Here is a 57,671-nt window from a genome sequence, read left to right as displayed (position 1 = left end):
ATAATTTAAAAATATCGTGATCCGCGTAACTCTTCTGTTGTAAAATTCATGAAATAAGTATCATTTATATTTGAGGCAGACACAGATGCAACGACTCTCCCTACTCAGTCTGAATATTTTCCTGCTTATGCAGTGTGCTGTGTCTGTATATGCTGTTGAGCAGACCACCGACGGCACAGATAATACGACGGTCAATGTTTTACCAACCATTGAAGTCAAGGCCACAGACGATACCCAAGCCTATGCTGCTACGACTGCATCCGCAGTACTGCGTTCGGATACACCACTTTTTGAAACAGCACAATCCATTAGTGTGATTAGTGAAAAGCAACTCGAACAAAAACAAGCCAAGACCCTTGCAGAAGCATTACAAGGCGTAGCGGGTGTATCTTCGGGGCAGTATGGTCGTCGTGGGTGGGATGACTTTATCATTCGTGGGCAAGTGTCGAGTGCGCAGACCTATGTGGATGGATTGCGTATTCAATCTTCCGACAATGCCTTGCGCTCTGAAGATATTACAGGTTTGCAATCCATTGAAGTGGTGAAAGGACCAACCTCGACAGGTTTTGGTTTTGCACTACCAGGTGGCTTGGTGAATTTAAGCACCAAGCGCCCAGAGGCGGAAACAGCCTATCGAGGTAACGTAAGCTACGGCAGTAATGCTTTGATAGATGGGACTTTTGATCTTAACTATGCGCCGAACAATACTGAAAAAGGTGCTGTGCGTGTGGTTGGTCATGTATCTGATCAAGATGATCCGACAGATTATATCTACTATAAAAACTATTATTTCTCACCATCATACAACTTCGATCTTGGGGATAAAGACGAGCTTTCTGTGATTGCGAGCTATCAGTATCGAGATTTTATCCGTCAGCAAGGCATTCCATATAGCGATGGTGACTATAAGAATTATTCAGAACGTCTGTACTTTGGTGTGCCAAACTTAAGTAATACCGTCGAAGTGCTTCGTTTGGGTTCAAACTATACGCATTACTTTGATCATGGTTGGACGTTTAAGCAGAATTTTGCAGTGACTCAAACCGATGCGGATAACAATCCAGTCCTTGCAGGGGGTGAAAGTCCACTGCCTACGATTAATCGTAGACTTGAACGACAACTCAAAGATGATGTGAATTTTGCACTAGATCAAAATGTGTCACGTCAATTTGATTGGGGAAAAACACAGTACGATTTAATGGTCGGTTTAGATGCGATGCACGAGCGTAGTGACTATGAGCGTCGTCGCAAGAATCTCACCGCATTTGATGCAGATAACCCTGTATATACCGCTGTCACACCTGCTACAGCAACGATCGCGCATCAGATTACCGATACGCAGTATATGGGTGTCTATCTACGCAATCATTTTAAAATTGATGAGCATTGGATTTTAGGTTTATCAGGTCGTCATGATTGGACACAGGTCGAAGTAGAAGACATTTACAATGATAGCCTCACCAAGAATTCGGACAATGCCTTTACAGGGAATGCCTCATTGATGTATCAAATCAATGATCAGTTTGCGCCGTATGTGAGCTATGCAACATCCTTTTTCCCAGTCAGTGATATGGGCGAAGATGGCGACTTGTTAGATCCTGAAGAGGGCGAACAATTTGAGGTCGGTGTCAAGTTTCAAGGCTTAGATCAGAAGTTGCAAGGTTATGTGGCATATTATGATTTAACTCGTAAAAACGTCACTGAATCTGATACATCAGGAGATTATTCAGTTCAAATTGGTGAGCAACAAACCAAAGGTTTTGAAACAGAACTGTCTGCGGCGTTAACTGATCAGTGGAATGTTACAGCGACCTATAGTTATATCCCAACAGCAAAGATCACAGAAAGCGAAACGACCAGTGATATTGGTAATCGCATTAACCACGTGCCGAAAAATGCAGGCTCTTTATCGACACAGTACTATTTTGGTGCGGATCAGTTGGGTTGGAATATCGGTGCAGGTGTGAGCTATCAAGGTGAGCGCTCTGCGCAACGTGGTAGTAGCTATGTGCCCTTATCGAGCTATACTTTATATGATGTCAATGCAGGCTATGAAGCCAAACATTGGGGCGCAAAGTTCAGTATCAAAAACTTATTTGATAAAGAATATTTGGTTGGGACAACACCAAATGCACAATTGGTTAATTGGGGTGATCCACGTGCTTTCCGCTTAAGCTTAAACTTTAAGTACTAAGCAACCTTACTTCGACATAAGATGAGTAAAAATTATCTGATTCGTGGGAGCGTCAGTCGCATTGTTCGAGGGCAGAATAGCTTTAGCAAAATGACGTTTTTCAAGGTATCGGATACATTTTAGTGTATGACCGAGTTTGCGGCTGACAAATGGTTTTGCTTACTTTTCCCGAAAGAAAAGTGAGTCGAACCGAAGGTTAATCCCGAAATATGACTATACACTGCAAGACCTTGTCTAAAAATACTTTTCTTTTTCAAAGAAGTACAACAAAAACTTCATCGAGCCGAGGTTAAATTATTAAGAAACCGATTACTAAATTCAATCCATAAAAAACCGAGCGATTTGCTCGGTTTTTTACATATTTGTTTTGCTGATCGGTATCGAATTAGATATCCGCTAAATCAATCCCAATACGAGTTGCAACTTCTTCATAAGCTTCAACTACACCGCCTAAACCTTGACGGAAACGGTCTTTGTCGAGCTTCTTCTTGGTGTCTTTGTCCCATAGACGGCAACCATCTGGAGAGAATTCATCACCAAGCACGATGCGATCGTGGAATACACCAAATTCAAGTTTGAAATCCACCAAGATCATGTTGCCTTGATCAAAGATTTTGCTCAAAACATCATTGACTTGATAGGTCAGCTCTTTCATTTTTGCCAATTGATCTTCATTTGCCCAACCAAGCGCAATTGCTTGTGACTCATTGACCATTGGATCGCCCAACGCATCATCTTTAAAGAACAACTCAAAAGTTGGCGGGGTCAATTGTTTGCCTTCTTCTACACCAAGACGACGACACAATGAACCGGCTGCATAGTTGCGAATTACGCACTCTACAGGAATCATGTCGAGTTTTTTCACCAAAACTTCGTTCGGGCTGAGCAATTCTTCAAAGTGTGTTTCGATGCCAGCATCTGCTAACTTTTTCATAATAAATGCGTTGAAAAGGTTATTCACTTTACCCTTACGGTCAAGCTGTTCGATCTTTTCACCATTAAATGCAGATGCATCATCACGGAACACCAAAATCAGGTGATCAGGATTGTCGGTTTCGTAGACTGATTTTGCTTTTCCAGTGTAGAGCAAGGCTTGTTTAGACATGGGTGAACCTTAAATATGTGAGGCGTTCGTAGTGCGCAGATTAAGCAGGCCAGTTTTGAAAAATCAGTGCGAGAATTTCACTGGCAACATCGCGATCTGCAAAATTATTGTCGGTATTATATACGCCTAGGGTGTTACTTGCACCTGATGGCGTCAAACGAAGTTGATAATTTTGATCTTGATAACGAATTTGCGTGACATTAGGCGTTTCACCTGCTTCAGTCTCAAAGTTGGAAGCACTCACCGCAGCAGTGACATATTCCCAAACTTGATTGGCGCCACCATCGACTTTGAGTAATGGAATGCCATTACCATCTTGTACCAGTTGTGGACGTGATGGTGCTGTGCCCGTGCTTGTTGCAGTCGCCTCTGCGACTGGCTCAGGACGAGGCAGGTCAAAGCGATTACCTTTTTTATTGCTAAAGTTTGGTGCTTGCTCAAGTGCACGCGGATCAACTTCAGGTGCTGGATACAGCGCATGTTGTGGACGCATTTGTAGGCTTTCAGGGACTTTTAACGGCGGTACAGTTTTCGCCGACTTATAGTCCAGTGAACTGTTGTCCATCGCCAAACGAGAACAACCCAACAAACTCATAGATACCAGTCCAAGTACGACTACAACACGTAACTGCATAATTTTTCGCTCTATTTATTTCGATTTACGGCAATTCAATTGCCATCAACTCAATGGTCATCATCAGCTTAGCATGCCATGAATCATGCAGACTCAATGATGTGCGTTGCCTGTAATGCTTCACGAATTGGCGTGCGATATTGCTCTGCCAAAGGCGTTAATGGAAGGCGAATACCTGTACCCATTTTGCCCATTTCATGTAGCGCCCATTTTACAGGGATTGGGTTGGATTCACAGAATAAAATGTCATGCAATTGTGCGACTTGTGTATTGAGGCGATGTGCTTCAGCTTTGTTATCACTGAGTGCAGCTTCACACATTTGGCTCATGGCATGAGGTGCAACATTGGCAGTCACAGAGATGTTGCCTTTTGCACCTGCAAGGATCAATTCCCATGCTGTTGCATCGTCGCCTGAATAGACCACCATGTCAGCGACATCTAAGTGGTGCATCAATTGAATGCCACGAGGGATATCACCTGTAGCATCTTTGACACCAATGATATTAGGGATTTTTGACAAACGCACCACGGTATCATTGTCCATATCTACCCCAGTACGACCTGGGACATTATAAAGAATCTGTGGAATATCAACCGCTTCAGCGATGGCTTTATAATGCTGATATAAGCCTTCTTGAGTTGGTTTATTATAATACGGCGTGACCAAAAGTGCCGCATCTGCGCCAACTTCTTTGGCAGCCTGTGTCAGTTCGATCGCTTCACTGGTCGAATTTGCACCTGTGCCTGCGATAATAGGAATGCGTTTGTCTGCAACACGAACGATCTCAGCGATGACTTTGATGTGTTCATCCATACTTAAAGTCGATGCTTCACCAGTGGTACCAACAGCAACGATGCTGTGCGTACCTTGTTCGATATGCCATTCTACAAGCTGCTTTAGCCCAGCCCAATCCACGTTGCCATCTTCTAACATTGGGGTGACAATTGCGACGATTGAACCATGAATGGTTGTTGCTAGCTGAGTCATTTTAAAACACGATCCTATAATGACATCCGAAACGAAGCTATTTAATCACAGCCGAAGTGTGCTGACGACGAGCCCAAAGTAATAACCAGTAATAGAGTGCTCGTGCGCTAAGAAGCGGATGCTTTTCATTTAAAAATTTTTATGTAGATCAATACGCAGTGATGAAGTTTGAATAAATCAAAGCGAGTGTTGATTGATCACAATGACCTTGAATTATGAACTATGCCGAGTTGAAGAACAATAGTGTTTTTGCATGTGCAGTGTTATCAAATATAGTGATCAACAGGATGATAAAGCTAAAATCTAATAGATAAAACCGTATTCAAAATTGACAAAGGGCTTTTCGATAAAAGCCCTTTGTATGTCATGAACAGATCAGTTTAAAGCATAAACAGAATTTGCATTTCACCGACTAAGAAGCCAAGCACAGCACCGACGATGATCAGTGACCATTCGTCTTCTTTGAATGCAGGACGTAGCATGCCCTCAAACTCTTCTGGTGTCAGGCGTTGCATACGTGTGATCAATGTATTACGGATATCCATCGCATCTTCTGCATAAGATTCCATCGACTTCATCGTTTCAGGCAGACGCTCCATGATTCGCTCAGCAACTTTGGTTTTGAGCACTTGGTATTTTGCACCGCCAATGGCATATACCACGAGCGGACGAATAATCCCTGCTTCAATGTCGATCTCTTGACGAACATGACGATTAACAAGGTTGATCACGCTGTCAGAGCGAGGTCCTGTAAACAGCTCTTCGATCAAATGACGAGAAGTTAATAATTGTTTAGAAATCAATGCAGCATAGTCTGCGGCAACTTCATTTTGACGCTTTAAGAATAAACCTTGCCATGTATAGCCTAAGACTTTCTTAGGTTTCAATGGGCGAAACATCATCTGCAAAGCAAGCCAATCACTAAAGAAACCAACAAAGCCACCAAACATTGGGAGCATCCACGGATATTTACCCTGTGTCACAATCCAGCAGGTCATCTGAACCAAACCGATGGCAAAGCCAAAAACAAAACCGACGTTCATAAAAAATTTAAATTCTTCTTTACCTACTTTTTTGAAAATTTCATTTAACAGGCGTTTGTCTTTGAGTAAGTTGCTGACCACCATATGTTTGATGTCGAAATATTGCACAACATCTTTTTGAATCTCTGCCATCACTTGTTGCACGATATCAGGCGCTCGTGATTTTACACGGTTAATCAGCTTTGCACGTGCGAACTCTGGCATACCTTCCCAGAGTCCCGGATGTTGCTCCTGCGCAACCTCTCGGGTGATATCTTCAGCGGCCGCCATAAGAGGTGCTTCGATTTCTTTTGCGATGCGTTTTGGATCAAGTCGAGCAAAAATTTCCTCAGGTTTGATCAACTTTGAGGTCATGAGATCGACAGCAACGGTTGCCATTTTTTCGGCTTTGCGTGGCACGATACCTTGCCAACCAAAAATCGGTTTGATGCCTTTAAACTCCAGTGGAGAAAACATCATATGAATCGCCACCACTTTCGTGACATAGCCAATGATGCCACTGATAAATGGGATGGAGATGTACAGCCAAAAATGTTGCTGAAAGTCAGCCCACATGGATTCCAACATTTTATTTTCCTTAATACACTGGGCGTAGATGCAACATATGCACAAGTGATAGAGCCAATGTCCACAATCAAATAATCGAGCCAAGCGATGTGAACTAAATATCTTGCATGATCAAATTGGTGATTTTAACAGCAAATTTATCTAAAGAAACTAACGTAATTAAATATAGTTCCACGATTTTTGGTCAATACATTGCAACAGCACGAGCAGGATTGATCATTGTGCAGCTCTATACGATAGTGCTTCACTAATGTGCATGGTGCTAATTTGCTCAGACTGTGCAAGATCGGCAATGGTACGTGCAACACGTAATATACGATGATAGCCACGTGCGGAAAGCTGTAAGCGTTGCTGTGCCATCGCAAGAATATTCTGACTTTGCGCATCGAGCTGTACGTGTTGGTCGATTTGTTGCGGTGTGAGTCCTGCGTTCAGATAGCCTTGACGTTGGAGCTGTTGTTGATTGGCTGATAAAACACGTTCACGTACAGACGCAGAGTTTTCACCTGCTTGTTGCTGTTGAAGCTCTTGCGCAGATAGCGGTGGCACTTCGATATGCAAATCAATCCGATCAAGTAAAGGTCCTGAAATACGATTTTTGTAGCGTTTGATTGCTTCGCTTGAACATTGGCAACGACTATCTTGATGGAAGGCGTAGCCACATGGGCATGGATTCATCGCTGCAATGAGTTGAAAATTGGCAGGATAGCAAATCTGTCTTGAAGCTCTCGAAATTACGACTTCTTTTGATTCCAAAGGTTGGCGCAAAACTTCTAATACTTTGCGATCAAATTCAGGCAACTCATCCAAAAACAATACACCTAAGTGCGATAAGGTGATTTCCCCAGGTTTGGGATTGGAGCCTCCACCAACTAGTGCTACCGCCGAAGCGGTATGATGTGGTGCTCGAAATGGGCGCACACCAAAAGCATGATTTTGGTTTGAAATCGAATAAATGCTTGCAACTTCTAAACTTTCACTATCGGTGAGTGGTGGCAAAATACTTGGCAGACGTGAAGCGAGCAGAGTTTTCCCAGTCCCTGGTGGTCCTGTAAAGAGTAACGAGTGTCCGCCTGCAGCGGCAATTTCTAAAGCTCGGCGAGCTTTCAGTTGTCCTTTGACATCTGCAAGGTCAGGCAAATTATCAAGCAAAGTGTGATTCGGCTGATAATGGTGCGCAGGCTGTTGTACTGTTCCCGTCAAAATATCGCAAACGGTTTTTAAGTTACTGGTCGCATAGACCGTTAAATCTTGGATACAGCAGGCATCATCGGCATTTTGTTCAGGGAGTAATAGTTGTCGTCCTGAGCTTTTACAGGCGTGGGCAATACTCAGAATCCCTGAGATTGGACGAAGTTGTCCATCTAGGGCAAGCTCACCAAGTAACTCAAACTGACTTATACGATCATCAGCGATTTGTCCTGATGCAATCAAAATCCCAACCGCAATCGCCAAATCTAAACGTGAGCCATCTTTGGGTAAATCGGCAGGTGCAAGGTTGATGGTCAGACGTTTATTGGGAAATTGAAAACCACTATTAATAATTGCAGATCGGACACGATCTTTACTTTCACGAACGGCAGCTTCTGGTAAACCAACAATGGTTAAAGCAGGTAAGCCTTGACTGGCATGGACTTCGACTTCGATTAACGGTGCACTTAATCCGAGTACACTGCGGGAATAGACTTTGGCAAAACTCATTTATTGTTCCATTATTGTGCGTTTTTATAAAAAATGCTGTGTTTTTGATCAATGTTGGCGCAATTGTTATTTTTTGATTTGATTTTGCAACGACTCAATTTGCTGTTGTAGTGCATTCATACGTTGGTTGGCTTGTTCTAGTGCAATTTTTTGGCGTTCAAGCTCTTGTTTCGATACCAAGTCCATTTTTTCCACCATTTCTGCCAAAACTGCACGAATATTGTGCTCAAGGTCTGCCTTTGGTGCAGCAAGTTGTTCTTTTAAAGCCTGAACGAAGGTATCTAATGTAGGAGTCATGGTTTTTCATCAAGGATTTATCAATTCAAAATCAAGATACAATAAATGTAACTGAGATGATAGTTGTAAGATGGATAATTCAAAGAATACTGGTAAACTGTAGGGATAACATAGCTTTAAATTGTGCGAACTTTGGAATTTCCCCAACCTTTCTTAAGTTTGGCACGAAAATTGATATGTAAAAACCACTATTGGTATGAGTAAACCCAAAGGAAGATAACATGAAGCTCGTAACAGCAATCGTTAAACCGTTTAAGCTTGATGATGTCCGTGAATCACTTTCAGAAATCGGTGTACAAGGTATCACTGTGACTGAAGTCAAAGGTTTCGGTCGTCAAAAAGGTCATACAGAACTTTATCGTGGTGCAGAGTATGTGGTTGATTTTTTGCCTAAGGTAAAAATCGAAATCGCAATCAAAGACGATATGGTTGATGGCGTCATTGAAGCAATCACTCGTGTGGCAAGCACTGGCAAAATCGGCGATGGTAAAATCTTTGTTTCTAACTTAGAGCAAGTGATTCGTATCCGTACTGGTGAAACTGGTCCAGACGCAGTCTAAATCAAAATGGCATGACATTTGCTAATTTGTATTTATGAATTTTTAGCTTAGCAAGTCAGCACAACTTAAATTGAAGGTTGGGGGATCTAATGAATAAATTGCTACTGGCGTTTGGTCTATCGACTGCGCTACTCGGTACATCTCCAGTATGGGCCGAATCCGAATCTACAACTGCGCCAACTGAAGAAACAGTTTTGGCAGTTGAAACAACAGAAGCTCCAGAAATGGCAGCTGTTGAAGCGACTCCAGTGGAAGCGGCTGTTGTTGAAGAAGTTGCACCAGCGGAAGAAGAGCCAACACTTGATACAGGTGATACAGCGTGGATTTTGACATCTACAGCACTTGTACTTTTGATGACTATTCCAGGTTTGGCATTGTTCTACGCAGGTATGGTGCGTAAGAAAAACGCTTTGGGCACAATGGCACATAGCTTGACGGCTGCTGCTGTGGTGAGTATTGCATGGGTTGTGATCGGCTACAGCTTGGCATTCACCGAAGGCAACAGCTTTATCGGTGGCTTTGAGAAGATGATGCTCTCTGGAATCACGACAGATGCACTCAGTGGCACGATTCCTGAAATCCTATTCGTCATCTTCCAAATGACCTTTGCGATCATCACTGTGGCGATCATCAGTGGTTCAATTGCGGATCGTATGAAGTTTAGCGCATGGCTTGCTTTCATCACCATTTGGGTCATCGTTGTATATGCACCGATCACACACTGGGTATGGGGTGGCGGTTGGTTAGCGAATGACGGCGCACTCGACTTTGCTGGTGGTACTGTTGTACACATCAACTCAGGTGTAGCGGGTCTAGTTGCGGCATATATGCTTGGTAAGCGTATGGGCTACGGCAAAGAAGCAATGGCACCACACAACTTGACTTTAACTGTAGTCGGCGCAAGCTTACTTTGGGTGGGTTGGTTCGGTTTCAACGGTGGTTCTGCTTTGGGCGCAAATGGTTCTGCAAGCTATGCGATCATCGTAACGCAAGTTGCAGCGGCAGCGGCAGCACTATCATGGTTGCTTGTTGAACGAATGGTACGTGGTAAAGGTTCTGTACTTGGTGCAGCATCTGGTGCGGTGGCTGGTCTTGTGGTGATTACACCTGCGGCTGGTTTCGTAACAGTTGGTGGTGCATTAATCATGGGCTTGATCGGCGGTGTAGTGTGCTTCTGGGGTATCAGTGGTCTAAAACGCTTGTTGAAAGCAGACGACTCGCTTGACGCATTTGGTTTACACGGTGTGGGTGGTATCGTTGGTGCGATCTTAACCGCAGTATTTGCAAGTGAATTCATCATGGGTGAGAACGCACCTACTGATATGATGCATCAATTGTGGGTACAAACTGAGGGTGTATTGGCAACGATTGCATACAGCGCAGTATTGACCTTCATCATCTTGAAAGTAATCGACTTGATCATCGGTATCCGTGTGGAATCTGACGATGAGCGTATGGGTCTTGATCTTAGCCAACATGGCGAACGTGTGGAGTAATTCTCACCACGTGCAAGATTCGACAGTAAGAAAACTCCGCTTCGGCGGAGTTTTTTATGTCGGAGTTTTGATTGTTTTTAGTCTGACGTCTTGAATGTTGCACCGCAACACAGCATATAATGATTGATAAAATTAGTTATGATTCAAGACTTGTGAATTCAAACGCCAAAGCCCATATTGAGAATCTACTCAGCAACATGACCACATTACCGGGTATTTATAAAATGCTCGATAAAGACGGTGTGCTATTGTATGTGGGCAAAGCCAAAAATCTTAAAAATCGCATTTCCAGTTATTTCGTTAAAACCATTGAACATCCTAAGACACAGGCGTTGGTATCACGGATTTATGATATTGAAACTTTGGTGGTGCGCTCTGAAACCGAAGCCTTATTACTCGAACAAAATCTGATTAAACAACATCGTCCGCCGTATAACATCATGCTTCGTGACGATAAATCCTATATCTATATCTTTGTATCGACCGATAAACCCTATCCACGCATTGCCAGTGGTCGAGGCAAAGGACGACATCAAGTCGGTAAATTTTTTGGACCATATCCGAGCGCATATAACGCACGAGATATGCTACTCAGCTTGCAGAAATTATTTAATGTACGACAATGCGAAAATTCTTATTTTTCACAGCGCAAACGTCCATGCCTGCAATATCAAATCAAGCGCTGTTCGGCCCCTTGCGTTGATCTGATATCACCTGAAGACTATGCGCAAGATGTGCAAAACTCGATTCGCTTTCTCAAGGGTGATACCAAAGAGCTGAATACCGAACTGATCGAAAACATGGAGCAAGCAGCTGAAAAGCTCGAATTTGAAAAAGCCGTGTTTTACCGAGATCGTTTGGGATTATTGCGTGAAGTGCAGTCACAGCAAGCGATCTATAAGCTTAAAGGCGAAGCAGATATTTTAGCGATTGCCTATCAGGCAGGTGTGGTTTGTGTGCAGGTTATGCATGTGCGTAATGGGCGGATGCTCGGCGGAAAAAGTTATTTCCCTGATATTCAAGGTGAAGATCAGGCGGAAATCCTCAGCGAATTTATTGCTAATTTCTATTTTCAGGTGGCGGATGAAATTCCTAGCGAGTTGATCGTCAATGTGGCGTTACCCGATCAAAAACTATTAGAAGATGCGCTCAAACAGCATTTTGATAAAAAAATTCAGATTAAACATCAAGTCCGAGAAATTCGGGCGGAATGGCAACAGCTCGCCGAGATGAATGTGCAACATGCCATCAAAGGTAAACTTGCTAATCATTTGGAACTCAATGAGCGCTTCCATCAACTAGAGCAAGTGCTTGATCGACCGATCGACCGCATTGAATGCTTTGATATTAGTCATACTATGGGCGAGTCGCCGATAGCGTCGTGTGTGGTGTTTGATCAAGGTGGGGCACGTAAGCGAGATTATCGCCAGTTTGCCATTCAAGACATTACAGGCGGTGATGACTATGCGGCGATGCGTCAGGCGTTGACTCGTCGCTATAAGAAAAATATGTTGCCTGATTTATTGTTGATTGATGGCGGTAAAGGGCAATTGCATATGGCTATGGAAGTCATGCAAGATCTAGGCTTAGATGCCTTTATGGTCGGTGTGTCCAAAGGTGAAGGGCGTAAACCGGGTTTGGAAACTTTACACTTCACCGATGGTACAAAAATCCAATTGGCAGAAGATCATAAAGCCTTGCATTTAATTCAACAGGTACGTGATGAAGCGCACCGTTTTGCCATTACTAAGCATCGTGCCAAACGAGATAAAAAACGTGCAGGTTCAGTGCTTGAAGTCATCCCTGGTTTGGGGGAAAAGCGTCGTCGTGATCTGCTCACGCATTTTGGGGGGATACAAGGCGTACTTCGTGCCACTGAAAAAGAGCTGATGGCGGTCAATGGCATTGGTCGTGCGATGGCTCGGACGATTTATAAAGTGTTGCATGAATGATGCGTTAATTTAACGCTGTGTATTGACCAAAATGTTCAATAGATCTAGACAAAATGATCATTCACAAATGGCAAGGTAATTGTCACTATCTATGCACTTTGTTGTACTTATTTTTAGCATCTTATGAATTTTGATCAAGCTTTAGCATACATTTCCCAAAATGAAGAATTTGACATGCCGACAGGCTGGGGACAGGGGCGCACTGTATTTGGCGGTTTTGTTGCGGCGCTATTGATGGCGAGAGCACAAAGCGTATTAGGCGATGCAGAGCGCAAACCACTCAGTGCCAGTTTTACCTTTGTTGGACCAGTACAGCATCAGATTTCAAAAATCACGGTAGAAACCTTACGAGTTGGCGGTTCAGTCACTACGCTAGAAGCTCGACTATGGCAGAACGATCAAGTGCAGACCATCATGGTCGCAAGCTTTGGCAAAGCACGGCAATCTGCGGTAAGTATTGATGCGTTACCTTCTATCCCGAACTTTGCGGAGCTCAGTACACTACAGAAAATGCCTTATATCCAAGGCATGATTCCAGAGTGTTTTCAACATTATGATCTGTATTGGGCAGAAGGCGGTATGCCTTTTCAAGCAGATGAGTCGGCAGATTTCGGAGGGTGGTTTCGTTTTAAACCTGAAGTGAGTCAGATGGCAATGCAAGCACCACATTTGATCGCTTTGGCAGATATTTGGCCACCCGGTGTCACAGCGGTGTGTCGTACACCATCACCTGCGAATTCATTGACTTGGCATTTGACATTTGTCAGTGATTACAGCCTAGAGAGCACTGCTTGGCTACAATATCGTGAGCATACCGAATATGCCTCAGGTGGCTATGCCACAGAGCAGGCGCAGATTTGGGATGAGGCGGGGAATGTGATTGCACTGAGTCGTCAAACCGTCACGGTATTTGCCTAATCTAAACGTGATCTATGGATTAGACGTCTTAAAAACGGATCATTTGCAAAGCGTGCACAGCTCGACAGTTTTATCAATATGGTATAGAGTGCGTACAGCATGATAGAAAATGCATGCATCATTTTTTCTTGGGGAAGGCGTCGCAGGCGGTGTATATGACAGGTCGTATCCTGAATATTCCAAATATCTTAACTATTGCTCGAATTGTCCTTATTCCTGTTTTTCTTTTAATCGCCTATTGGCCACCCGCACTCGAGATCAATGGTCACGAGGGAACAATGTTCCGTCATGGTTTATTGACAGGGATTTTTGTGCTTGCTGCGATTACCGACTGGTTCGATGGCTATCTTGCTCGTGCTTTAAATCAAAGCTCGGCTTTTGGACGTTTTCTCGATCCTGTGGCAGATAAGCTGATGGTGGCTGCGGCATTGATCGTCCTTGTACAGTGGCAACCAACCATTATCATGGCATTTGCGGCGATTGTGATTATTTCTCGTGAAATCACTGTATCGGCACTGCGAGAGTGGATGGCAGAGCTTGGTGCACGGACTAATGTTGCTGTATCTACAGTGGGTAAATATAAAACCGCCTTTCAGATGATTGCGATTACGGCATTTTTGCTCAATTGGCAACCGATAGAATGGATTGCTTATACCTTGCTCTACACCGCAGTGATTTTGACTTTGTGGTCGATGTTTATCTATCTTAAAGCGGCTTGGCCGTATTTAAAACAACCTTGATTTACAGCAAAGCTCTACAGTAATGATCTACAGCAATTTATGTGGCGTTGAACCATACTTCGCCACAGTCATACCACAGTACGCTATACAGAATTCGCTAAAATTATTTTAGAAAAAATAACTTAAATCATTGAGAGGTTTTAATGTTTCCGATTTTTTATCTCAGTAAAAAAGCATTGAACTATCATTATGATCAAAAAGACATCGTGATTCCGTGTCAGGCGATCGACAAATATAAAAAGAATCTGCAAGAAATCAAACAACGTAAAGCGTGGAAAAATAGCGGAGCAGGCGCACAGTTTATGGGTGCATTTCCACAGCAAGAAGATAATGAGGCGATGATTTTTGCCACAGATGTGCTCATCGCTTCATCGGAACGGATTATTTATAGTGCATGTTTGCAAGACGGCACAGCGATTTACTCCAAGTCATTAACCGATTTTAATGAGCCTGAATCACTGGTTTTGCGTAAGAATGACTACATCACCTTTGATATGGATATTGATCGTGCCAATCAACGGCTTGTGCTATCAGGTGGGGAGCTTGGTAGTTATGTGCAACACCTGAGCATCTTGGCGATTGATGATAATCGGATTCAGTATATTACCGAAGGCGAGTGCGTGGATGCGCATCCGTGCTTTGATCCGCAAAATTCGGATCTGATTTATTATGATTCGTGTGGTTTTGGTGCGGATGATCGAGGTTCGATGCGTCTAGGACCGAAAGAGATTTGTCGTCTAAACCTAAAAACAGGCGATCTCGAAAGCATTCTTGCCTCGCCTGAGTTTGATTATTTTAAACCGCAGATTGATGCACAGGGCAATCTGTACGTGCTTCGCCGACCGTATCAATATCGCAAAGCCAGTACGTGGACGTTAAAAGATATTGCCTTGATTCCTGTGAAGATTTTTAAAGCGATTTTCAGTTGGTTGGACTTTTTTACCCAGCGTTATACAGGAGAATCGTTAAAAACGTCATCAGGTGCAAACCCTGCTAAGGCACAGCAAAAATCTGAAGAAGATATTTTTATCGAAGGTAATTTGATCAAAGCACAGCAGACCACTGCACAAAATGCCAAGTCAGGTGAAAAATTCCCTGGATTGATTCCAAACAATTGGCAACTGTTAAAAATTTCCGCTGATGGAACACAAACGGTTTTGAAAAAAAGCGTGATGAGTTATGTCATTAAAGATGATCATCTGATCTATTCCAATGGTCGTTTTGTGGTGCAGATGAACCCTGATCAAAGTGAAGTCAAGTTGGTTGAAGGGCATTTGATTGATAAGATCGTGTGTTAATGATTTGAGCTTTCGTGCCTTGAATTGGCATGAAGTTTTATCATTTATGGCGTAATACCATGTGGCTCACGATACCAACTTTCTAATAATAATCCAGCCGCCAAACTATCCGCCTGTATGCGTTTGGCTTGACCTTGCGCTTGTAGATTCATCAAATCTTGGCGTGCATCTCGTGTCGTGAGGCGTTCATCGACCATCCATGTGTCGATATTGGTTTGATGGCGTAGACGACGAGCAAATTTCCGTGCTCGACGAGATAAATCAGATTCAGAATCATCCATATTAAGTGGTAAGCCGACTAAGAATACATCGGGTTGCCATTGCTTGACGATTTTTAATAGTTCATCCCAGTTTGGGATACCGTCTTTCATCGGGAAAAGTGCCAGTGGATTGCTGTTTTGAATCAAGCTTTGACCGACGGCGATGCCCATTTTCTGCGTGCCAAAGTCAAATGCCATAATGGTTTGTGTAGTTGCATTCATATCTGAATCAGGCATGACCAATCTCATCGGCAAGCCAACTTGGATTGACGCCAATTTTCTCATAAGCCGCATTCCAGCGCAGGTCATATGGCAGATTAAAAATCAAATCCATATCCGCAGGGCAGACCAACCAATCACCACGAGCGATTTCCGCTTCAAGCTGTTGTTTTCCCCAACTGGCGTAGCCAAGTGCGACTTGATATTGATCCACACCTTCATTATGAGCGATGGCATCGAGAATATCTTTACTGGTGGTGATGCAGACATTTTCGCCAACAGCAATGGAAGAATGCCACGTCGGCTGACCCGTATGGAGCACAAAGCCTGCCTCTGGGCGGATAGGACCACCGTGCAGTACAGCATGTGGATTGACATGATCAGCGTCAATATCAAGATCGTTGAGGAGTTCACGAATAGGAACTGAAGATGGGCGATTGAGCATAATCCCCTGTGCACCATCGGCATCATGACGTGCCAAATAAATCACACTGTGTGCAAAAAAATCATCTGCCAAATGTGGCGGTGCGATTAAACAGCGGTGTCTGAGGTATTGTTTAGGAAACTGTTTGGAATGTTGTTTTGCCACTCATCGAATCTCCTGAAAAAATAGGAAAGTATATTCAAAGGAAAATGAACTATTAAAAATTTTGAATAGGAATTAAAAAAACTGTGCTTTCAACATACTTGACTCAGCACAGAAAGCCAATATTTTTATGCAATAAAATCGCAAACTTGCTGAAAAAAGCAGGATGTCTGAAAAAATCCGTCAACATCCTGTCAAATCAAGACGAAAATTTCAACTCACGCAGTTGTTTCGCATGTTGCAGTGTGGTCTTGTTGATCTCTACACCACCTGACATACGCGCCAACTCATGAATTCGCTCGGGCTCACCCAAAGCGACAATGGTACTGCTGGCAGGATCGGTTTGTTGTTTTTTTACCAATAAATGTTGATCAGATTGCGCTGCAACCTGTGCTTGGTGGGTGATGCAAAGGATTTGCACGTGATCAGCGAGATTTGCCAGAAGGCGACCGACGATCTCCGCTGTCCCACCACTAATCCCGACATCAATCTCATCAAATACCAACACTTCGGCATCCGCTTTGCTGGCGTTCATGACTTGCATCACTAGCGCAATACGAGAGAGTTCACCACCCGATGCAACACGTGCCAAAGGTTGCGGTGGAATGCCTTTATTGGCAGTAAAGAGCAGTTGAATTGCGCTCAGACCTTCTGCATTTGGTGTATCAAAAGGTTGAAAATCAAATTTGAACAATGCTTCAGGCAATGCCAAAGGTTTGACTTGTTCACTTAATTTCTGCGCAACATCATCTGCAACCGCTAAGCGTGCGTCATTGAGTTGTTCAGCATCATTTAAGAAACTTTGCTCAAGCTCGGCGACATGTTCAGCCAATTTCTCAGGATTATCCAAAAAATTCAGTTGTTCGAGTTCAGCTTGCCAAATCGCTTGTTGTGCGATGAGTTCATCAGGTTGAATACGATATTTACGTGCAAGGCGATGGAACTGTTCAAGCTGTTGATTCAGGGTTTCCATGCGTTCAGGATCGAAACTCTGCCGATCAACAAATTGACGCAGTGTTGCACTAGCATCTTCCAGTTCACTTTGTGCATTGACGATGCTGTTGTAGACCTGTTCAAGCTGTGGACTGCGAGATTGTTGCGCTTCGGCACGGCGTAAAACATTGCCAAGTTCTTGGAGTAAATTTTGCTCTGACTCATCCAGTGCATACATGATCGAGGCACAGTCTTGCATCATGGTTTCATGATGGCTCAAGCGGTCGTATTCTTGCTCGATGACTTGATAATTAATCTCTAATAACGGTTCAACATCTTCAAGCTGTTGTTCAAGTTGAGCGATCTGCGTGGCACGAGTATGCTGTGCATCAAGTGCAGATTGATATTGTTTTGCAGCCTTTTGCCAAGCGTGGTAGGCGCTTTTCACTTGTGTTGCCTGTGCTTGCAATCCGCTATAACGATCAAGCCAACGCTTCGGATAAGGTGGGTCGAGCAGTTGTTGCTGACTATGTTGGCTATATAGAAGTACCAATAGGCGACCTAAAGTTTTTAACTCTGTTAGGCTAGTTGGGCGACCATTAATCCATGCTTTGCTACGACCTGTAGAGAAGATCACTCGACGAATCACGATCTCATTTGACTCATCTTCTTCGAGCTCATGCTCTTTGAGCCAAGCCTGTTCAGGACTGTTTGCTTGATAGCCAAATGTTGCAATGACTTCAGCTTTTTCTTTGCCATAACGTACTTGAGTGGCATCACTACGCTCACCTAAACATGCCGAAAGTGCATCGAGTAATAAAGATTTCCCTGCACCAGTTTCACCCGTTAGGACGTTGAAACCTTGATGAATTTCAAGTTCGAGATGGTCGGCAAGGGCAAAATCAATAAGTGTGATGTGGCTAAGCATAGGCGAGTAATTTTCTAAATACGGATTGTGATTGTGTGAGTCTTTGGATTAGCTCTTTGGATGAGCAATCGTTCAGACTGCCTAAACCAACCACTTTATACTACTGTATTTTGTTGAAAAAATGATATGTCTAGCTGTGAAGATTTGAAAAATTCTCAGTAATGTTTACATTCGTTACTTTTATTTAATCATTCAAATGAAAAACTGCCCAGGTATCATTTTGATTATCCCAATAGAATAACTCTGCGGTGATTAAGTCTTGATGCGTGATCCACTGATCTTTACCCACTTTATCCGAATAGCCTGAGCTGATGAGTAGGGCTTCGTCGGTGATCTCCATCACCCAACCTTGAATGATCAAGCCACTTTCCAGTTGGATTTTTTGTTGGTTGCCTGCTTCGGCAAATGTAATCAGGCGCTCAACGAGCTGTTCAGTATTCATATCGTTTGATTTTTAAAAATTGGAAATTCTTTAAAGGGAGTTTTGTAAAACTGAGTGAGTAGAGCAAATCTCAAGGCGCACCTCGCACAGCAACCGCAGTGTACAATATCGTACATGAGGATTGCGAGCAAGGAGCAACATAGAGATTTGCCTACGCAGGTGGTTTTCCGAAGCTCACTAACGCAAATAAGGATATGGATTCACAGCATTACGCCCTTTGCCACCCAAATAAATCCCATAATGTAAATGTGGTGCAGTACGACTTGCATTGCCTGTACTCCCGACATAGCCGATCAAATCACCTTTGCTCACGCTATCGCCGACTTCCAAGCCACGTTTGTGTTTTTCTAGGTGTGCATAATAGTGCCACGAGCCCGCAGGTCCTCGAATCCAAATCACTTTGCCACCCAAGCGATTGTCTTTCATATCCGCGATGATGCCCGATGTGGTGCTGTACACTTTGGTGCCATGTTCTGCCATGATGTCGATGCCTTCATGGGTTCGACCGCTACTGCGAGATGCGCCCCATGTGTCACGCAATGCTTTGCGAGATACACCATTTACAGGGACTGGAAGACGAGTTGCCAAGTTTTGACGTTGCAGTTGTTGTACTTTGGATGGATCAAGTGGCGTGCGTTTCACTGGTTTTGAGGCACAACCAACGACCAATATGGCAAATGTAAAAACTGTAAAAAAATGAATCAATCGCTTTAGAATGTTGAAATCATTGCATTGACGAGTTTGAGGCATTGTTTGAAATATCCTTTTCTTTTACTGCATTAATCCATATAAACCATTTTAAAATGATTAACGACTTTTTGCATCGCAGTAGGAATCGCTACACTTTCTAAGTCTTGTATAGCATAAAATTGCGCTGAAAACTGTTGTTGTAATTGTTTCACTTGATCCGCTTTAACCATAAAACGATGACAATTCAAAAGCCAAGTAAAATGGGTAAATTGATGCTTAATCTGTACAGTATCCGATGCTTGCAAATTATATTTTCCGATCAGAATTTTAAATTCATCTTTTTGATCATTGGTTTTCTCACTGCTTTGCTCAATGATAGGTAAACAATGCAGCCCACCCCAAATGCCTTGCTCAGGACGTTTGTACCATAGCCATTGTTGCTCAAACTCGATGATCAGTACATCAGCATGTTTAATTGAAACCGCTTTTTTAACTTTTTTTTGTGGAAAATCAAGCACTCGATCTTGTGCGAAAGCTTGGCAATCTGTCTGCATCGGACAGTACATACACAGCGGTTTTTTTGGTGTGCATAATGTTGCACCAAGATCCATGATTGCTTGGGTATATACTGCATGATCGGTTTTAGGGACGAGTGCAGTGGCAAGTTGCCAAAGCAATTTATCATTTTTTGAGCTACTCAAATCACCTGAAATGGCAAAGAAACGAGATAGCACACGTTTGACATTGCCATCTAAAATCACCCCAAACTGTCCTAAACCGAGTGACATCAGTGCGCCTGCAGTTGATCGACCTACACCTGAAAGCGCCATCCAACCGTCTAGATCACGTGGCAAACTCCCTTGCGAAATCAATTGTCGAGCGGCTTTATGTAGATTGCGAGCACGTGCGTAATAGCCCAAACCTGCCCAATAAGGTGCAACTTCGTCCCATTCTGCTTTTGCCAAATCTTGCACCGTCGGAAAACGCACAATAAAACGATCAAAATAACGCAACACGGTTTTCACTTGAGTTTGCTGAAGCATGATCTCCGATACCCACACTTTGTAGGGATCATCTTTGACCTGCCACGGTAGATCGTGGCGACCATGCTGTGCAAACCATGTCAGTAATTTTTGGCTAAAAATCTGCTGATAATTCGCACTGTTTGTAGTCACGTTGGCAACAAGCTGTGCGAATTTATCATTTGGATTGTTGGGCTGATTCAGAGGATTTGACATTAAAATGGAAATTGCATTGATCGAATGAAATATTGGTAAAATTTTATCATGCTTTAAATAGAGAAATTGAAATCATAAAAAATGAGCATAAAAGACCGCACACACAAATACGGGCGCAAAAAAACCGAGCATAGTGCTCGGCTTAGATTATTTGTGATTTATGAGTTTACAGCACGAAATCACGTACAACTTATTTTAAATCATCATCGCCATCAATCACGAAGCTAACGATCATCATCACATTGTAGCTTGTGATGGTGCCATCTTTGATACGGACTTTTTGCTCTTTGATCCACGCACCTTCTACATTTTTCACCGTCTTATTGACACGTGCAATACCTTGCTGAATAGCATCTTCAAAACTCTTGCTTGAGCTACTACTAATCTCAACATTCTTAGCAACAGACATGATACAACTCCTTGTTTTATGATCAAAAAATAAAATCATTATCTAAAATAAAAATCAGAGAATGAGTTAAAAATTGACTGTTTAGAAATGTGTTGAAGTAATGCCAAGACATTTCATCTTGGGACAAAACAACTGGTACAAAAATTAAACTAACAGGAATCGTAAAGTTTTAAAAAATATAAAATGTAAACGGCGTAACAAAGCACAACAGTTGTGCTGTGCTTTGGTAATCTTTTAGGGTCTGTTGACATTTCAACCATGCATTGCGTTATAGGCTAAAATCACATAAACGAGGCATGAAACGCAGAGAATGGTCACTCCCTTGTCAAGTTTCATAACGAAGTTTATGGCAATTTTAGCCATAACCCTTCGGGACAAGGATGTTTTTTGACGCTACGTTGTTATGAATGAATCATTTAGAATGACTAAATTTCTTCATTCATTCCTAGTATCGCCTAAAAAACATCCGTTGTTGCAAGCATCTGTGAAATGTCAACAGACCCTAATCAATGATTGTTCGAAAAGAACAGTTTAAAAGGAATAATCTAAAAAAGCGCAGTATAGAAAAATCAGGCGAAATGTCTGATTTGATTGACTGAATTAGGTTTCGACGATTCCTGCCATCTCATACATTTCTTTGCTTTGCACATGTTCGTGATCAGCTTGTGTGAGATTTTCGATGCGTTTTGTCGGTTCAGACAAATTCTCAGGATAAAACCAGCGTGTGATCTGTTCAGCGACCTGTGAGTGATACTGAATTTCCATATGGTTTAAACCATAGAAAACCGCTTTGTGTGGCTCAGGCACATTGAGCTGATATTTCGGATTTGGATGTTCGCCGAGCGCACTACTGACACTCACCAAATAGTCGCCAACCACTTCCAAAGCTTTGGATTGTTTTGGCTTGGTTTCAATGGTTCCTGCGACCAAGAAGCTATTAATACGGCTTGGTAAAGGGGCCGTTTTACGCACATCAGTCAGCGTACCTGTACGGACCTCAAGGTGCTCCCAATCGTCATCACGGACACTGCCATAGCGAAGATCGAGAATACCATCGCTTCGAATCTGTGTAAGGCGACCAATACGATTGAGAATTGGAAAACGACCCAAACGATCTTGAAGCATGAAGCCAAGACGCTCAAGCACTGCACCGTGATGCGGTGAGCCGATACAGACGAGATTGCCAACTTTGTTGATCCAATGGTGTACGTTTTGTTTACCATAGAACAGCGCACTGCGTGATACTAGACCGCCCATGCTATGACCAATCAGGTCGATACTGGTAATCTCAGGATTGCGTTGCAATAAGTCTTCGATCTGACGTGCAAAGGTTTTGCCATTGGCAGAGATACGGCGTCCAGTGTTGTAGTTCAGATAAATGATGGTGTTGTTATCACGCTGAGCAAGTAGGTGCTCACCAATGCCTGCGTGGCTACCTTTCGCCCAAGTCAGGTGATTCATACATAGACCATGTACCAAAATGACCACACGACCTTTCAAATCACCTTTTTGCAATTGCCCATAGTGATCATAAAACACCATCGGTAGGGCAATCGGGTTGTGATGACTACGCAGATAGTTGCCCATCACACCATTGATAGCACCGACCAGATAGTGCATCGCAGGCGACATGGTTTTTTCTTGGAGTTTTGGAAAACGGAAATTAATCTGACGTAAAGCAGGCGCAAGGATGTGCGTACCGTAATTTTGTGCAAAGCCATAACCATGACGAAACATCTGTTGTACTAATGGTTTTTCTAAAATTCGGTTGGATTGTTCTTGGGTAAAGCCCAAAGTCTTGAGAAACACTTCACGATGGATCATCTGCATAGTATCGTGAATGCCAAGTAAGTTCACCGTTACCAACTGTGCCAAACCTTCAAGTACATCGGCTTGATGTGGTGGTGTAGAATCCCAACGGCAGTAGGTTTCTTGTAACGGTGTTAAGCTTGCCATAGTGTATCCTCGGCGGTTTGTGAGGCTTTTGCACGTCCGTTATGCAAAGTCACAAATCTTATTTTCGATCTGTCCAATTTCTTTTATATCGCATTCACTCCGATCATAAAGTGATTCTTGTTAGACAATATCTCTTGTCAAAATGACAAATTACATTGATCAACATCTATGCGATATGTTGCATATGCTTGAATATAACACGTTCTCGGCTTTCGGCAAGTTCGACTAAAGTGTTTATGTAAAAAGAGAAACTTGCCTGAACAATAATGAAAAATAACCGACAAAAAGCGCAATAAACAGTCAAGATTTGTCGTGCTAAAACTAGCAAATCGTACAAACACTTTTAAAAGCTTAAAAATTACTGTAAAAATACGCACAGTATTGAAAAAACAGTTTCCGCCTTTCAAAGGAATAAGCATAACGTGTCATATACCGCCCAATCGCTCGAAGTCTTATCTGGTCTTGATCCTGTACGTCGTCGTCCAGGCATGTACACCGATACCACTCGTCCAAACCATTTGGCGCAGGAAGTGATTGATAATGCGGTTGATGAGGCACTTGCAGGACACGCTAATAAAATCAAAGTCGTGGTACATGCAGATGGTTCATTGTCCGTTGAAGATAATGGACGTGGTATGCCTGTCGATATTCACCCTGAATATGGGCAAAGTGGCATTGAAATTATCCTGACCAAACTGCACGCAGGTGGTAAGTTTAGCGATAAAAACTACGAATTCTCAGGTGGTTTGCACGGTGTTGGTATTTCAGTCGTCAATGCGCTCTCTACCCAAGTCCATGTCACGGTTCAGCGTGATGGCAATCTCTATAAAATGGATTTTGCTGATGGTGAGCCGACTCAGCCCTTACAAGTGTTTGAAGGCAAAGCACCAAAACGTGCCACTGGTACAACGGTTCATTTCTTACCGAATCCAAAATATTTTGACAGTCCAAAATTCGCCTTAAAAGCACTCAAACATAATCTCAAAGCCAAAGCTGTTCTCGCCGCAGGCTTACACATTGAATATTTCGATGAAATTAATAATGAAAAAATCGAATGGCAATTTGAAAATGGCTTGCTCGACTATCTTCGAGATGAGGTGCAAGACCGAGATATTCTTCCTGAAATTCCCTATGTATCGAGTGGGAAAGTTGATAAATCCAGTTGTGAGTTTGCTATATGTTGGAATGTTGAAGGTGGTGAAGCCGTTCAAGAAAGCTATGTTAATTTGATTCCAACTGCGCAAGGCGGCACACACGTCAACGGCTTGCGTTCGGGCATTACCGATGCACTGCGTGAGTTTTGTGAATTGCGCAGTTTGCTCCCAAGAAATTTAAAAATTTCCCCTGAAGATGTTTGGGATGGCGTGAACTTTATCCTGTCGTTAAAATTCCAAGAGCCACAATTCTCTGGTCAAACCAAAGAACGTCTATCGAGCCGTGAAGCTGCAGGGATTGTACTGAACATTGCCAAAGATGCTTTTGCACTGTGGCTGAATCAATATCCTGACATCGCCACACAACTTGCCGAGCTTGCCATTGCCAAAGCAGGACGACGACTCAAAGCCGCAAAAAAAGTTGAACGTAAAAAAATCACTTCAGGACCTGCATTACCAGGGAAATTGGCAGATTGTGCAGGCTTAACTCGTGAAGATTCAGAGCTGTTCATCGTCGAGGGTGATTCTGCGGGCGGAAGTGCCAAGCAAGCTCGTGATAAGAATTTCCAAGCGATCATGCCGATTCGAGGTAAGATTTTGAATACTTGGGAAGTCGCTTCGGATGAGGTACTCGCTTCACAAGAGGTGCATGATATTGCGATTGCGATTGGTGTCGATCCGGGTAGTGATGATTTGTCCGAGCTACGCTATGGTAAAGTCTGTATTCTCGCTGATGCGGACTCGGATGGATTGCATATTGCAACTTTGCTCTGTGCGTTATTTGTGCGTCATTTCCCAAGTTTAGTGGAAGAAGGGCATCTGTATGTTGCCATGCCGCCGCTATATCGGATTGATATTGGTAAAGATGTGCATTATGCGCTAGATGATGATGAGCTGGATGACATCTTAAAAAATGTTAAAGGCAATAAAAATCCGCAAATTACTCGATTCAAAGGATTGGGTGAGATGAATGCGATTCAATTGCGTGAAACCACGATGGATCCTGATACACGTCGCTTAGTGCAACTGGATTTGGATGATATTCACTTTACAGCAAGTTTACTGGATAAGCTACTTGCCAAAAAGCGTGCACCAGATCGTAAGCAGTGGCTTGAGCAAAAAGGCAATTTGGCGGATATAGGGATTTGAGTTACAACTGGAGTCTCTGTGTTTTAACGCATTATCACCAATAACACTGCAACAAGGAAAACCACCACAGCGATCATCATCCATTTCTTGCTCGATGATTTGGTCAGATCCTCTACACCTGCTTGCTGTTGCACAAGCTATGAGTTCCCATGTTGTGCGGATTGAAAGCTAAAACTGCTACTTTGATGATGTGATGTAATCGTCTGACCTTCTTCGTGGTTTTTAACATCATTAATTGCTTTTTTTAACCAATGATCTTGCTTGGCTTTATCTTGAAAAACTGCTTCAATATTTGCAAAACTTTTATGATAAAAATGCGCCATGATTTCATCCCATCTAGGATGTGTTTCATCAATCTGTTCTTTGCCACCATTTTCAAAAAGCACATAAAGCTGACGTGTGCTGTGTTCAATACGCAAAGTTTTGAATTCACATGGCGCATGGGTTTCATACAGCTCCAGGGGTGAATTATCAGAGCGAGCAAGTTTTTTCTAGATATAGTGCAATCTCAGCAACTCAGCCTGCATTTGCTTTAGTGAACTTGATGGCGAGCTACCCGATCAATGAAAAATTGACCGTTTCTGCAAATGCTTATAATGTTTTAGATGAAAAATATTATTCGTATGTGACCGCAACATCGAATCGTTATGGTGAACCACGTAATTATGCGTTGACGCTACGTTATAAGTTCTAACATAGATTTGATTTAAGCTGAACATGCAAAATACCCAAACCACCGTGTTTGGGTATTTTGTTTCACTGTGATGAAGAAATGAAAGGACTTTTAAGTAAATCAGACTAAGCAGTTCTGTATAATTACTAGACATTTTTTCACAGTGATCTATCATTAAAGCATTGCTAACTCTTGTCAGGTGAATTGCCATGAAACTCCAACAAAACACGCTTCTCTCTCTCGCTTTATCTTTTATTGTAACTTTTGCGACAAACCAAGCATTCGCAGGTGCTGCAGACGGTTATTGGGCTTTTGATAAAGTTGAAGATGGCATTGCCAATGTGACTGAGCTTCGTAATGGTAAAATCACCATGTATGCGTTCGACTGCGAAGATGACTCAAACGAAGCCATTGACCAAGAAGAATATGACTACACCGTAAACGGCAAAAATGTCGAAATCCGTGAAGATGGTGAAGTGACGCAAACTTTGACTATTAATACCTTGAGTGCGACAGATTTGATCCTTGAGCAAAGTCTTCCAGAAGGTAAATCTGCACAGCTTAAATATAAGCGTGTTGAAAAGTTGGCACCTGTTTGCTCATAAGTTTTCAAAATTAATGCTCAATATCCTGTTGAGCGCATAAAAAAAACCACAGCCGATTCATCGTACTGTGGTTTTTTTGATTATTGATTCTTAGAAATAAAAACTCTTAAATTCCATACTGGCTGCGATACGCCTGCATATTTTCCAAAGATGCTGTTTCGCCTTTTTGATCCAAATAATCCATTAAATCCTTCATGGTAATCAAAGCATGAACTGGAATGTTCAGCTCTTTTTGTACTTCTTGAATCGCAGACAATTCGCCTTGACCACGTTCTTGACGGTCTAACGCCACCAATACGCCTGCGATTTCAGCACCTGCATTTTTCAAAATTGTTACTACTTCACGAATCGCTGTGCCTGCGGTGATCACATCATCAATGATCCACACTTTTTTTCCCGCAACGCTAGCACCAACCAAGACACCACCTTCGCCATGATCTTTGGCTTCTTTGCGGTTAAATCCCCACGGCACACTTTTTTGATGGTTCTGTGCCAATGCCACAGCGGTCGCAGCCACAAACGGAATGCCTTTATAGGCAGGTCCAAAAATCACTTCGACGCCTTCAGATTGCATGAGTTGATCAGCATAACCACTGGCTAGCAGTGCCAAAGCCTCGCCATCATTGAGCAAGCCCGCATTGAAGAAATATGGACTAACACGACCTGACTTTAAGGTAAATTCGCCAAACTTGAGCACACCACGAGATAATGCCAAGTCGATAAATGCTTGGGCTTGAAAAGTATTGGTCGTTGTCATGTGCTATGCTCCAGTTTTTAACCATGTTAATTTGAAATAAGGATACTGCTCGGCATGATACCAAAGGATAGCTATCCAAGTGAGACAAAAATTTTACGTGTCGTTTCAATCAACGTGAATGGACTACGTTCTGCGCATAAAAAAGGCTTTTTTGAATGGCTCGAACAGTCCGAAGCCGATGTGGTCTGTATGCAAGAAACACGCATTAGCGAACATCAATGGACAGATGCCTTTAAACCTGAGGGTTGGCATGTGCACATGTTTGAAGCGCAAAAAGCAGGCTATGCAGGCACGGCGGTGTATAGTCGTCTGCCTTTTGTCAGCGTCACTAATGGTTTAGGTTTTGAGCTTGCCGATACACAAGGACGTTTTGTCAGTGCCGAGTTTGATTTAGGTCTACCTGAAAATGTTTTTATCTGCTCATTGTACTTGCCATCTGGCTCATCGGGTGATGAGGCGCAAGCTCGCAAAGATCATTTCCTTGAGCAATATCAACAAATATTAAGTGATTGGCGCAAACAAAATAAATCCATCATCGTCTGTGGTGATTACAACATCGTGCATAAGCGCATCGACATTAAAAACTGGTCAGGCAATCAAAAATCGTCAGGCTGTCTGCCACATGAGCGTGCGTGGCTTGATCATATTTATGATGATTTAGGTTATGTCGATACCTTTCGAGTGGTACGTGATGAAGCGGAGCTGTATTCATGGTGGTCGAATCGAGGTCAAGCCCGTGCCAACAACGTCGGTTGGCGGATTGATTATCATGCTTGCTCGCCAGATTGGAAAGATCGGACAGTCAATGCTTGGGTGTATAAAGAACAATGGTTTAGCGACCACGCACCTGTGATTATTGATTATAAGATTGCTTAACGCAGATTAGTTTTATCAAAACCGATGGTTGAAATGTCAACAGATGCGAAACCATCGGTTTAATTTTACATTTTGGCATAGATTTTTTTGTAAAAATGCTTACACTAAGTCCATTCATATTTTATCCGAATATGAGTGATTGAGACTGATCCATCGCCTCGATCAATGCGTCCTGTATTGTTGTGTTGTATCCCGTCATGATTTTACAGGGCACGGTTATCTCAAAAGCCGTATTGATTCTAAAAAATAATTTCTAAAAGAAAGATCACTTGTGAAAACCTGCTGTTTTACTTAATCTTAAAATCATTATTCCTCAAACAAATCTCTTATGACCACTGCCAAACAGATACTCTATGTCGAAGATGATGCTGCCATCGTCTTGCCGTTAAAATATGCGCTTGAGCGTGAGGGATGGCAAGTGACTTGGGTCAGTCAAGGGCGGTTGGCATTGACTGAAACACAATTTCGCACTTTTGATTTTATTATTCTCGATGTGGGCTTGCCTGATATAGATGGCTTCGAAGTCTGTAAACAACTGCGTCAATATTGCCATACACCGCTATTATTTTTGACTGCTCGTGATGATGAGATTGATCGGATCGTTGGGCTAGAGATTGGTGCGGATGATTATTGTCATAAGCCATTTAGCGCAAGGGAAATTATTTCTCGGATTAAGTCCGTTTGGCGACGCATGCAACTGTCGCAAAATTCTGTATCAGCAAATTCGCTCGCAAATACTGCCGATGATATTGTACAAGCTTCGCAACAATCCGTTTGGCAATGTCTGCCTGAGCGTTTGCAGATTCTTTATTTTGGCGAAGCCTTACAACTGACTCGCTATGAATATGGTTTGTTGAAATTTTTGATCGATCATCCTACGCAAGTGTTTAGTCGTCAGCAATTGATGGATCAAGTGTGGGAGCATCCCGATCATAGTCTTGATCGGACGGTGGATACGCATATCAAAAGTCTACGTGCCAAGCTGAAAAAAGTCCGTAGGGAACTAGAGCCGATTCAAACCCATCGGGGTTTTGGCTATAGTTTAGAACTGAATTAATCTACCTTTGATATGGTCGAAAATAGATATGATCGAAAGTATTACGCTGAAGTCGAATAGCGGTTTAGATCGCATTCACGCATAATATCGGCTTCCTGCTGAGTATTTCATTTTTTAATTATGTCTTTTCTTTCCGCACATGCGATCTCTTTGTTGCTCCTTGTTTTTATTGCTTTGGGTGTGATTAGCCATAACTCCTCGATCACCATTGCTTCGGCAGTTTTACTGATCGTATTACATACGCCATTGGTGCAGTATGCACCGATGATGGAAAAGTATGGTTTGCATCTTGGTATTATTATTCTCACTATTGCGGTGTTGTCGCCTTTGGTCAGTGGCAAAATCCAAGCCGAAGATATGATGCAAGTCTTTAGCCATTGGAAAACCATGGTTGTGGTGATCGTTGGTGTATTGGTCGCTTGGCTTGGTGGGCGAGGTGTGACCTTGATGGTTGATCAACCGACGGTGGTGACAGGGTTGTTGGTCGGGACGATTATTGGCGTGACTTTCTTTCGTGGCGTGCCTGTTGGACCATTGATTGCGGCGGGAATTGTTTCAGTGCTATTGTGGACGAAATAATAATTCAGCGTTACCTGTGATTTGACAATGCGATGGAGTAAAACATGAAAACCATCGGACTGATTGGCGGAATGAGTTGGGAATCGACACAGCTCTATTATCAATTTATCAACCGCAAAGTGAAGCAACAGCTTGGTGGTTTAAACTCTGACAAAGTGATGATCAATAGTGTTAATTTCGCCGAAGTCGCTGAATACCAACAACAAAACCGTTGGCAGGATGCAGGCGAAGTATTGGCTGAATCTGCAAAAAAATTTCAAAGCATGATTGACGATTTAACTGCTCCAGGTGCGCAGGGAATCATTTTGGGTTGTACTGAGTTGGTCTTATTGACTGAGCAATTGGATTTAAATACAGCGATTTTTGATTCAGCGCAGATTCATGCCGAAGTAGCGGTGAATTTGGCGTTGGGTCATGCAAATTTCAGTGATTTTTCGGCTCCCAAAACGCCGACCACTATGACTTAGTACGAGAAAAATAGCATGTCGATCTTTGTGCGCATTTGGTTTTTCTTTAGTCTGATTTTGGTCGTAGTGCTGTGGTTTATGCTCTACACCATCAATCAGCAGATTAAACCCAATGTGCGCCAAGTGGTCGAAGACACGCTTGCGGAAAATGCCAATATCGTGGCGCAACTGGTCGCCGAAGATGTGCATTCGGGCTATGTTAAAACGCCGGAGTTTGATGTAAAAATTCAACATGCCTTATCTCGTGATCTACATGCGCAAATTTGGCAACACAGCAAAAATCAAATTCATCAGCAGATTTATATTACCGATGCGAAGGGTATTGTACTGTACGACTCGACAGGTGTGGGTACGGGACAGGATTATTCGCAGTGGAATGATGTCTATCTGACCCTGCGAGGGCGTTACGGCGCACGTTCGACTCGTACCAATGTCGATGATGAGCAAAGTAGCACCATGTATATTGCGGCACCGATTATTTATGATAGTCAGCTGATCGGTGTGGTCAGTCTAGGCAAGCCCAATTTTTCCGTACAGCCTTATATCAGTCGTGCGCAAAAGCATTTCTTAGAAAAAGCCATTTGGGTGGCGATCATCAGTCTGCTGTTTGCTAGTATTGTGGCATGGTGGTTGAGACGTAGTATTGATCGGGTGCGCCGTTATGCGCAGGCACTTGCACCTGTCAATGAAGCACCGCATTTTTATTCCGCCAAAGAGCTCAATCAAGTCACCCAAGCTGTGACTGAAATGCGTGAGAAACTCGAAGATCGTGCCTATGTTGAGCATTATGTCAATACGCTGACTCATGAGCTGAAAAGTCCACTGACGGCAATCCAAGCCAGTGCCGAAATTTTACAGGATCCATTACCACTCGATGATCAGCAACATTTCGCCAAAAATATCGAAGAGCAAAGCAAACGCCTACGTGATCTGATTGATCGCATGTTACTCCTCACTCGTTTGGAAAAATCAGCGAAGAAATTTGAACGAGAACGGTTGAATCTTTCTGTGCTCATCGAAAGTTTAATCGAAGCACAGCGTAGTCGGATCCAACAAAAAAATATCCAGTTGATACAACATATTCAGCCGAATTGTGAACTTCACAGCGATGCGTTTTGGTTAAAACAAGCCATCAATAATGTTTTGGATAATGCCTTAGATTTCACACCAAATGAAGGCGTAGTGATCGTGCAACTCACTGAACAAGAAAATCATTTTCAGATTGATCTATTTAATCAAGGCGCATTAATTCCTGACTTTGCCATAACGCATATTTTTGAGCATTACTATTCTTTGCCTCGTCCCGATACTCATCAACGCAGTTCTGGTATTGGCTTGACCATTGTTCAGCAAGTGTTAGATGGTTTAGGTGGAATGATTCAGATTGAAAATGTTGCATCCTTGCAACAGCATACCGATTTGCCTTTTGATCATCATATGTTTTCAGCCATTCAGGTTAAAAATTTGCAAGGCGTTTTGGTGAAGATTCAACTGAAAAAAATCTAAACCCAAAATGACTAAAACTAAAATTACTAAACCCAAATGACTTAAATCAGAAACTTCACCAAAATTTCACTTATTCCACATCAAGCGCTCCCAGAAAACACATTTCACATCAAGACAATAAATAAGTCGAATAAATACAGTGGGATGTGTCATGAAACAACGTCAACTCTTTTTAAAGCTCTTAATTTTAGGTGCTTTGCTCGGTGTATTTGCGCTAGGGCTGAGCTTTGTCAATTATATTGTCTATGAACGGGAGGGCTATCAAAATCAAGTGGTGCGGGAGATCGAGCGGAATCAAATCGACTCACAGCGCTTGGTCAGTCCATTTATTACCGTACCGTATACGCAGATGGTGGCATGTGATTATCGAGAGAATCCAGCGCTGAGAGATAAGCTCTGTCGTGAGTCAGGCGAACAACTGTTTTTCCCTGAACAGATTGACTGGGATGCCAAGTTTGATGTTAGTGATGAGAAATATCGGCGCACGATTTATGCTGCCACCAGCTATATGGCGACTTTAAAAAGTCAGGGGAAATTTCGTCATGTGAACGAGCAGGTCGTCACGGCAAATCAACGTACACTGGATTGGCAGTCGGCTCGATTTGTGTTGCCGATTAAAGATTTACGTGGTGTGCATCAAAAGCCGATTTTGACCATTGGTGGGGCAAAGCGCCAACTTGATTTTTCCGAATATCAGCAGACAGGTTCTGGCGGTGGCATTTCATATCTGAGCGTGGCTTTGCCGAATTTTAGTCTGAATGATTTTGATTTTACGTTGGATATGAGTCTAGAGGGTTTGCAGGTATTTAGCCTCGTGCCCACCACTGAAAAAACCACATTTAATGCCACAGGGAATTGGGCAGATGCCAAATACTTTGGCGATAGCCTGCCAACTCAGAACAGTTCATTTGATCAGCAGTTTAGCGCCAAATGGCAGAGCATCACACTGGGCTATCAAAACCGCCAAGACTATATGCGCTGTTGGAATGCGATGAACTGTAGTCAATACAATCATCAGAGCAGTGATTACTATGAAGACAAGACGGGCGAAGTATTGTCTAAAGCATCAGGTTTTGCGGTGGAATTTATCGAACCAGTGAATGTTTATAGTCAGACCGATCGTGCGATTAAATACGGCTGGATGATTACCATGATTACCTTTGCCAGTTTCTTCTTGTTTGAAAGTCTGAAAGGTTTGGCGATTCACCCGATCCAATATCTATTGGTCGGTATTGCACAGTCGGTTTTTTTTCTGCTGTTACTTTCCTTTAGTGAGCATTATAGCTTCCTCAGCGCCTACTACATCGCCGCCATTGCCTGTATTGGCTTGATCGGTTGGTATCTGCGCTTTGTGATGGGGAAATGGCTTCATGCGATCTTGTTTAGTGTGCTGTTGGGCAGTCTGTATGTGGTGATGTATGTGCTCTTACAATCTGCGGAAAAAACCTTCTTTATGGGTTCGATCTTTGCCTTTGTACTGGTGGCTGCAGTGATGTTTATTACCCGAAATGTGGATTGGTATCAGATGCGTCTGAAAAATCCGACGTCGAACGGTTAAGCGAAAGTTACTCAACCGAAATCATTAAACCGAAACCACTAAACCAAAATCATCAATTCAAAATTAAAAAGCGTGTGCTGTATGAGCAATTCGGCATATAGCACACCTCAAGATTGAACCAAAGGACAATGCCATGAATCATATCGTCAATCATTTCATGCAAAGCACTTCACACAGCATCAGTTCGCACAGCAACACTTCACACAAGACAATTTCACATCAGGTCATGCCACTTTCACAGCATCAATTGTCACCGCTTGCATTACAACAACAGCAACTCATACAAGTGTTAGCGCATGACACAAGCAAAGCATTTTGTTTAAATACTCTGCGAGCCAAACAGATCGACTTTTTAAACTTGGGTGGTGTGGTGTACTGCCCCAGCTTGCAGTTAATTTTGCAGTTTAAAGCACGGCAATTGGTCGGATTTTAGGTGTTGAAAAGTGAGGTCAATAACATCATCAACGCAGATTAAAGGCAAGTGATGGATTAATTCATCACTCGCCAAATCGACACCAATGCCGCCAAAATATAGATAATAATGCCAATAAAAATCGGCGTAATCATGGCAAGGCTGAGTAGAAAAATAAAAATACTGCCAAAAATCCAATTGCGACGTTGTTGCTGAGCGACTTGTAGGCGGAGCGTTTGTAGCTCACGGATTTGGCGATCATGCCATACCGCTTGATTTTTCAGACCATTGACACCGTCGATCAACATACTTGGTAAGTCCTGCGCACCGAGTAACAGATCAGGAATTTGCTGTCCTAGCTCTTTTAAATTCTTAGCAGGATTCATTTGTTGTTTGACCCATTCGGTGAGAATCGGTTTTGCCAACTTCCAAATGTCGAGCTGTGGATAGAGGTCAGTGCCCAAACCTTCGACATGCACCAAAGTTTTGAGCAGTAGCATCAATTGCGGTGGAATTTCCAAGCGGAAACGTCGAGCAATATCCATGATTTGCAGTAGAATCCCCGCAAAATCCAGCTGATCCATCGGCTTGGAGACCATCGGACCGACGGTGCGACGCATCTCACGTGCTAAACCATCTTGGTCGGTATCAGGTGGAATCCAACCTGCCTGATGCACGATTTGGATCAGTTGCATAAAGTCGCTATTCATCACCGCAAGGAGCATCCGAGCAACAGTCATTTGATCGGCTTTGGACAGTTCGCCCATGATAGCGCAGTCGAGCGCAATATAGCGTGGGTTTTGCGGATTTAAGGTTTCAACAAAGACATTACCAGGGTGCATATCGGCATGGAAAAAGTTATCCCGAAAAACTTGGGTGAAAAAGATAGTTAAGCCTTTTTCCGCCAAATCTGCACGATCCATACCGAGTCGATCAAAAGTTTCCGTGTCAGAAATTGGCACGCCCGTGATGCGTTCAGCGACCATCACATCAGTGCTATCCATATACACTTCAGGCACATACATCATGCTTGAGCCAGTGAAGTTATGTCGCATACGGCGGGTATTATCCGCTTCAATAGTTAAGTCAAGCTCATTCAAAATCACCGCACGATATTCTTGGATAATCTCGCTGACATGTAAGGCACGAGCAGCTTCAAGGCGCTGTTCCAGCCAGCCACCGAGCCACGTCAAAATCTCGAAATCGCGGACAATCTGCTGGCGAATCTCGGGTCGAGTGACTTTGACGACCACTTCACGCCCATCATGCAATGCTGCTGTATGCACTTGAGCAATCGATGCGGCAGCCAATGGTTGTTCATCGAAGCGTTGGAATAAAGTATTCAGATCGGCTTTGAAAGCATCGCTAATACGAGCTTTAGCAACATCCACCGCAAAGGGTTTGACTTGATCTTGCAACAAAGTCAGTTGCGATAAAATCTCAGGCGGTATCAAGTCACGACGCGTCGAGAGCAATTGTCCCATTTTGATTGCAAGCGGTCCCATATCCTCTAAGGCTTGCTTTAATTTCAGCGGATTACGCTTTTCACGAGATGACCACGCCGCAGGATTGGCACGAATCAACTTGACGATCGGACGAGCTTTTGCAGGCAACTCATCGGCAGGAATCAGCGTATCCAAACGATAATGCGCCGCGATGCGCCAAAGTTCTAAAAGTCGAGTCAGATGTGGCACCATACCGAGCAAATCCTAGTCTAATGTTTTTTCAATGGGGTTGATTATTTTCAGAGTTAGTTGAAAACCCTGCATTCAGTTCAGCCATTTTGGCTTCTAATCGGTCTAATGATTGATTGAGCTGACGTGTTTCTCGCTGTAGATCATCCATCTGCCAACGTGAGGCAAATACGCCCGAATCTTCTCGAATACTGTCAGTAAACATAAACTCAGCGCTTTTCAATGTCTTGACAAGATGCTTCGGCACATTCTGCACTTTGCCGAGCTCATGCGCAGCCGTTGCACCAATCCACGGACTGAGGCGTGAAGCTAGATCAATATCGAGCTGTGCGATGCTTTCTTTTAAAGCAAAGAGCAAGTGATAATCGCCCTGCAACGGAATCGTACCGAGTTGATCACTATCGGTGCTGATCAGTTTGATCAATTCCACTACATTTTTCACATGCAAAGTCGCAGTGGCTTCCGTGACTTTTTCCGCATGATCAAATGGGCGTTGTTCAAATATGCTGTGCTTTTCGGCGTGTCCAAGTGCAGTCGGTTCAAGACGGATTTTACCGTGATCAAAAAACGTATCGACGCTGAGCTGTGGTTGATCGATCACCACACGCAAACATTGGCCGTGTAGCGCATCGAGCTTGAGTCGGGTGATGGCATCACTATTGATGATGCCATTGATGAGTTTTTCACATGCACCGAGCGCAAGGATTGACCACATGTCTTTATTTTTTCCCTTTCGAATGGAATGGCTTGTTGATTTATATAGTCTATGAAATTAATTTCTGATACAAGGCAACCGAGCGAAGGTCTACAGATAGTACTTCAAGCGAGGTTAACGCTGTAGCAGGATTTAAATTCTCTGACTATAGTTTAAAGCCACGATGTACTGCCACTATACCACCGGTCAGATTGTGATAATCACACTGATCAAAGCCTGCATTTTGCATCATCTGTTTTAAAGTATGCTGATCTGGGTGCATACGAATCGACTCTGCCAAATAACGATAGCTTTCCGAATCATTGGCGACCAATTTTCCCATCACAGGCAAAGCGGTAAATGAATAGAGATCATAGAGTTTTGATAATGGCTCAAAGATCGGTTTTGAAAATTCTAAAATCAACAAACGACCACCTGGTTTGAGTACACGGTACATCGCTGCCAGTGCTGCATCTTTATCCGTCACGTTGCGTAGACCAAAGCTGATGGTCAGGAGATCAAAACTATTGTCAGCAAAAGGCTCTAAAGTTTCGGCATTGGCAAGGACGAAATCGACATTGGTACAGCCTGCATCAAGCAAACGATCACGACCGACATTGAGCATGGATTCGTTAATATCCGAAAGCACCACATGACCATTTTCACCGACTTCACGGCTAAAGACTTTTGCTAAGTCACCTGTACCGCCTGCGATATCGAGCACATGCTGACCACGACGGACACCTGACATTTGAATGGCAAAACGTTTCCACAGGCGATGAATACCAAAAGACATCAAGTCATTCATCAAGTCATATTTACTGGCAACGGAGTGAAAAACTTCTGCGACTTTTTGTTCTTTCTCTGTGCTATCGACAGTTTTGTAGCCAAAGTGCGTGGTTGCACCGACATTGCCTGTATTGGCACCACGAGGTAGGTTGTATTTTGGAATTGAGCCTGTATTGGCTTTGCTTTCACCAACACCGCCAAGTAATTCTAAGCTTTGTTGCTGACCTTGTGGTGTGCCTTGTGGGAGTGTTTCAGTGAGAAATGGACTGGTCTTTTGCTGATTATTTTTATCATGGCTATCGCTGTTTTGATTGTCGCTAGACATATCGCACTCCTCAGGCGTTTTTAATACGGACATAAATAGATGTTGAAAAGATAACATAATCAAAGTCCATCAACATGCCTATATTTGCAAATTTGTGCAAGCAATCTACGCGCTGTTAGCAAGTTGTTGATGTAAACGACGATCATGACAAAATCAATCGCTGTGACCGTATCTCAATATTTTGATTAAAGCTGAAATGGCGTTGGATGTCCTGAATGTACGGCATCAATGATTTGCTTTTCTTTGGTAGTAAAAGTCGCAATGAAATCCTGAGCAGAACCGAGTGGTGCCATCGCCTTAAAGCCATCATCAATAAAGTCATAAATGGTATTTGCTTCATAGCGATAAGCAATGCCTTTAGACAGTTTAAATGCTGTTTTGACCATGGTTGAACGGACATATTTATCGAGTTTCGTGCCGAGTAGCTCTAATAGCTCCATTTGATGTAAGCGAGGTGCGTACTGATCGACTGCGAGATAGGCACGGCGCATCATTTCATCATTGAGTGGGGTGTCGATAGGATAATTTTCCAATAAATACTTCGCCACTTGTTCATCAAGCTGAATCGCCAAAATTGCAAGTTCAACGCCTGCATCACCTGTTTGTAAGGCAGATTTAGGGATAATTTTTTCTACAGTGTGTGAGTTGCGAATAAAACGGTCAATTTGACGTGCTAACTCATTGAAGTCATCTGCACCATACAAACGATTGAGAAAATAATGAGCCATTGGCTGATGTTCAGGTATTGCAAAAAAATAAGCATGTGTGTGTTGCATGCGTGCTTTTTGCCATATTTGGACTTGTAATAATTTCGACGCTAAAGTTTGATCTTGGTGGCTTTGTAGGTTTTGATAATCGGTAAGTTGTTGTAGTAAAAAGTCAAACTTAGACATAAAAACCTCAAAAAAAAAGAATAAAAAAAGTTTAAAGCGGCTGTGCGGAAGATTCGATGTGCTTACGGCATATTTGCTGAGATGCAGCATCATAATATACATTGAGGTCAGTTGGTTTGACATTGACCAAATAATCTAAAAAGCATTGTTCTTGTTGTGCATAATGAATAAAAAAATCTTTGGTTTGGCGATTACTTCTCATCACTCGAAAACCATGATCGAGATACTGGTACATCGGTGCAAAGCCACGCTCTTTGAGTTTGGATTTTGCCAGTTTTAGCGAAGTACGAAGCAATAACGATTGTGCATGCCGTGAGAGTTGGTGACTGACACTTTGAAAGAGTTTGAGCTGACGTAAGCGATTTGCTTTTTGATTGACTTCGAGCGAGATGAGAATGAGATTTTCATCGTTGAGTTCACGTTTTTGGCGAATCAAATGTATCGCAAGTTGCTGATCGAGTTTGATGGTGAGTAAAGCCAATTGCATCGCTTCGACGAGAGATTCTAAAATTTCATTGGGTAGCCAGCGATCAAGTTTCACCTTTTGTTTCAGCATAAGTGAAAGTTGCCCTGCAAGTTCATCTAAGGCATCGAAGTTGTACAATTCGCTTTGGAAAAAATCGGCAAGCTCTTGATAAGACGCATTTTGAAATAAATTGCCATGCACGTTTTGCATACGCTGCTTTTGCCACTGGGCAACCTGCCATGTTAATGATTTTAATTTTGGCGAGCGGTGAAATCTGAGCTGTTTATATTGCTTTAGATAGTGTGCAAGTTGTTCAGTTTTTAACATATTTTTAACATGACATGTGGCTGAAAAGAGTATAAAAGAAAGTGGTGGGATTTCAATAGTGTAATTTTAGCGCAAATATTTTCCCAGTCCTTTGATGATTTTTACAAGGGTTTAGATTCGGAGTAAATACAGCATGTCAACGTCAAAAAATAAGCAAGCTGATCAGGCAGGGCAAGGGGAAATCGCAGAAAACTTGCCACAGTTGATGCCGTGTCTAAGCGCCGAGCAATTGGGAAAATTAGCAATCCGTGATGAAGATGAACTCTCCGCAGATTTGATCGAAGCACAGTTTCAGCTTCGAGAAGGGCGAGGCAGTATCAAAGGCAAAAGTGTCTTGATTCTCATCAGCGGTATTGAGCTTGCGGGTAAAGGAGAAGCTGTGCAACAGCTTCGTGAATGGGTTGATCCACGCTATCTGATGGTGAAAGCCGAAGTACCTCATCCATTGACGCAATCGCAACCCTTTTGGCAACCTTATGCAGGTTTTATTCCTGCCGAGGGTCAGATGAAGTTGCTATTTGGCAATTGGTATAGTGATCTGTTGGCGACTGCTATGCACGTATCCGAGCCGATCAATACCGAACAATTCAAAGATTATGTACAAAACATGCGTGAATTTGAGCTCGACTTACAAGCCAATCACGTGCATGTGGTCAAGATTTGGTTTGATCTGTCTTGGAAAGCTTTGCAAAAACGCTTAGACAAACTTGATCCAAGCGTACAAAAATGGCAACAACTGCACGGTTTAGATTGGCGTAGTCAAAAGCAATATGACACCTTGCAAAAGTTGCGTTCACATTTCACCGACGATTGGATTTGTATTGATGGTGAAGATGAAGAACGGCGTGATCAACAATTTGCCCAAGTCGTACTCTCTGCATTAAAGCAACCCTTATCTGAAATTACCCCTGATGCCATCACAGGACCTTGGAAAAAATCAAAAATTCCAGAAACACTGACCCAATTTGACGATGAAGTGCTCGCTGAAGATGACTATAAAGATCAGCTCAAAGCACTAAGTAAAAAAGTCGCCAAAGCCATGCGTCAAGATGAGCGCAATGTGGTGATCGTTTTTGAAGGCATGGATGCAGCAGGCAAGGGCGGTGCGATCAAGCGCATCATCAAAAAACTTGATCCACGTGAATATGATATTTACACCATCGGTGCTCCTGAAAAATACGAATTACGTCGTCCTTACCTGTGGCGGTTTTGGACGAAACTACCTAAAAATGGTGACATTACCATCTTTGATCGCTCATGGTATGGACGAGTCTTGGTTGAGCGACTCGAAGGTTTTGCCAAGCCGTTTGAGTGGAAGCGTGCTTATGACGAAATCAATCGTTTTGAACAAGATTTGATGGACAACCAAACCGTACTGATTAAGTTTTGGCTGGCGATCGACAAAGACGAGCAGGAAAAACGCTTTAAAGCCCGTGAAGTGACGCCACACAAGCGCTTTAAAATCACCGATGAGGATTGGCGCAATCGGGAAAAATGGGATGAGTATTTGCAAGCGGCGGCGGATATGTTTGAACACACTTCAACTGACTGCGCGCCGTGGCATATCGTGGCGACCAATGATAAAAATAGCGCACGGATTGCGGTACTTGAGCATATTTTAGAGCGATTAAAAGCTTCTAAATAACGTAAGTTTGACAAAATCTTGGCTTTATATGGTTGAAAATAGGAAGTCTTACTCGGAGTCGTACCGCTTATGGTCATATGGACAGATCAACCTTCGGTTCGACCTACTTTTCTTTCGGGAAAAGTAGGCAAAACCATTTGTCAGTCGCAAACTCGGTCATATTTCAAAATCAATTCAATGCCTTGAAAAACGTCACTTTACAGAAGTTGTTCTGACCTCGAACAGTGCGACTGACGCCCTACACGTATCTAATGATTTTTACTCATCTTATGTTGGGCTGTGGGTATATTTACTGCGTGCCGACCACTTTACGATTACTTGCATCTAGCAATCGTTTTGCAGTTTCATAGCAATCTTCAATATGGGTTTCTGCAATCTTTTTCATGATCAAATAGCCAAGTGTTCCTGCGACCAATGAACCACCAAGCGGAATAAACTTAGTCACTTGTTTGGTCACAAATTTTCCAAGTAGACCATTGATGGATTGCTTCACCGCTGTGCGTGCCACCACAAAGCTCGATAGCTCAAAGCCACGTTTACGCAGTTCTTTCCAATTGACTTTTTTCGTGCGTGGGTCATATACACTGACTTGTTCAGGCGCAAGTCCAAACTTCGCATTAATCTCGGGCAATAATGTACTCAGCACACCGAGATCGACCACCAAATCAAATAAAGGAATCGGTACCATCGCAGCACCTGCGGACACATAAGCACGCTTATTAATTAGTTCTAAGCTGTCTTGGCGTGCTTTTTCAAGGTCAAGGTTTGGGTCGATAGCATTCGGCGTGTTTTTGATTTTCACGAAGTCTGTCCTTGTGCGAAATGTACATTTTTAGATGGTTTTTACTTTGCCATGATTTTAGGCAAATGTGTAGTGTTTCTCCATTTTCAATGTGTATCTGAACGCGATATCTGCTGAAAATATATGGAAAATTTCAGCGACAAAGTTCGTCGTTTATTTTATGAATTCTAGGCTTGGCTTATGGTCAGTTGCTGTAAATTTGGTTAGGATGAAGCAAGTCATTTTTCAAATTAAACAAAGGACATATAGAGCAAAAGATGGGCATTGATATTCTGCAAAGTCAGCGACCTGAGGTGTTACTCCACGCTTTGATGCAGGATGCGTTTCAGCCGAAAACTTCTGCACAAAGTCTTTTGCAAAGCACGCAAATCGTGGTGCCAAATCATGGTATTGGGCAATGGTTGCAACAACAACTTGCCGAGCAACAAGGCATTAGCGCCAATATTGAGTTCCAACAACTACGCACTCTACAATGGCAACTCTATCAAGCGGTACTCGGGCAAGAACCAGTTTTAAAAGCACCGCAAATGCTGAATATGAAGTGGCGTATTTATCTATTTCTCAATAAATATTTTTCAAAGGGTTTAGATGAAAAAGCGATTACTGCAAGTCATGCTTTATACGGATTATTCCAACGTGTACGACAACACAGTGATGCCATCGAAAATGCTTTGCAACGCAGTTTAAAACAACAAAATCTACTGTATTGGATTGCCGATCAGACTTCACGTTTATTTGCCAATTACATCGTCTATCGTGGTCAGTGCGTACAAAACTGCGAGCAGACATACGGCTTGAGTAAATCGGGTGCGGTGCAATGCCGTTGTCGACAAAATTGGCTATATCGTTGGGGAAATGATCAAGAAATTCTGGTACAGAAATGGTTGCGAAATCCTGAAAAAACAGGACAGAAAAGTTCTGAACACGCCCAACCTGAAGCGGTCAATTATCAAATCCAACAAGCACAGCAATTGGAACAGTGGCAACGCTTTATTTGGCATGAGGAGTTTGCTGAAGATTTTCAGCAGATTGAAAGCATTGATCAGGCATTTTGGCAGACGTTGACAGGAGAATTTGCCGAGCAAGCCATTCGCCGTTTACCAGCGCAAATTTATATTTTTACCTTGTTGGAGTTGCCTCCGTCACAACTGAATTTTTTAAGGCGATTGGCGCAGTACACACACATTAAAATTTATCATTATGCGCCGTCGCAAGAGTATTGGGCGGACAGCGTCGATCCGTACTGGAAAGCCAAATATGAGCTGAAATATCCTGATGCTGCGGTGTATTATGAATCTCGTCATCCGCTACTGACCAGGCTCGGCAAGCAAGCCCGTGATATTGGTGCATTGCTCAGTCAGCTTGCAGGCGGTGAAGAGGGTGATTGGCAAGATCACTTTGTCGAGATTAAACCACAGCATTTACTCTCGAAAATTCAATCCGATATCCTGCATTTAAGTGAACCTGTGGCAGATAGTTATGCTTTGGCAGAGGATGATCTTTCGATTCAGATACACGTCTGTCATTCGACCATGCGTCAGCTCGAAGTGCTAAAAGATCAACTGACACAGTGGCTCAGTGCCGATTCAGCGCAGAAGCGTCAGCCGAGTGATATTGTGGTGCTGGTGCCAAATCTATCTGAAATCGAAACGCAAATTCGCACCGTATTTCATTCAACGCATTACGCCAATTTATCCGTCAATTCAGCAGTTAAAAATGATGCTTTAATTCCTGCGCCGATGCTTCCAGTAAAAATCGCAGGTGTGCCGATTCAAGATGCGTTGCAACTGTGGCAATCGATCACCTTGCGCTACAAACTGTTGCATCAGCGTTTTAGCCTAGAATATTTTGCCGATTGGTTGAGTTTGCCTGCGACTTTACAACGCTTTTCCCTGACCTTTGAACAAACCCAACGCATGTTGGAACTGCTTGAATTGGCAGGATTTAAACGTGGTTTTGATCAAGCGCATCTTGCACAAAGTCTTGCGCCACATGATCAAGATTTTCGCTTTAGTTTCCGTTATGCGCTAGATCGACTGGCATTGGCGATTGCCATGCCTGAACATGCGTTATTTAATGAAATTTTAAGTTTAGAATCCGTGCAAACCGCTGATTTTGAATTGATCGGCAAACTCATTGAAATCCATCATGATTTAGATAGCCATCGTGATTGGCTGACACCACAAGCCATTGATCAACAACAGACTTTGGCAGAATCAGTCGCATTATTAGATACCGATATTGCTGATTTTGAAATCTGTACAGGTTGGCGTTATGTGCAAGATGCCTTGCATCAGTTTAAGCGCATTATTGAAGTCACGGATTCGCAGTCGGTGCGGTTGCCACTGTCTTTTGTACTCGATGAAATAGAATCGACGCTCTCGCACAAGGTGTCGCAAACTGAGCCAACAGGGCATATTACCTTTGCGCAGATTGGACAGCTTCGTCCATTGCCATATCAGCTCGTGGTGTGTCTGAATATGGATACGGGCACCTTTCCAAATCGTGATGCACATATTCCGTTTGATTTGATGGAACTTTTGCAAGCGGAGCTCGGTGATCGTTCACGGCTTGAGGATGATCAAGGCGCATTTTTGGATGCCTTGTTGCAGGCGCAAGATCAATTTTGGCTGTTTTATAATGGCTTTGATGTGCAAGATGCCGAGGTACGTGATCCGTCGAGTATCGTACAGGAATTGGTGCAACATCTTGACCTGATTGTTAAAAAAGTGGACAAAAACTTAAATCAATTCATTGATGAATCAGGCTTGTCGATTCCACGGCATTTATCTTCGATCTATAGAGTCCATCCATTACAACCCTTTGATCCAAAAGGTTTTACCGATGCAAAAGTTCAGCGTTATCGCTCGCAATGGTGGCAAGTTGCACAGCAGATACAACAGCCATCTGATACGCAATTCTTTTGGTTAGATCAGCCACCTGTCGAATCAAGCCAAGACGTACAAATCATGGATTCCTCGCAGTGGATCAAAGACTTGTCACATCCTGCGCAACATTTCTTGCGTCATGCAGGCATTGCCAATGTCGGTAGTCTAGACGCTTTTGAAAGTTTTGAGCCATTACAATTGGGCGGTTTGCAAAAATATGCAGTGCGAGATTATTTACAGCAATGCTTTTTAGAAAATAACACACTAGAGAGTGATGCAGTTTTATCGACAGAATTCAACGATTTATTGTTATTACAAGACAAAATGCCGATTGGCAAAATGCAAAATGCTACATGGCAACAGGCGCAGAGTGAACTTGATCAAGTGCTGGAACGGCTTAGTGATTTTGGTGGACAAGTCACGCCATTAACCACTAAAACTATGCGTCTGGACGAACAACTACAACTCAATATCCAAATTCCAAGTGATGAGTCCCCCACGAATTGGGTTAGTCTGACTGCGTCAAGTTGTCATGGTGCACGTGCGCTGTCGAATTGGTTGCAATATTTATTATGGCGTGCCTATGCCGATCAATCTGATGATTTGCAGCGCGTTTCGTTATTTAAAAATCTGACGCTAATTTTCTCAGGGCTTACGCAAGAAAATGCGCAGAAATATATACAAGATTGGCGTGAAGTTTGGACTTTGCAACAACATCAAGCCTTTACCTTACCACCTGCGATCTTTGCCCAAGTTGGTGACAAGCAGTTGAAATTTGAAATTGATGATGACGGCGTGGAATATGTGGCTAAGTTTAAAGACATCGAAAAACGCTGGTTAGGACAAAACTATTATCACGCTGATTTTGAAAATGCTTATAGCGATCAAGGCTCATCGTTGTCACCTGATTGGGCATTGGTGATTGCACCTGATGAGGCGGCAAAACTGCTCAATCTACATACCGAGCAGTATGCGGTGCGCTTATATAAACCGATGCTAAACCATCTTAAATTGATTACGGCATAGGAGCGAATACGTATGACTTCCAATATGAAGGCCGCTGTGCACTATCAAGATCAACCGCTGAAGCATTTAACACTTAGTGGTTTGCACTTGATCGAAGCTTCGGCAGGCACAGGAAAGACGTGGACATTGTCTAGTCTGATGGTGCGTATCTTGGTGGAAAAATATTTGCCTCGCCAAGTGATCGCCACAACCTTTACCCGTGCGGCGGCGGCGGAATTAAAATCTCGGATTCGTAAGCGTCTACAAGAAATTTACAGCCACACCAAAGTGTGGCAGTCATTTCGCAGTGAGGAACAAATCGCACAGGCGGAAATGTCGCTTAGCGATCCTTTGGCACAGATTATTTTTCAACAATTTAAACTGGAAAATTCAAGTCAAAATAATCCGCAAGATGACGAAAATCCAACACATAATTTTGTCTATTTAGTTAATCGTTTAAAACTGGTGATTGATAGCTTAGATGAGTTATTTGTTGGTACGATTGATAGTTTTATTCAAAAGACATTGCGTGAATTTGCCTTTGATAGTGGTGAAGTACAAATACGGCAAATTGCTGAAAATGAAAAACAATATCCCTATCAACTGGTGCATGACGAGCTACGTGCATGGCTACAACATCAGCCACAAGAATTGGTCGATGTGTTGCTGATGAGCCGTCATCTTGGTTCGGTAGATCATTATCTCAGTACCATTCATAACACCTTGAATTTTAACCAAGCCAAGTTGCAAGTGGTCGATGCACCGCAGGTTGATTTGGCAAGTTTTCAGCCCTATGTCGCTGAGGTGATTAAACAGTTTAATGATGAGAATATGGCTGAGTTACGACCATATTTTGATTTAAAAGGTGAGTATTATGCCTTTGTCAGCAAGCAGTCTTTTCGCAATGATAAATTTAATTCTATATTTAAAGATGTGTTACCCAAAGCCATTCAACAACTCGATCAGAATTATCCATTAAGCTATTTTCAAGCCTCAGCACAAAGTGCTTTTCGGCAGGTTTATCAAGTTTTTTTAGACTCCAAAGGACAAATGCGGGAAAGCATTTTTTCAAAAAAATGTCCTGAAGATGTTGCCCAAAAATTTTATCAAAATCCATTGATTCAAGCCTTATTTGCACTCTGTCAGCAAAACCAAAAAATTCATCAAAACTTGGCACAGCTCGATTTATATTTGCATTATTACCTCACTGTTCAGGTCAAACAAAAACTTCCCCATTTGCTTTATCAATCAGGTGAAACCACTTTTAGCCAACAGACTCGTAGCCTCAGCGATGCACTAACAGGTGAACGTGGCAAAGTCTTGGCGGAGGCGATACAGCAACGCTATCCGATTATTTTGGTCGATGAATTTCAAGATACCAACCAAGAACAAGACAATATGTTGCAAGCGGTGTGGCGTGATGCGACACGTTATACGCAAGGCTGTTTTATTGCGGTTGGCGATCCGAAACAGGCGATTTATGGCTTCCGTGGTGGTGATGTGCTGACCTATCTCAACGCCTTTAACGATATTGCTTCCAAGCACGGCAGTTTTTATCGGCTACAGCACAATTTCCGTTCTACACCCCGTTTGGTTGAAGCGGTCGATGCGCTGTTTCAACGACAAATGCAATTTGGTGAGGAAATCGATTATTATCCTGCACAGGCAGGCAAAGATAGCGCAAGTTATTTGGTGGAACATGGCAAGCCTGATTTGCAACCACTGCGCTTTGTCGAGTTGGAAAAAGATGCCAATGAAGCCTATTTGATTGCGCATAAAATCCGTGAATTGTTGATTTATGCGCAAGAAGAAAAACTCTTTCTACAAGATGCTGATGCAAAAATACAGATTGAAGCCAGTGATATTGCCGTGCTTGCCAATAGTCATCATCAACTCAGCGAAGTACAAAAACAGTTAGAAAAACTGGGCATTGATGTCAATCGGACTGCACAGCGCAGTGTCTTTGAAAGTACTTCGGCAAAAGATGTGGCGGCGATACTGGTGGCGATTGAACGACCTGAACGAGATGCAGTGCTCAAGCGTGCGTTACTGACGCCATTGATCGGTTTAAAGGCTTCAGATTTTCAGCGATTTTCCAATGATGCTGATGCTTTAAGTCAACACATGCAACAGTTCCGTCAAGCTCGACAATTGTGGCTCAGCAAAGGCTTTTTGGTGGCATGGCAATATTTGGCGACGCAGTATCAATTTTGGCAAAACCTTGCCCAGAATATGGGGATGGATGCCGAGCGAAGTATCGTCAATACACGACATATCGTTGAGCTCATCAGTCAACAATCGGGGCAACAGTCGCACGGTTTACAGCATGTGTTGCATTGGTATCAACTGCAACTCGGTTCGCCTGCACAGCGGGAATGGGAACTTGAGCGCAAGCTGAGCAGTGAGTCAGGTGTGCATTTGATGACTATTCACAAGTCGAAAGGTTTGGAGTTTAAAATTGTTTTTCTGATGAAAGCCAGTCAAACCATCGACTTGTCCAAACAAAAGCTCGCCTTTTATCAATCGGATAAAGAGGGTGTCGGCGCTGAAAAAGACAACAAAGCGCAAGAGCGGATTATTGCTATTTCCAAAGAGGCGATTGTCGATAATGACGAAGCCCAACAAGCAAATATTGAGAAGTTTTGTGCAGAAAATCATCGGCTGTGGTATGTGGCGATTACCCGAGCGAGTTATCGACTTTACGCCTATTTTCCTGTAATGACCAAGCCGAAAAAATATAAAGGCGGAATCAAGTTTTGGCTTGATGCTCAGGCGGATGCGTTTGAGCATGAGAGTTTAAAAGCGGAAAATTTCCAGATTCCACAAGGCATAATGGAACAGCGTTATCAGCCGAGCAAACATCAAGTGCAGACTTTAAACGCCATTGATTATCCAACACAGCGATTTTATCCGCAGACTCGCACCAGTTTTAGTGCAATTGCTGTGCATCAACAGGGCGGTCATGGGCAATTGCTCGATCAAATCGCAGATAACACCTTACAAATAATGCCTGCAGAAGATGAAATTGTGCTAGACAATTTTGTCATTTTTGCTGGAGAAGTTTCGACGATTGCACCGACGCTAGCTAGTGAATTGATTCAACTCGATTGGATTCGCAGACATTTTCCCAAAGGCACTAATGCTGGAAATTGCTTACATGAATTGTTTGAAGTCATTGATTTTCAAAATGATCAGTATTGGACGAAACAACTGCACTCCAAGATGAATCAATACGGTTTGTGGTCTATGCTGTGCGATGCTTACGTGAAAGATTTCCCTGAGCGCAATGCGGAAGAAATGAATGCTTGGCTGAAAAATGCACTACACCTGTGGATAACACAAGTGTTGTCCACACCGCTACATGATGATTTAACTTTAAATCAATTACAGCGTAGCGATCGTAGCCATGAGTTTCCATTTTATTTGGCTTTGGCAGATCGACGTTTTGATACGCAGCGCATTCATCAACTTTTTGCAAAGCATGGTTTAGATTTGCCCGAGTTTGATCATGCAGTTACAGCACGGTATCTGAATGGTTCAATCGACTTGGTGTATTTCGATGGTGTGAAATACCACATTGCTGATTTTAAAAGTAATTTCTTAGGCGAATATGTGCAAGATTATGATCATCCGCAGATCAGTGAAAATATGCGTCATTCCAGTTATTGGCTTCAAGCATCGCTTTATCTTGTTGCATTACATCGTTATCTATTGACACATCTAGCGGATTATCAGCCGGACAATCATCTTGGCTCGGCGAATTACTTATATCTTCGAGGGATGCAAACCACGAAATTATCAAGTTATCCACAAAAAAACTATGGTGTGATGTATTGGCAAGCGGATTTAGATTTAATTCTCGAGTTAGATCAATTGCTTGGCAGCAATGTTGTAAATAATGGTGCTGTGGATAACTTTGTGTAAAACCCTGTGCAAAAACGAAGTATAAGTGGAAATTTGAGCTTTCATTGCAGAGAAATATCAACTTGTGGATAAAGTTGTGAACAATCAAGTGGATAACTCTGTTGATAGCTTTGTTGATAAACATGTAGATAAATATGTGAATAACTATGCGGATAAGCAGATGTCAAATAAGGATAATCCAGTGATTAATCAAGGCCTAAGCCAAAATTTAGATGATACAAATACTCCGACATGGGCTACATTGTGGAGTGGCTATTTACCTCAAATCAATACACAAAATCATCGTTTAAGCAAAGAAAATCAAACACTTGTGCAAAATTATTTGCTTGCTTTAAGTGATGCATTAGAAAGTGGTGATAGCTGTATTGCACTGTCTGGAAAACCACAAAATATCAATGACTTTCTACTCGATGTTAGCGAGTATCAAGCGCAAGACTTATCTACGCTAAAGCAATTAAAACCGATGTTTTGGGATCATAGGCGATTGTATTTACAGCGCTATTGGTCGTATGAGCAGACGTTGTCACAGCGAATTGCAAGCTTATTGTCAGAGCAAGTGCAGCAAGTAGATTTAGCTCCATATCTGAACTTATTTGAAGATAATTACCAACAGCAGGCACTGGTTCAGGGCATCAATTCTGCATTCAGTTTAATCACAGGTGGACCAGGGACAGGCAAAACCTTTGTATTGACGCATATCGTTGCGGTGTTGAAAAGAATCTATCCAGACATGCGTATTGCTATGGTTGCCCCGACAGGAAAAGCAGCACAACGTATGCAAGAAGCATTACAAAAAGCCTTTCAAAATCCGAAATTGCTAGATGCGGGGTTGTATCATCCTGATTTTGCCCATCAAAAGACACAGACCATTCACCGCTTGCTCGGCATTGGCGATCGAGGTGTACCAAGTTTTGATGCGTCACGACCGCTTGGCTACGATGTGATCGTGGTCGATGAAGCGTCGATGCTAGATTTACATTTGGCGAAGCTATTATTTGATGCGATCGAACCGTCTACTCGACTCATTTTATTGGGAGATGCGAATCAGCTTACATCTGTAGATGTCGGTTATGTACTCGCAGACTTTCAGCAAGTCCCTGCATTGCAACAGTGCCATGTGCAATTGAAGCATAGTCGCCGTTTTGTCGATGATGCCAAAATTGGGAAATTTGCTAAGTTGATCTATGCCACAGCCCGCCCGAGTTATGCAGATTTTCTAGAAAATGCTCAACCGCAGATGCTTCAACTTGGCGATGAGATTCCCACTTTAAAACAGGTCAATATCGATTGGTTGGGATTTTATTCATTGGAGCAATCTGAAAATATACCACTCAGCACATCCACATTGATAGCCATTTATCGACAGTTGGCACTTGGCTATCAGGCATATTTTTCGATTTTAAAAGATTATCTTGAAGCTAAAGTGAGTCATCAACAGGTTGCGCAAACTTTTGATCAGTATCGAATTTTAGTGGCGATGCGTCATGGTGCGCTTGGCTTGGCACAGATTAACCTTGCCATGACTCAACATCTCAAACATGCCTTAAATCTGGTGCAAGACAGCGAATGGTTTGTTGGTCGTGCGGTGATGGTGAGCAGTAATGATTATCAACTTGGTGTATCCAATGGCGATATCGGTATCTGTCTACCGCACCCTGAAAAACGAGAACAGCTCGAAGTCTACTTCCCAAGTTTAGATAAATGGATCGCCGTGGCGAGATTGCCACAAAGCATCCAAACTGCATTTGCGTTGACCATTCATAAATCACAAGGCTCGGAATTTGACCATGTCGCAGTGGTGTTGGATCAATCAGCACAGCGATTAATGGGGAAAGAATTACTTTATACAGCGATTACACGATCGAAAAAAATGGTGAGTGTACTCAGTTCGATAGATATGCTTGAACATAGTCTAGCGGTGCGGACACAGCGTCACAGTGGGCTGAGTCAGCAGATCATTCGTGCTTTGGCAGATGCAGAGTGTACAAAGATTGTGAATTGATGTAAGTAAATGCTTACATTAATCAAGGTGATTCACCTCTAGTTGAATACCCAAGCTTTTGCGATGATGGTTTCACAGCTTAGTTATGGATGATTAAGCGTACCGCACTAAATTATATAAACGGTCGAGAGACTTTGCGGACTTACAGTGACGTAAGTGAAACTCTATCTCAGCAGAGATTGCAGTACCTTAAGCCTTATAGTTTTGGGAGAGACTATAGGGCTTTTATTTTGCCTGAAATAGATCATTGATTCAACGTCATCCAAAACACATGAGCACCACTGTATTTTTGCATCAAATTGCATAAAAATTAACCAAAATTATTGACCAATTACGACAAATGTCAAAAACTATCATATGACATAAAAAGTAAAATAATGACAATTCTTGAAAAATAAAAAATACTAACTTATTGAAATTATATTATATTTTGTATTTTTGTAAGCAATTGCTTACAACTAATGTCTAATATTTCTTATATTCCTACAACGCGTCATTTGACAAAATGCGTCTATCAAATCGATTTAGCAAAACTAAATTGGTTTTTTAAGAACACAGGGGTGTGTTACAACAAAAAGAGATGAATTAAAGCAGGTCTTAGGGATGAGATCAAAAAATAATAATAAAATAATGTTGTTAGCCTAAACAATAACGCCGATTCCGAAAGGGATCGGCGTTATTGTTTTTGCATCGTAAAATATGTTGGAAAATTACCACAATGCTTTTGCAAAGAAAGCCAAATTACATTAGAATGTCGCACTTGCTGTAGTGATGCACGGCATAGGTATTTTTGATGAATCGTTTCAATTCATCTGAACTACTTGAAATATCGCTAATAGAACTTTTAAGCATCTCGGAGATACATGATGGCTTTAACTAACCAAGATCGCGCAGAAATCATCGCAAAATTTGCACGTGCTGAGAATGACACTGGTTCGCCAGAAGTGCAAGTTGCATTGTTAACTGCTCAAATCAACGATTTACAAGGTCACTTTAAATCACACAAACACGACCATCACAGCCGTCGTGGTTTGATTCGTAAAGTAAACCAACGTCGTAAATTGCTTGATTATCTAAATGGTAAAGATCATGCACGTTATGTTGCATTGATCGGTGAGCTAGGTCTTCGTCGTTAAGCTGTTGCTTAGTAAGACGAATAGACTGGTATAAATTGAAGGGGCGATAAGCCTCTTCTTTTGTTTGTCGTGAAAGGTTTTGTTCGGGTTTTTATCTGATCAAAAATCGTATAAGCTTGAGCCACAAATGAAAATTTGTATCTTGAGCGAAAAAAGAGAGTCGATTAGTCGGCTTACATTGTATGAAGTAAATTGGTTTTAATGGTCGAAAACAGCTTCTAAGCTTTGCCATGGCATTTCATTCAGTATTTCGAGATTTATATCGTGTGTTACCGCGATAAAAATAGAAATAAAAAAGATTGATGCAATGCCAAACCTTAGGGGCTTTCTACCAAAGATAAAACCAGTATTAGGGAAGATCGAAAAAGTTGCCAAGATAGGTTGTTTTTCGAAGTCCCCATTAAACAATTAGGAAAAAATAAAACATGTCTATGTTTAATCTTGTTCGTAAAGAATTCCAATATGGTCAGCACACTGTTGTTTTAGAAACTGGTCGTGTTGCACGTCAAGCTAACTCTGTGCTTGTCACTATGGGTGGCGTCAGTGTACTTGTTGCAGTGGTTGCACAGCCAACAGCGAAAGCAGGTCAAGACTTCTTTCCACTCACTGTAAACTACCAAGAGAAGCAATATGCGGCGGGTCGTATCCCAGGTGGTTATGGTAAGCGTGAAGGTCGTGCATCTGAAGCGGAAACATTAATTTCTCGTTTGATCGACCGTCCAATTCGTCCATTGTTCCCTGAAGGTTACTTTAACGAAGTGCAGGTCACGGCTTCTGTAGTGTCTTCTGACAAAACTATGGATGCTGATATTGCAGCGATGCTTGGTACATCTGCGGCACTTGCAATCGCAGGGACACCGTTCCGTGGTCCAATTGGTGCGGCACGTGTTGGTTTGATCAATGGCGAATATATTCTTAACCCAAGCCATGCGCAAATGGCTGAATCTGCACTTGACCTTGTGGTTGCAGGTACAGAAACTGCGGTATTGATGGTTGAATCTGAAGCGAAAGAACTTTCAGAAGATCAAATGCTTGGTGCAGTATTGTTCGGTCATGAAGAGCAACAAATTGCCATCAAAGCCATTCAAGAATTTGCTAAAGCAGCGGGTGCAACAGCGTCTACGTGGACTGCACCTGAGAAGAATGAAGACCTTCGTGCAAAACTCAAAGATGCTTTCGAAGCAAAAATCTCAGAAGCCTACACCATTGCAGTGAAACAAGATCGCTATGCAGCACTTGATGCACTTCAAGCAGAAGCAGTTGCGCAGTTCGTGCCTGCTGAAGATGAAACTGGTATTGCAGATGATTTGAATGAGTTATTCGAAGATCTAAAATACCGTACCGTGCGTGACAATATCTTGTCAGGTAAAGCACGTATCGATGGTCGTGACACCAAGACAGTTCGTCAGCTTGATGTACAAGTCGGCGTATTAGGTCGTACACACGGTTCAGCATTGTTTACCCGTGGTGAAACTCAGGCGCTTGTCACTGCCACTCTCGGTAATACTCGTGATGCCTTGATGGTTGATACCCTTGCTGGGACAAAAACTGACAACTTCATGTTGCACTACAACTTCCCTGCATACTCAGTGGGTGAAACAGGTCGTGAAACAGGTCCAAAACGCCGTGAAATCGGTCATGGTCGCCTAGCGCGTCGTGGTGTACAAGCAGTCCTTCCTGCGGCAGATCGCTTCCCATACGTACTTCGTATCGTGTCTGATATTACAGAATCAAATGGTTCATCTTCAATGGCATCAGTCTGTGGTGCATCATTGGCATTGATGGATGCAGGTGTGCCTTTGAAAGCGCCAGTTGCTGGTATTGCAATGGGTCTAGTAAAAGAAGATGAGCGTTTCGCAGTCCTTTCTGACATCTTGGGTGATGAAGATCATCTTGGCGACATGGACTTTAAAGTTGCAGGTTCTGCCAATGGTATTACTGCACTGCAAATGGACATCAAGATCGAAGGCATCACTGAAGAAATCATGGAAGTGGCATTGAACCAAGCCTACGCTGGTCGTATCCACATCTTGAACGAAATGAACAAAGTGATCTCACGTGCTCGCCCTGAAATCAACATGTTCGCGCCGACATTCCAAGTGATCAACATCAACCCAGATAAGATTCGTGACGTGATCGGTAAAGGTGGTGCAACCATCCGTTCAATCACTGAAGAAACGGGTGCAGCGATCGACATCGAAGACAACGGTACAGTACGTGTATTTGGTGAGTCGAAAGCGTCTGCAAGTGCAGCGGTTGCCAAGATCCAAGCACTTACTGCTGAGATTGAACCAGGTACGATTTACACTGGTAAAGTGATTCGTATCGTTGAATTTGGTGCGTTCGTCAATATCATGCCAGGTACTGACGGCTTGCTTCACATCTCACAAATCTCGAATGAGCGTGTAGCGAATGTGTCTGACGTACTGAGCGAAGGTCAAATCTTGCAAGTGCAAGTACAAGACGTCGATAACCGTGGTCGTATCAAATTGACCATGAAAGACATTCCACAAGAGCAAGCTGCACCAACTGAGGCTTAATTATTGCCTTGCTGAGAAAGTTGCTTTGAATAAAGCAGATTTGCTTTGGATTGAGCAAATTCGCTTGTAAAAAAATCCTCACTTCGGTGAGGATTTTTTTATGTGGGAAATGTTATCTGCTTTAATGGTTTATAACGTTTGAAGGTTCCAAATAAAAACGGTCTAAATCATTTTTGCGCAAGGTGCTTACGATAAAAATCCCATTCATCCACTACCTCCCCTGATGGCAACTGGCAATATCCCGCTTCACCTTCAGGCGTTTTCTTAATGATGGTTTTACCACCAACTTCAGCACAATAAACACTTGCAGGATTCGCCATGCCGATTGGTTTTTCTTGTTGTGGCGTGGTGCTACATGCTGCAAGTAAAGCAAAAGGAATGGTTGCAGTGATGAGTTTGTACATGATTATTGTCCCAAATTTTGAAGCTGTCATGATAAGTCAAATGGATGTGATACAGATGTTTGTGATTGGTAATTAGGTTGATGTTTTGTCGGTTGGTTGGCGTGGAAAAAGTGCATCCGCTTTATCAAAATCAACGCCAAGACTTCCACGCCAACCAGAGAGTGGATAAGTGATTTCGGTACTTGTTGATTGTGCTGAAAACACGTCGCTACTCGGTAATATCCCTAGTAAGGCTAAACTTTGCAAAATGCCATAGCGTTTATAAGTATCTGTTTTGGGAAGTGACTTTGCTTGACCAAGACGTTTGGCAAGTTGAGAAGCAGTTTCGTCAGCATCGGCTTTGCTGATCTCAATGAGCAAATTCTTGAAATGGCTAATCTCATGATCGGTAATTTTTGGCATCGGATAATCCAGAATCTCGGTTAAATCTGCCACAAAGTGTGCAGGCATTTCATTCCACGTATGCCCTAAATAATAGGTGTTGAGTATATTGGTGGTGTCAATATTGACATGCGCAGGTAGCTCACAAACCTGACAATGTGCATGTGTTGTGGAATTTTCATAATCATGTGCTGTGAGTTCTTGGAGATATAAATAACTGATCATAGCTTGGCGAAATCGTGGGAATTCTCCTGTCAGCCCTTTTAAGAATAACGCCTTAATAAAATCAAAAGTCAGTTTGGAGTGCTGTTTGAGTGAAAGAAATTCTTCAACCAAATCATCATGAGCAAACTGCTTGAATTGATTGGGTTGGAGATGATTGCGTGCCAAAAGTGCTTGGTCTTGCGCTGTGAGAAAATCGGTGTGGTAGCCAAAAATATCCTCAAAACGATGTTCAAGATTGACGTTATCGTGCGCATAAATTTGTTTGAGTAGGCGACTGGCTTTGATTTTCTCTTTGTAATTCATGAGGCATTCCTGATTTTTCTATGAGCTTGCTATGCTTTTTGAGAAAATTAATGATGGCTTCAATGCGGATGGTGATTTTATTATGGATGAAACATCTTAGACTGTCGTTGTGAAAAAGTAAAAAGACCGCATCAGAAAACTCATGCAGTCTTTTATTTGTCGTGTGAAGCGTCTTTAAAATTATTGCGATAATGCTTGAATTGGCGAACCACCTAAAGCTTGCATCAGTGTCACATATGCCGTGTATTGATTGTAGCGCGTTTGCGCCAAAGATACTTCTGCACTGCGTACAGATTCCTGCGCATCTAAGACATTCTTCAAGGCAATTGCACCATTGCGATAGCGTACTTCATTCAGTCGAGCACTTTTTTGTGCAAGTTCTAAATTTTTCTGTTGATCGCTAAGTTGGGCATTGGCTTCGATACGACCTGAGAGTGCATTTTCTACATCAGCAAAAGCTTGATACAAAGTCTGACGGTAGCTAATGATCGCAGACTCATAGTCCAGTTCGCTGATTGCAATGTCTTTTTTCATATCGTTATATTGCAAAAATGGCAAACTTAAACTTGCACCGAGCGCCAATACTGGATTTTGCAAAAGCTCTGTCAAAGAAGTGCTACTTGTACCAAGCGAGCCAGTCAGACTAATCGACGGATAATAGCTCGCTTTAGTCGCATCTTTAGTTGCAAGGGTTTTGCGTAGGCGAAGCTCTGCGGCTTGCAAGTCAGGTCGACGTGCGATCAATGTTGCAGGAAGCCCTGCATCAATATTTGGCAAACTGGACTGCGGTAGCTTTTTAGGAATGTCGATGTTGAGTAGATGTATAGGCTGATGAAGTAATACAGCCAGTGCAGTTTTCGCCTCAACGACTTGTTGACGTAGTTGGCTAATACTTGCTTTTTGGCTTTGTACAGATTGCTCCGCTTCGGTGAGCTCAATGCCTGATACTGCACCTGCTCGATATTGTACTTTGACTAGATCAAATAGTTTGTTGCTGGTCGCTAGACTTTGTTCGGCAGCAGTCATACGCTCGTTTAAATATGCCAATTGCCAATAGAGATTACAGGTCGTGGCAATTAGACTTTGTGCAGTCGATTGTAAATCTTGCTCGGTCGCCAGAGCTTCCCAACGCTGTACTTGAGTTTGATTGGCGAGCTTGCCAAACAGATCAATTTCATAGCTGACGTTGCCACTTAACGATAGACCATTGGCACTGTCAGTACCTGAGTTTAAATCAAAACTGTGTCCAGTCGATACATTTGAGCCGACACGTAGACCTT

At 42.7% G+C, this 57,671-nt stretch carries 48 protein-coding genes (1 of these 48 only partly in view); 23 read left to right on the top strand and 25 right to left on the bottom strand.

Features of this window, described 5'->3' with window-relative positions:
- Positions 1-85: 85 nt before the first annotated feature.
- Positions 86-2,194 (top strand): TonB-dependent siderophore receptor, encoded by a 2,109-nt coding sequence (locus MKI79_RS01630; RefSeq protein ID WP_241570329.1) that lies wholly within the window; start codon positions 86-88, stop codon positions 2,192-2,194.
- A 385-nt stretch (positions 2,195-2,579) separates the two neighbouring features.
- Here MKI79_RS01630 and purC read toward each other — a convergent pair whose 3' ends face one another.
- The 6 genes from purC to MKI79_RS01600 form a co-directional block, all read right to left on the bottom strand.
- Positions 2,580-3,299 carry a phosphoribosylaminoimidazolesuccinocarboxamide synthase gene (gene purC, locus MKI79_RS01625; RefSeq protein WP_241570328.1) on the bottom strand — a complete coding sequence of 240 codons (720 nt, stop codon included), beginning with the start codon at positions 3,297-3,299 and terminating at the stop codon, positions 2,580-2,582.
- 40 nt (positions 3,300-3,339) lie between these two features.
- On the bottom strand, positions 3,340-3,936 hold the full coding sequence (locus tag MKI79_RS01620) for a lipoprotein-34 precursor (NlpB) (protein ID WP_407651528.1): 597 nt from the start codon (positions 3,934-3,936) through the stop codon (positions 3,340-3,342).
- An 80-nt stretch (positions 3,937-4,016) separates the two neighbouring features.
- Positions 4,017-4,922, bottom strand: coding sequence for a 4-hydroxy-tetrahydrodipicolinate synthase (dapA, locus tag MKI79_RS01615; protein WP_241570326.1), 906 nt, complete (start codon positions 4,920-4,922; stop codon positions 4,017-4,019).
- 380 nt (positions 4,923-5,302) lie between these two features.
- Entirely contained in the window at positions 5,303-6,520 is a 1,218-nt protein-coding gene (locus MKI79_RS01610) for a DUF445 domain-containing protein (protein WP_241570401.1), read from the bottom strand.
- Between the two features lie 228 nt (positions 6,521-6,748).
- Positions 6,749-8,233, bottom strand: coding sequence for a YifB family Mg chelatase-like AAA ATPase (locus MKI79_RS01605; RefSeq protein ID WP_241570325.1), 1,485 nt, complete (start codon positions 8,231-8,233; stop codon positions 6,749-6,751).
- 66 nt (positions 8,234-8,299) lie between these two features.
- The gene (locus tag MKI79_RS01600; RefSeq protein WP_241570324.1) at positions 8,300-8,530 is read right to left on the bottom strand and encodes an accessory factor UbiK family protein; all 231 of its coding nucleotides are present in this window, start codon (positions 8,528-8,530) and stop codon (positions 8,300-8,302) included.
- A gap of 221 nt (positions 8,531-8,751) precedes the next feature.
- Between MKI79_RS01600 and glnK the strand changes: the two genes are divergently transcribed.
- The 6 genes from glnK to MKI79_RS01570 all read left to right on the top strand — a co-directional run bounded on the left by glnK (position 8,752) and on the right by MKI79_RS01570 (position 15,494).
- The gene (gene glnK / locus MKI79_RS01595) at positions 8,752-9,090 is read left to right on the top strand and encodes a P-II family nitrogen regulator (protein WP_241570323.1); all 339 of its coding nucleotides are present in this window, start codon (positions 8,752-8,754) and stop codon (positions 9,088-9,090) included.
- Positions 9,091-9,179: 89 nt separating this feature from the next.
- Entirely contained in the window at positions 9,180-10,586 is a 1,407-nt protein-coding gene (locus tag MKI79_RS01590) for an ammonium transporter (protein ID WP_241570322.1), read from the top strand.
- A 152-nt stretch (positions 10,587-10,738) separates the two neighbouring features.
- Positions 10,739-12,538: an excinuclease ABC subunit UvrC gene (gene uvrC, locus MKI79_RS01585; protein WP_241570321.1), complete on the top strand. Its 1,800-nt coding sequence runs from the start codon at positions 10,739-10,741 to the stop codon at positions 12,536-12,538.
- A 123-nt stretch (positions 12,539-12,661) separates the two neighbouring features.
- Positions 12,662-13,456 (top strand): acyl-CoA thioesterase, encoded by a 795-nt coding sequence (locus MKI79_RS01580; RefSeq protein WP_241570320.1) that lies wholly within the window; start codon positions 12,662-12,664, stop codon positions 13,454-13,456.
- Positions 13,457-13,611: 155 nt separating this feature from the next.
- Positions 13,612-14,196, top strand: coding sequence for a CDP-diacylglycerol--glycerol-3-phosphate 3-phosphatidyltransferase (gene pgsA / locus MKI79_RS01575; RefSeq protein WP_241570400.1), 585 nt, complete (start codon positions 13,612-13,614; stop codon positions 14,194-14,196).
- A gap of 143 nt (positions 14,197-14,339) precedes the next feature.
- Positions 14,340-15,494, top strand: a complete 1,155-nt coding sequence (locus tag MKI79_RS01570) for a hypothetical protein (protein ID WP_241570319.1) — start codon at positions 14,340-14,342, stop codon at positions 15,492-15,494.
- A gap of 44 nt (positions 15,495-15,538) precedes the next feature.
- Here the strand turns inward: MKI79_RS01570 and ruvX are convergent, their stop codons facing one another.
- The 8 genes from ruvX to MKI79_RS01530 form a co-directional block, all read right to left on the bottom strand.
- Positions 15,539-15,991 (bottom strand): Holliday junction resolvase RuvX, encoded by a 453-nt coding sequence (ruvX, locus tag MKI79_RS01565; RefSeq protein WP_241570318.1) that lies wholly within the window; start codon positions 15,989-15,991, stop codon positions 15,539-15,541.
- Entirely contained in the window at positions 15,984-16,562 is a 579-nt protein-coding gene (locus MKI79_RS01560; protein WP_241570317.1) for a YqgE/AlgH family protein, read from the bottom strand. Before MKI79_RS01560 ends, ruvX begins: the two co-directional genes overlap by 8 nt.
- A 196-nt stretch (positions 16,563-16,758) precedes the next feature.
- A complete protein-coding gene (gene recN / locus MKI79_RS01555; RefSeq protein WP_241570316.1) occupies positions 16,759-18,420 on the bottom strand; it encodes a DNA repair protein RecN in 1,662 nt (553 codons plus the stop codon).
- A 184-nt stretch (positions 18,421-18,604) separates the two neighbouring features.
- Complete coding sequence (locus tag MKI79_RS01550) at positions 18,605-18,862, bottom strand: hypothetical protein (RefSeq protein ID WP_241570315.1); 258 nt, start codon at positions 18,860-18,862, stop codon at positions 18,605-18,607.
- Positions 18,863-19,039: 177 nt separating this feature from the next.
- Positions 19,040-19,612, bottom strand: coding sequence for a M23 family metallopeptidase (locus MKI79_RS01545; protein ID WP_241570314.1), 573 nt, complete (start codon positions 19,610-19,612; stop codon positions 19,040-19,042).
- A gap of 29 nt (positions 19,613-19,641) precedes the next feature.
- Positions 19,642-20,790, bottom strand: a complete 1,149-nt coding sequence (mutY, locus tag MKI79_RS01540; protein WP_241570313.1) for an A/G-specific adenine glycosylase — start codon at positions 20,788-20,790, stop codon at positions 19,642-19,644.
- Positions 20,791-20,980: 190 nt separating this feature from the next.
- On the bottom strand, positions 20,981-21,199 hold the full coding sequence (locus tag MKI79_RS01535; protein WP_241570312.1) for a dodecin family protein: 219 nt from the start codon (positions 21,197-21,199) through the stop codon (positions 20,981-20,983).
- A gap of 600 nt (positions 21,200-21,799) precedes the next feature.
- Complete coding sequence (locus tag MKI79_RS01530) at positions 21,800-23,155, bottom strand: GPI inositol-deacylase (RefSeq protein ID WP_241570311.1); 1,356 nt, start codon at positions 23,153-23,155, stop codon at positions 21,800-21,802.
- A 422-nt stretch (positions 23,156-23,577) separates the two neighbouring features.
- On the opposite strand from MKI79_RS01530, the gene parE reads away from it, so the two are divergent.
- Positions 23,578-25,458 (top strand): DNA topoisomerase IV subunit B, encoded by a 1,881-nt coding sequence (parE, locus tag MKI79_RS01525; RefSeq protein WP_241570310.1) that lies wholly within the window; start codon positions 23,578-23,580, stop codon positions 25,456-25,458.
- Positions 25,459-25,595: 137 nt separating this feature from the next.
- Here the strand turns inward: parE and MKI79_RS01520 are convergent, their stop codons facing one another.
- Positions 25,596-25,877: a hypothetical protein gene (locus MKI79_RS01520; protein ID WP_241570309.1), complete on the bottom strand. Its 282-nt coding sequence runs from the start codon at positions 25,875-25,877 to the stop codon at positions 25,596-25,598.
- Positions 25,878-25,891: 14 nt separating this feature from the next.
- Between MKI79_RS01520 and MKI79_RS01515 the strand changes: the two genes are divergently transcribed.
- Together MKI79_RS01515 and MKI79_RS01510 are read left to right on the top strand one after the other, a co-directional pair.
- Positions 25,892-26,152 (top strand): TonB-dependent receptor, encoded by a 261-nt coding sequence (locus tag MKI79_RS01515; protein ID WP_241570308.1) that lies wholly within the window; start codon positions 25,892-25,894, stop codon positions 26,150-26,152.
- 188 nt (positions 26,153-26,340) lie between these two features.
- Positions 26,341-26,736, top strand: a complete 396-nt coding sequence (locus MKI79_RS01510; protein WP_241570307.1) for a hypothetical protein — start codon at positions 26,341-26,343, stop codon at positions 26,734-26,736.
- A 106-nt stretch (positions 26,737-26,842) separates the two neighbouring features.
- Here the strand turns inward: MKI79_RS01510 and pyrE are convergent, their stop codons facing one another.
- On the bottom strand, positions 26,843-27,493 hold the full coding sequence (pyrE, locus tag MKI79_RS01505) for an orotate phosphoribosyltransferase (protein WP_241570306.1): 651 nt from the start codon (positions 27,491-27,493) through the stop codon (positions 26,843-26,845).
- Between the two features lie 54 nt (positions 27,494-27,547).
- Between pyrE and MKI79_RS01500 the strand changes: the two genes are divergently transcribed.
- The 7 genes from MKI79_RS01500 (at position 27,548) to MKI79_RS01470 (ending at position 33,969) form a co-directional block, all read left to right on the top strand.
- A complete protein-coding gene (locus MKI79_RS01500; RefSeq protein WP_241570305.1) occupies positions 27,548-28,369 on the top strand; it encodes an exodeoxyribonuclease III in 822 nt (273 codons plus the stop codon).
- Positions 28,370-28,697: 328 nt separating this feature from the next.
- The gene (gene creB, locus MKI79_RS01495) at positions 28,698-29,426 is read left to right on the top strand and encodes a two-component system response regulator CreB (RefSeq protein WP_241570304.1); all 729 of its coding nucleotides are present in this window, start codon (positions 28,698-28,700) and stop codon (positions 29,424-29,426) included.
- Between the two features lie 120 nt (positions 29,427-29,546).
- The gene (locus MKI79_RS01490; RefSeq protein ID WP_241570303.1) at positions 29,547-30,005 is read left to right on the top strand and encodes a DUF441 domain-containing protein; all 459 of its coding nucleotides are present in this window, start codon (positions 29,547-29,549) and stop codon (positions 30,003-30,005) included.
- 44 nt (positions 30,006-30,049) lie between these two features.
- Entirely contained in the window at positions 30,050-30,472 is a 423-nt protein-coding gene (locus MKI79_RS01485; RefSeq protein WP_241570302.1) for an aspartate/glutamate racemase family protein, read from the top strand.
- Positions 30,473-30,487: 15 nt separating this feature from the next.
- Complete coding sequence (creC, locus tag MKI79_RS01480) at positions 30,488-31,978, top strand: two-component system sensor histidine kinase CreC (protein WP_241570301.1); 1,491 nt, start codon at positions 30,488-30,490, stop codon at positions 31,976-31,978.
- A gap of 151 nt (positions 31,979-32,129) precedes the next feature.
- A complete protein-coding gene (creD, locus tag MKI79_RS01475) occupies positions 32,130-33,536 on the top strand; it encodes a cell envelope integrity protein CreD (RefSeq protein WP_241570300.1) in 1,407 nt (468 codons plus the stop codon).
- A gap of 133 nt (positions 33,537-33,669) precedes the next feature.
- Entirely contained in the window at positions 33,670-33,969 is a 300-nt protein-coding gene (locus tag MKI79_RS01470; protein ID WP_241570299.1) for a hypothetical protein, read from the top strand.
- A gap of 56 nt (positions 33,970-34,025) precedes the next feature.
- Here MKI79_RS01470 and MKI79_RS01465 read toward each other — a convergent pair whose 3' ends face one another.
- The 5 genes from MKI79_RS01465 to MKI79_RS01445 all read right to left on the bottom strand — a co-directional run bounded on the left by MKI79_RS01465 (position 34,026) and on the right by MKI79_RS01445 (position 39,136).
- Complete coding sequence (locus MKI79_RS01465; RefSeq protein WP_241570298.1) at positions 34,026-35,645, bottom strand: ABC1 kinase family protein; 1,620 nt, start codon at positions 35,643-35,645, stop codon at positions 34,026-34,028.
- Between the two features lie 28 nt (positions 35,646-35,673).
- Complete coding sequence (locus MKI79_RS01460; RefSeq protein ID WP_241570297.1) at positions 35,674-36,357, bottom strand: ubiquinone biosynthesis accessory factor UbiJ; 684 nt, start codon at positions 36,355-36,357, stop codon at positions 35,674-35,676.
- Between the two features lie 145 nt (positions 36,358-36,502).
- Positions 36,503-37,450 (bottom strand): bifunctional demethylmenaquinone methyltransferase/2-methoxy-6-polyprenyl-1,4-benzoquinol methylase UbiE, encoded by a 948-nt coding sequence (ubiE, locus tag MKI79_RS01455; RefSeq protein ID WP_241570296.1) that lies wholly within the window; start codon positions 37,448-37,450, stop codon positions 36,503-36,505.
- Between the two features lie 185 nt (positions 37,451-37,635).
- Positions 37,636-38,343, bottom strand: a complete 708-nt coding sequence (locus MKI79_RS01450) for an FFLEELY motif protein (RefSeq protein ID WP_241570295.1) — start codon at positions 38,341-38,343, stop codon at positions 37,636-37,638.
- Positions 38,344-38,374: 31 nt separating this feature from the next.
- On the bottom strand, positions 38,375-39,136 hold the full coding sequence (locus tag MKI79_RS01445) for an FFLEELY motif protein (protein WP_241570294.1): 762 nt from the start codon (positions 39,134-39,136) through the stop codon (positions 38,375-38,377).
- A 205-nt stretch (positions 39,137-39,341) separates the two neighbouring features.
- Here MKI79_RS01445 and pap point away from each other — a divergent pair, with 205 nt between their 5' ends.
- Complete coding sequence (pap, locus tag MKI79_RS01440; protein ID WP_241570399.1) at positions 39,342-40,781, top strand: polyphosphate:AMP phosphotransferase; 1,440 nt, start codon at positions 39,342-39,344, stop codon at positions 40,779-40,781.
- A gap of 289 nt (positions 40,782-41,070) precedes the next feature.
- Here the strand turns inward: pap and MKI79_RS01435 are convergent, their stop codons facing one another.
- The gene (locus MKI79_RS01435; protein ID WP_241570293.1) at positions 41,071-41,583 is read right to left on the bottom strand and encodes a hypothetical protein; all 513 of its coding nucleotides are present in this window, start codon (positions 41,581-41,583) and stop codon (positions 41,071-41,073) included.
- Between the two features lie 257 nt (positions 41,584-41,840).
- On the opposite strand from MKI79_RS01435, the gene MKI79_RS01430 reads away from it, so the two are divergent.
- From MKI79_RS01430 to pnp, 5 genes are all read left to right on the top strand, one after another.
- Positions 41,841-45,497: an exodeoxyribonuclease V subunit gamma gene (locus MKI79_RS01430; RefSeq protein WP_241570292.1), complete on the top strand. Its 3,657-nt coding sequence runs from the start codon at positions 41,841-41,843 to the stop codon at positions 45,495-45,497.
- A gap of 12 nt (positions 45,498-45,509) precedes the next feature.
- Positions 45,510-49,400, top strand: coding sequence for a UvrD-helicase domain-containing protein (locus MKI79_RS01425; RefSeq protein ID WP_241570291.1), 3,891 nt, complete (start codon positions 45,510-45,512; stop codon positions 49,398-49,400).
- Positions 49,401-49,476: 76 nt separating this feature from the next.
- Positions 49,477-51,402 (top strand): exodeoxyribonuclease V subunit alpha, encoded by a 1,926-nt coding sequence (gene recD / locus MKI79_RS01420; RefSeq protein WP_241570290.1) that lies wholly within the window; start codon positions 49,477-49,479, stop codon positions 51,400-51,402.
- Between the two features lie 866 nt (positions 51,403-52,268).
- On the top strand, positions 52,269-52,538 hold the full coding sequence (rpsO, locus tag MKI79_RS01415) for a 30S ribosomal protein S15 (protein WP_092616504.1): 270 nt from the start codon (positions 52,269-52,271) through the stop codon (positions 52,536-52,538).
- A gap of 431 nt (positions 52,539-52,969) precedes the next feature.
- A complete protein-coding gene (pnp, locus tag MKI79_RS01410) occupies positions 52,970-55,078 on the top strand; it encodes a polyribonucleotide nucleotidyltransferase (protein WP_241570398.1) in 2,109 nt (702 codons plus the stop codon).
- Between the two features lie 167 nt (positions 55,079-55,245).
- On the opposite strand, the gene MKI79_RS01405 is transcribed toward pnp, so the two are convergent.
- The 3 genes from MKI79_RS01405 to MKI79_RS01395 all read right to left on the bottom strand — a co-directional run.
- The gene (locus MKI79_RS01405) at positions 55,246-55,482 is read right to left on the bottom strand and encodes a putative hemolysin (RefSeq protein ID WP_241570289.1); all 237 of its coding nucleotides are present in this window, start codon (positions 55,480-55,482) and stop codon (positions 55,246-55,248) included.
- A gap of 72 nt (positions 55,483-55,554) precedes the next feature.
- A complete protein-coding gene (locus tag MKI79_RS01400; protein WP_241570288.1) occupies positions 55,555-56,391 on the bottom strand; it encodes a hypothetical protein in 837 nt (278 codons plus the stop codon).
- A gap of 180 nt (positions 56,392-56,571) precedes the next feature.
- Positions 56,572-57,671, bottom strand: partial view of an efflux transporter outer membrane subunit gene (locus MKI79_RS01395; protein ID WP_241570287.1) — the 3' portion only. 319 nt of this gene lie beyond the right edge of the window; the window shows 1,100 of its 1,419 coding nt (coding positions 320-1,419); its start codon lies off the right edge, out of view; the stop codon is at positions 56,572-56,574.

Origin of the sequence: Acinetobacter sedimenti (assembly GCF_022601685.1) — a bacterium.
GTDB lineage: Bacteria > Pseudomonadota > Gammaproteobacteria > Pseudomonadales > Moraxellaceae > Acinetobacter > Acinetobacter sedimenti.
The sequence above is the reverse complement of the archived record's forward strand: the minus strand, read 5'-3'. Positions and strand labels throughout refer to the sequence as shown.

What these genes read in the sequence shown, in the direction of transcription:
- MKI79_RS01530 (WP_241570311.1), bottom strand. Translation starts at nt 23,155, where the DNA reads ATGGCAAGCTTAACACCGTTACAAGAAACCTACTGCCGTTGGGATTCT.
- MKI79_RS01500 (WP_241570305.1), top strand. Translation starts at nt 27,548, where the DNA reads ATGATACCAAAGGATAGCTATCCAAGTGAGACAAAAATTTTACGTGTC.
- recN (WP_241570316.1), bottom strand. Translation starts at nt 18,420, where the DNA reads ATGCTTAGCCACATCACACTTATTGATTTTGCCCTTGCCGACCATCTC.
- MKI79_RS01425 (WP_241570291.1), top strand. Translation starts at nt 45,510, where the DNA reads ATGACTTCCAATATGAAGGCCGCTGTGCACTATCAAGATCAACCGCTG.
- pyrE (WP_241570306.1), bottom strand. Translation starts at nt 27,493, where the DNA reads ATGACAACGACCAATACTTTTCAAGCCCAAGCATTTATCGACTTGGCA.
- MKI79_RS01515 (WP_241570308.1), top strand. Translation starts at nt 25,892, where the DNA reads ATGGCGCATGGGTTTCATACAGCTCCAGGGGTGAATTATCAGAGCGAG.
- MKI79_RS01405 (WP_241570289.1), bottom strand. Translation starts at nt 55,482, where the DNA reads ATGTACAAACTCATCACTGCAACCATTCCTTTTGCTTTACTTGCAGCA.
- MKI79_RS01545 (WP_241570314.1), bottom strand. Translation starts at nt 19,612, where the DNA reads ATGCCTCAAACTCGTCAATGCAATGATTTCAACATTCTAAAGCGATTG.
- MKI79_RS01445 (WP_241570294.1), bottom strand. Translation starts at nt 39,136, where the DNA reads ATGTTAAAAACTGAACAACTTGCACACTATCTAAAGCAATATAAACAG.
- dapA (WP_241570326.1), bottom strand. Translation starts at nt 4,922, where the DNA reads ATGACTCAGCTAGCAACAACCATTCATGGTTCAATCGTCGCAATTGTC.
- pnp (WP_241570398.1), top strand. Translation starts at nt 52,970, where the DNA reads ATGTTTAATCTTGTTCGTAAAGAATTCCAATATGGTCAGCACACTGTT.
- pgsA (WP_241570400.1), top strand. Translation starts at nt 13,612, where the DNA reads ATGACAGGTCGTATCCTGAATATTCCAAATATCTTAACTATTGCTCGA.
- ubiE (WP_241570296.1), bottom strand. Translation starts at nt 37,450, where the DNA reads ATGTCTAGCGACAATCAAAACAGCGATAGCCATGATAAAAATAATCAG.
- glnK (WP_241570323.1), top strand. Translation starts at nt 8,752, where the DNA reads ATGAAGCTCGTAACAGCAATCGTTAAACCGTTTAAGCTTGATGATGTC.
- MKI79_RS01610 (WP_241570401.1), bottom strand. Translation starts at nt 6,520, where the DNA reads ATGTGGGCTGACTTTCAGCAACATTTTTGGCTGTACATCTCCATCCCA.
- MKI79_RS01535 (WP_241570312.1), bottom strand. Translation starts at nt 21,199, where the DNA reads ATGTCTGTTGCTAAGAATGTTGAGATTAGTAGTAGCTCAAGCAAGAGT.
- MKI79_RS01450 (WP_241570295.1), bottom strand. Translation starts at nt 38,343, where the DNA reads ATGTCTAAGTTTGACTTTTTACTACAACAACTTACCGATTATCAAAAC.
- purC (WP_241570328.1), bottom strand. Translation starts at nt 3,299, where the DNA reads ATGTCTAAACAAGCCTTGCTCTACACTGGAAAAGCAAAATCAGTCTAC.
- MKI79_RS01470 (WP_241570299.1), top strand. Translation starts at nt 33,670, where the DNA reads ATGAATCATATCGTCAATCATTTCATGCAAAGCACTTCACACAGCATC.
- MKI79_RS01430 (WP_241570292.1), top strand. Translation starts at nt 41,841, where the DNA reads ATGGGCATTGATATTCTGCAAAGTCAGCGACCTGAGGTGTTACTCCAC.
- MKI79_RS01570 (WP_241570319.1), top strand. Translation starts at nt 14,340, where the DNA reads ATGTTTCCGATTTTTTATCTCAGTAAAAAAGCATTGAACTATCATTAT.
- rpsO (WP_092616504.1), top strand. Translation starts at nt 52,269, where the DNA reads ATGGCTTTAACTAACCAAGATCGCGCAGAAATCATCGCAAAATTTGCA.
- MKI79_RS01600 (WP_241570324.1), bottom strand. Translation starts at nt 8,530, where the DNA reads ATGACTCCTACATTAGATACCTTCGTTCAGGCTTTAAAAGAACAACTT.
- MKI79_RS01400 (WP_241570288.1), bottom strand. Translation starts at nt 56,391, where the DNA reads ATGAATTACAAAGAGAAAATCAAAGCCAGTCGCCTACTCAAACAAATT.
- creB (WP_241570304.1), top strand. Translation starts at nt 28,698, where the DNA reads ATGACCACTGCCAAACAGATACTCTATGTCGAAGATGATGCTGCCATC.
- MKI79_RS01630 (WP_241570329.1), top strand. Translation starts at nt 86, where the DNA reads ATGCAACGACTCTCCCTACTCAGTCTGAATATTTTCCTGCTTATGCAG.
- mutY (WP_241570313.1), bottom strand. Translation starts at nt 20,790, where the DNA reads ATGTCAAATCCTCTGAATCAGCCCAACAATCCAAATGATAAATTCGCA.
- ruvX (WP_241570318.1), bottom strand. Translation starts at nt 15,991, where the DNA reads ATGCCTGATTCAGATATGAATGCAACTACACAAACCATTATGGCATTT.
- MKI79_RS01460 (WP_241570297.1), bottom strand. Translation starts at nt 36,357, where the DNA reads ATGTGGTCAATCCTTGCGCTCGGTGCATGTGAAAAACTCATCAATGGC.
- MKI79_RS01485 (WP_241570302.1), top strand. Translation starts at nt 30,050, where the DNA reads ATGAAAACCATCGGACTGATTGGCGGAATGAGTTGGGAATCGACACAG.
- MKI79_RS01490 (WP_241570303.1), top strand. Translation starts at nt 29,547, where the DNA reads ATGTCTTTTCTTTCCGCACATGCGATCTCTTTGTTGCTCCTTGTTTTT.
- MKI79_RS01465 (WP_241570298.1), bottom strand. Translation starts at nt 35,645, where the DNA reads ATGGTGCCACATCTGACTCGACTTTTAGAACTTTGGCGCATCGCGGCG.
- creD (WP_241570300.1), top strand. Translation starts at nt 32,130, where the DNA reads ATGAAACAACGTCAACTCTTTTTAAAGCTCTTAATTTTAGGTGCTTTG.
- creC (WP_241570301.1), top strand. Translation starts at nt 30,488, where the DNA reads ATGTCGATCTTTGTGCGCATTTGGTTTTTCTTTAGTCTGATTTTGGTC.
- MKI79_RS01590 (WP_241570322.1), top strand. Translation starts at nt 9,180, where the DNA reads ATGAATAAATTGCTACTGGCGTTTGGTCTATCGACTGCGCTACTCGGT.
- MKI79_RS01580 (WP_241570320.1), top strand. Translation starts at nt 12,662, where the DNA reads ATGAATTTTGATCAAGCTTTAGCATACATTTCCCAAAATGAAGAATTT.
- MKI79_RS01510 (WP_241570307.1), top strand. Translation starts at nt 26,341, where the DNA reads ATGAAACTCCAACAAAACACGCTTCTCTCTCTCGCTTTATCTTTTATT.
- MKI79_RS01605 (WP_241570325.1), bottom strand. Translation starts at nt 8,233, where the DNA reads ATGAGTTTTGCCAAAGTCTATTCCCGCAGTGTACTCGGATTAAGTGCA.
- pap (WP_241570399.1), top strand. Translation starts at nt 39,342, where the DNA reads ATGCCGTGTCTAAGCGCCGAGCAATTGGGAAAATTAGCAATCCGTGAT.
- MKI79_RS01550 (WP_241570315.1), bottom strand. Translation starts at nt 18,862, where the DNA reads ATGAATACTGAACAGCTCGTTGAGCGCCTGATTACATTTGCCGAAGCA.